Source organism: Marinigracilibium pacificum (genome assembly GCF_012926615.1).
In the GTDB taxonomy this organism is placed as follows: domain Bacteria; phylum Bacteroidota; class Bacteroidia; order Cytophagales; family Cyclobacteriaceae; genus Mangrovivirga; species Mangrovivirga pacifica.
This window is the reverse complement of record NZ_JABBNU010000005.1, coordinates 57,672-115,342: the sequence shown is the minus strand read 5'-3', so window position 1 is coordinate 115,342 and position 57,671 is coordinate 57,672. Positions and strand designations below refer to the sequence as shown.

The following is a 57,671-nucleotide window of genomic DNA, read 5'->3' as shown; positions in this document are numbered from 1 at the left end:
ATTCAAAAGATTTTATTGGAATTGAGTTTGGATCAAAAATTTCAATTCTGCTTAATTCTTTATCCCCGTCAAGGTCTAATCTATTTTGTCCATAATGAAATTTAACTTTGCCATTATCATATACTATTTCTTGAATCAGTTTGGAATGTTGAACATAAGTTACCCCCTTTGCTGGATTTTTTTCACCACTCTGGCCAGTAAAACAGGTTTTAAGCGTGCCGGGTGTGTCATCATTTCCACGATAGTATGTATAATGCATACTAGTGTATCTAATGGCGTTGGAAAGAGTAAGATATTTAAAGCTAACTTTTTTTCTGCTAATAGGGTCATTTATTTGAGACATGAAAAATGAAGAAGAATATGTTTTGATATTATTATTTCTACCATATAGATCATATTGTGCTTCATCAAACTGAACGTCATTACCACTAGTAGCAATTATTTCCTCTAGTTGATCAAATGTGTAAATGAGTCCTGAATCATCTGTTATGTCAAATTTCCCTATAACATCATTGTTTTCGAATCCAAAATCATAAAAGCCATTTCCATAGGTATATTTAATTTTAAAATTGTAATATGGAGTTAATAAAAAATCATGATCTCTAATAATAGTGAAACTACCAGTGTAACCTGGGAAATTATAATAAAATGCATCAGGTATATTATCTGAATCACCATATCGATCGCAAAAGGAATTTTGCTGAGTTAGGTACCCAGTAACTTCACAATCCCCTTTATCATAATCCCCATTTGGACATGCATAACGGTAGTAATATTCATCCCATCTACCACCTCTTACTGATCTGGTAATTACCCCACTTGCATTTAAAGTCCATCCCATTCCTACACGTGACCCGATATCTGAAACCTTTATACCATTGGCATTATATTTTAATTCTATTGGGAATTTTATATTTCCTGACTTTACAGTATACAAAGGTATTGAAATCTCAGGAGTTCCTGTGTGCATATTAACAGCTGACTCACCATATCTTCCCAGGTTTGAAGATTCAGGAGCTGGAGGTATAACATCATTGTTATATGTTAATGGTGATATTTGACCAAATGTATTTAATGCAACAATTAAATAAATAATAAAAAATGTGATTTGTCTATTCATGACTTGTAAGGTTGAAAATACTTCTGTAAGGAATAAATCGTTGATAAATTCTTTGACAATATTACAACTTGAAATTTTAAAAAAAAAAATAAAAAAGTAAATATTACTTGATTTTGTTATTTAAGTGAATATACCTTTGTTAATCTTTCAACATGAATAAAATTTTATATTACATATTTTTGGTATTATTGATTGTTTCAGTAAATCCAGCTTTAGCCCAGATAGAGGTTGATGTTCCTTTGAATACTACTGAAAGAGCAGTTTTTCAGGCTTATAAAGATGCAAAGACTTATTATGAAATGGCTTCGAAGTATAATAGGGAGCTAAAGCAATTACATAAACAGTATGAGAAGGATAGTGCAAGGGTATTAAAAGATGTCTGTAAGAAATATGGCGCTTGTGATAAAATTGGTATAGATAGGCTTTTAAAATCTCAAGATTTTATTAAAGATTCTATAGATGTTAATGAATTAGCTCGGCTGGTAGGAAAAAGTAATGAGCTAAACCAGCTTCAGATTTATACAGATAGTTTACACGCCATTTCAGAATACCAGCTTGATAGTCTAAAGCCAATAATCAGGAAGGAACTGGCAAAGGTGGCTGAAGAACAAGCTAAAGAATTTGTTAAAAAACAGGAGTTCGGTGATCAGTTTTCACAGCTTGAGCAAACATTAGGATCTGGTGAGTGGTTAGACTTTTTTCAGCAGCAAATGAGTGCTGTTGAAGGACTGCCACAAAATGCGAACTCACAAGCTCAAAACGCAGTAAAAACTCCGGTACAGAATGTGTTTGCAGATAATCAGGCAGTATTAGAACAGGCACAAGCAAAGCTCGCGAAAGCGAAGCGTTTTTACTCAGAAGTGCAGGATATCAATGATCTGCCTAAAAATCCACTAGGTAATAAACCCTTGAAAGAGCGACTTAACTATGGCGGTTCATTAACTATAACCGGTCGTGACCAGATTGCCATTGATGCAGCTCCTTTTATTAGTTATCTGATATATCCTCGATGGTCTTCTGGACTAAGTGTTGTAGCCCGGATGACAGTCTGGACTAGAGACTCCTATGTTCCGTCAAAAGTTTCTAATAATATGATCGGTGGAAGGCTATTTACCGAGTATGAGTTTGTAAATAATATTGGAGGTTATGCGGAATACGAGCAAGTATATCGAGAACTTGAAATTCATGGTACAGACAAAACAGCGAAAAAGTGGATTCCAGGTGTTTATGTAGGAGCTTATAAAGAATTGAATCTCACAAAGAAAATAACAATCAAGACATATTTTTTATATAACCTGACATACGATGAGTTCGGCTCATCGGTGCCAAACCCTTTTAACGTTCGAGTAACATTTCAAAATAAAAGATAAAATGAATCACAATCCATTAATTATAAATGTTTTTAGGAAATCTTTTCTATGCATTTTATTCTTTTTTATAATATTCGGATTTCAATCTATTGGTCAGAATCAATCAATTGTAGGCCAATGGAAAATAAATATACAGATGATCATTGAATATAATGGTTCCAACTTAAAGAATAGACTTGATACCGTAAACATTAGTTTAAGAGAAAGGGCTATTAAAAGTTTAGAAGGTAGAAAGTATGATTTTAAATCGAATGGTAATTTAAGTGCGGAAATAATAGGGCCAAATGGAGTTAACATAATTGGTAAAGGAACATATTTATTCTCAGAAGCCAATAGTTTAATTATTGAAATAGAGGGTAATGAATACAAATTTAATATTGAATTTTTAAATGAAAACTCAATTAAACTAACCTCTTTGAATTCGAATCAAGATACTCTTTTTCCTCAAATATTTTTAACTCGCCTTTGAAATGAAGCAACAGATATTATTCATATTAATCTATTTTATATTTATACCTTTAAAAGCGCAAATTTCAGCTCGAGTAATAGAAGAGCCAATTGAAGGTGGTGGAAATACATTTATTTTCATCGATGGTAAGAGTACAGTTAAATTGAATGAAAGTACTTCCTACAATATACTTGGAAATTATAATAATTTTTCTTGGATCGCTTCAAAAGGGCAGGTAACCTCGAGTTCTAATAGTTCATGTACGGTGAGATGGACATCTTTGGGTTCTGGAAAAATAGAATATTACGCTGAAGATTTTTTTAATAATTACTATGGAGTAAAGAATGTAACGATTGAATCTACTGGTCCTCCAACTCCAAATGCTAATTTCACTATAAGTAAATCTTGTGGTTCTACTACTATAGAAAGATCATACCTGTCTTCAAGTAACGATTATGACTGGTACTGGCAAACTTCTTCTACCGGAACTTCTACTTTAAATAAAACATCAAGTTACACAATATCTTCAACTAAGAAGGTTTACTTAAGGGCGAGAAGAAAAGTTTATCCATATGACTGGAGTAATAATTCACAATACGCTGGTAACATTGGCGTTTCCACCTTGGCACCACAAGCTCCAAATGATAATGAATTTAAGTTTATTGGTGAAGGAGTGTATGAAATATCAACCAATTCCGTAACTATGGCTGATAATTATAAATGGTATGATATCAATGGTATTCAAATAGGAGAATCAAGTTCTCCTAAAGTAAATGTGAATTTAAATTCTTCTACTCAATATAAGGTTTCTTCATTTAATGGTTGTGAAAGTATTAAAGCTGAAATTTTGGTTGATTTAGCTCCACTACCAGTAATTTCATGTTTAAACAATGGGATAAACATGGGGCAAGAAGAAACTTTAAAGCTAAACTATCTATATGATAAATATACCTGGAAGGATGAAACAGGAAATATTGTTAGTACAAATTCAACGTATTTAACAAAGGTTCCAGGAATTTATAGTGTAATAGTAGAATATGGAAATACAATAAAGGAAGTTTCTTTTACACTTGAGGATAAGCTGTCTGGTTATAATGAAAATATGATTGTTACCGATTTTATAAAGGTTGATGGGGTATTAGAGAAGGAGGATGTTCCTTATTTAACAAATAAGGGAACTATTAGGACAATTCTATATTTCGATGGCCTTGGAAGACCTATTCAACAAGTTGCTCAACAAGCTTCTCCTCAGGAAGAAGATATCGTAACTATTATTGAATATGATCAGTTTGGCAGACAAGCAAAGAATTATTTGCCTTTCGTTTCAGGTAATGATGCTGTTGTAAAAGCAGACGCCTTATCAAAACAAACAACCTTTTATTCAACAAGAAATGGAGTTTATAACAATGGCGTAAAGACAGATAATGCTCCTTATAGTGAGGTGGTTTTTGAAGCAAATCCGTTAAATCGCCCATTTAAACAAGGAGCTCCGGGAACTGCATTTCAACCGAATGCATTAACTGGTGTATACGATACAAATGATCATTCTGTAAAGTTTGAATACCTGATCAATGAGAGTTCAGATGCTGTCATTGATTGGAGTATTGAAACTGTTGTGACAATACCAACTAAGAATGCTATATATCAAGCTGGAGAACTAGTTAAGAATGTCACACTAGATGAACAAGGCAAACGTGTTATTGAATTCACCAATAAACTAGGGCAAACAATACTTCAAAGGGTTCAGGCAGTGGATAATTTATCTTCAAACTGGGTGAATGGTGAATGGGCAGAGACATATTATGTTTACGACGTCTTTGGTAATCTTCGGGTAGTAATTCCACCTCAAGCTGTAAAAAAACTTAATAATGGAGCAGCATTGACTCAGTCCTTTTTAAATGATTGGGCATTTCAATATAAGTATGACAGCCGCCAACGAATGACCGAGAAAAAAGTGCCTGGTTCAGGGTGGGTTTATATGGTATATGATGATCGTGATCGTTTAGTGTTGACTCAGGACGCCAATCAAAGAAATAGAAAGGAATGGTTATTTACGAAATATGATCAACTTAACAGACCTGTATTAACCGGGATTTATAACAATAGTGCTATTGGTCAAAGTGCAATACAAGGTATAGTAGATGAATTCTATGAAAATAACCCTTCAAATTATTATGAGTCCAGAGGCACTACAATACATGGGTATACTAATATTTCCTTCCCACAAGTAAGTGTTGGGTCTAAATACCTGATGGTAACCTATTATGATGATTATTCTTTTCAAGGATATGCAAAGTATCCATTTCAGAATAATGAATTAAATTCTTCATATAATGATAGAGTGAAAGGTCAGATAACTGCATCAAAAACTCGTTCTATTAATAATGCAAATCAGTGGTATTATACTGTTAATTATTATGATGATAAGTATCGGGTTATTCAAACCCATATGGATAATCATCTTGGGGAAACTGATATTATTAATACTGAATATGATTTCATTGGTCAGGTACTAAAAACAAATATGATTCATAATAATGGAACTAATACAATTACGATTAATGAATCATACAACTATGATCATGCAGGTAGGTTACTTTCGACTATTCATCAGGTAAATGATGAGACACCGGTAGAGTTAGCATCGAATAATTATAATTCGTTGGGTGAATTAATTGAGAAGAATTTACATAAAAGACAAGGAGAAAGCACTTACCTTCAATCAGTTGACTTCAGATATAATATTCGTGGATGGTTAACTTCCATAAATGATGCAACCTTAGGTAACAAGGATAATAATCCTGATGATTCAAATGATCTATCTGATCTTTTTGGAATGAACCTAGGCTATAACGAATCAATTGGCACGGGTGTTGATCCAACGTTATTGCAATTCAATGGTAATATCAGTGCAATGAAATGGAATTCTGTAACCAAAGGTTCAGAGATGTCATATGATTACACTTATGATGCAATGAATCGAATTAAAAAAGCTGATTCAGATATTGATGGAATAGCGAAGGCTTATAATCTTGATGCTATAACATACGACCTTAATGGTAATATTCTTTCATTGAACAGAATGGATGGCAAAGGAGTTGGGATGGATCTTTTGACCTATACATATGCAAAAGGTAACCAATTAAGCAAGGTTTCAGATAGTGGTACAGAAGAAGGATTTAAAGATGGAACTAATACCTCTAATGATTATGTATATGATGCCAATGGTAACATGACTGTAGATCGTAATAAAGGAATTACCAAGATTACCTATAACCATCTAAACCTACCTGTGCAAATTTGGTTTGATGCAACAGGGACTAAAAAGATTGTCTATACCTATGATGCTGCAGGAATAAAACTTCAAAAACGAGTTTTTGAAAATAATGTGGTCATAAAGACAACTGATTATATTGGCGGGATGATCTATGAAAATGGAAAGCTACAACAATTAGCCCACGCTGAAGGACGAATTGTATCTGATACATTACCTGATGAATCGGTACAGTTTAAATACCAATACCATCATAAAGATCATTTGGGTAATGTTAGAACGACTTATGGTGAAACTAATCAGACGGATGTCTATTTGGCAACAATGGAAACAGAAAGTGGAGTTGCAGAACGGGAAGAAAGCCAGTTTGGTAACCTTGGGGCCAGGGAAGTTTCAAATCTGGGAAACACAACTTCGCAACAAACATATCTTGATCACGGGTTAGAACCATTACCTGTAGATCAAATTGGAGAAGCATTAAAGCTAAATTATCAAAACCCGATAGGTAGTACAATAGCAATTACAGTAGATCCGGGAGATGTTGTTAATATCTCGGCACAAGGATTTCATGAAAACTTGCCAAATGGAGATAATGGACTTAACCCGGCCACTTTAATCGATCTATTGATTGCTGCTTATAATCCGGCAGCCACAGGAATTGGTGAATCTTCTTCGCAGATTACAGAAGCATTTAATTCTGCCGGAGCTACTGCTTTTATTGGTCAGGGTAATTCTACAGGACCGGGAGCATATTTGAACTATTTATACTTTGATACAGACTTTAAGTTTGTTTCAGGAGGATTTATCGGACTTGATGCCAACCAAAAGAATATGGCATTTGCGCCATTAGAATTTAATCAGACTGGTTATCTTTATGTGTACACCAGTTACGAAAGTTCTAATACATCGTGGAGAGTATACTTTGATGACGTTCGAATAGAAGTAAACAAAAAAATAGAAATCATCCAGAGCGAAGATTACTATCCCTTTGGTTTAACCTTTAATGAATACAACAGGAAGAGTTTTAGAGAGAATAAGTTCCTTTACAATGGCAAAGAACTCCAGGATGACTTCGATCTAAATTGGATGGATTATGGGGCTAGGACATATTATCCTGAAATAGGTAGATGGAATCAATTGGATCCTTTAGCCGAATTAAGGGAGAATAATAATCCATATAACTATGTGCAAAATAATCCTTTAAATAGGATTGATCCTACCGGAAATATAGATGATTGGGTAAAAGATTCTAGAGGTAATGTTGTTTGGGATGCAAATGTGACTTCAAAAAATGATGTAGATCTAGGAGGAAGAGAATACTTAGGTAAAACAGGTACAGGAATTAATGAAGAAAATGGAAATTTAATAACATATAATTCAGATGGAACAACATCCGAGTCATCTTCATCGTACGGGGAGTTTACAATGGAATCAACTAAGACAGATTTTGATTTTGTAATAGAAAACAATATTATGGTAAAATGGGATGATATTGGGAATAACAATAATGATCCATATAGGAGTATAGAGAAATATCAGCTTGATATAGATGGGACTAAGGAGTATTTTGAAAGTTTAGTAAATCTTCATGGTGAATTTAATGAGATTTATTCAAATGCAGCTTTATTATTTGGTACTGGAGTTTATTTAAGCGATGAAATTTTGAAATATAAGGGAAAGAAAACAATGCCTGGGTCATTATTTATAGTAGGTTTTTTAGCTTCTCTTGAATCTATGAAGCATGGTTATTTAAAAGATGAATATAATAAACTTCATATAGAATATTTAAATTCATTAATCTCAGGAAAGAGTAATAGTGGACTTTGGGTTATTACAGATTTTAAGACTAAAGTGTCTGGTGGTGCAGCTACTCATAGTATGACTCATAAGATTTATATTCCTAATGGGCCATTGGTACATACAATAACAAAATTTTAGGTTTAATTGAAAAAAGCACTTATAATAACTATTTTTTTTGATTTAATAGCTTTAATATTAAATATAATTGAGTATGAAAAAGCATTTTCAATTAATTTTGTTGTGTGTTTTTTTATTTTAATTATACTTATTTCCAAATTAAGGAGGATGAAATATTATTATAAATTATCTTTTGTTTTTTTTCTTTTATTATTAATTATGTTAATATTAAGTTATAGTAATTCTCAAATACATAAAATGCTTCTTTTTTAAATATTTTATAATGAAATACCTCCATGGTAAGTAGTTTACCGATAGCGTAACTACGAACGTTAAATGAAAAGCTTGGATTGTATCCCGGGCATTATAACGAGAAAATAAATAGAAACCAAAAGCCTCTGTTAGATCAGGGGCTTTTTTAATTAAAGTTAATTAGAATTTACTGCATTAAACTGACAGATATTTCACTGATTTTTTAGATGTGAAAATAAATCATTAGAGGTCTTATTATTATAAATATCTCTCTGTAAACAAGAGTCATACCGTTCAATATGAACTGTGTACAAACGCAAGTAAACCCTCCAAATTTTATTTTGAAATTAGCACACTTACAAAAGCCGGATTATATTTCATATTGTTCTTTACAATAGCAAAGGACTGTTTTATTAATTTGTTTGCTGCTGCTATTAATGCTAATCGATGACTTTTCCCTTTCGATCTCAATCGTTCATATAGCTCCTTACAAGCCTTATTGCATTTAATAGCTGATCTTGCTGCCATATACAGTGTTTTTCTGACTTTAGACATCCCCATCTTACATATTTTTGATTTCCCATAAACACTAGATCCAGACTGAAATATTCTTGGTGCTAACCCAAAATATGATATCACCTGTTTATAACTTTCAAATGACTCAAAACCATTGGTCATAATTAATAGTAAAGCTGCACTTTTGGGTCCAATACCAGGAATTGTTTGCAAGTTTTGATATACCTGCCCATAAGCATCTTCAAGTAGCTTCTGAACTTCTTTTTCTACCTGCCTTATTCTAGTGTCATAATCTTGAATTTCTATTTTTAATTGCCTTCTTAGCTGATTAGTGATTTGACCACTACATTCAAAGGCATGAAGTTGACTATTAGCTACTGCTCTTCTACGTATTAATCCCTCTGAATAAGAGTTTAGCTGCTGAATTTTAAAGTGCAAGGCTGAAGGTGGTTCCCAGAGCTTTGGCTTTTCAACCTGACCATATTGAGCAATTACTAATGCATCTTTTCGGTCAGTTTTAGCCCTAATCATCCTCATTTGAGAAAATCGTTTGATCACTAATGGGTTAATAATGGATACATTTACTTTATTTTCATACAAGAATAAAGCTAAAGGAAGATAATAAGGTCCTGTGGCTTCCATAACAACTAAATGCGAATCTTTTACCTTTTTTAGGAACGACTTAAATCCTTTTAAATCATTACTAAATAATCCTTCAAAAACAACCTGGTCATCATTTAACATAACAACATCAAAAATGTCTTTACTACAATCAATACCTGTGATCATTTTTTTATTAGATTTGGTTAGGGAAAATAGCAGGTTCTTACACTTGTCTTATCAATCGTATAAACAGGCTTTATGCCTATTGAACTGTACAAGATCAATGTAAGAGAGAGAAGGGGACAAGCATATCGAAGAGTCTTTTAGACTAATGACGCATCAGTGTCTTACTCCTTCTCCCTGCTTTACTTAAACAAAATATTCTTCTGTATTCTTATTAGCAAATAGCTTAGAGTAAACTTACGATGACGAATAGAGTGGTGTTTTTTGATTTTGATGGCTAATGATAGGGGGCATAGAATGCTACCGTAACTTTAGACTTTTGATGAAAAGCAGGGATTGTATCCTGGTCATGATAACGATATAATTCTTGAAATTATTATTGAAGCCTTCGGATTTTTTTCGGAGGCTTTTTTGATTGTCTGAATTTAAATTTTCCAGATTTTAGGATTAACAGGATGATTATTTTTTTACTTTTGACAATTATTTAGGATCAAGAGATCCATTTTTTATACTTTTTAAGTAATAAACAACTATTACAATTAACAGGAATTAAATAATGAAGAGAGGAGTAATTTTTACAGTAATATTATTGCTGAATTTTTTAGCCATTAATGCCCAGGTTAAATCCAGTTTTGCTGATATTCAGTGGGGGAGTTCCCAAAAGGTTAAGAAAGGGTTAACCATGCGTAATGTAGTGGGGGATGATGAGGAAAATATCTATATCCTTAATTCAAACAGGCCACTTTATTCGATTGATGGAACTATATCTTTTGTGTCTTCACGCGATGAATTGGTAAAGTACAATAAAGATCTTCAGTTTAAAAAGGCTGAATTAATTGAACCGGAAATTGATGGAAACAAATCTGACTATGAAGATTTATTTCAGTTTGGAGGTAAATTAGTATTATTATCGAGTTATAGGAGCCCGGATACGGATAACAGGGTGCTTGCCGCTCAGACTATTGATAAAGAAACTCTATTACCGGAGAAATCATATAAAAAATTATCAGAAATCGATTCTAAGAAATTTAGCTGGAAGATTGGATTTTTTAACTACACTCTTTCCAGAGATAGCTCAAAGCTTTTTGTTTACTATAAGAAGCCTCAAAAGAATAACGAAAATGATGCTTTTGGTATGCATGTCTATGATACAGACTTGAATGAACTTTGGCATGAAGAGATTGAGCTTCCATATACTGAAAAGATGTTTTATGTGAAAGATTTAATTGTGGATAATGAAGGTAATGCCCATGTTCTTGGTGTTTTGTTCGAAGAAGAAGGTCTGCTAGGAGGTGTTAAAACAAAAAAGAATGGGAAAGCTAATTACCACTATAGAATATTAAGTTTTTATCAAAGAGGTAAAGTAATTGAAAATTACAAAATTGAAGTTGGTGATCACTTTCTGAATGATTTGCAGATTATGGTAGATAATCAGATGAATATTATTTGTTCTGGTTTTTACTCAAATAAAGAGTCAAGAAATATTAAAGGAGTTTATTATTCGCGAATCAATTCAAAGACTAAAAAGACCGATATAGAAACATTTGAAGATTTTAGTACTGAACTACTTTCAAAAGAAGCAACCGACCGTAAGAAAGATGCTCTGGAAAAAAAGGATAAAAAAGGAAAAGATGAAGAACTAGAGGATTTTGATATTGACAAAGTGATCTTAAAAGAAGATGGTGGGCTAGTTTTATTTGCAGAAAAGTTTTTTACAAGAACACATACATCAAGTAATGGAAATGGCGGATATACTACAAGAACGTCGTATCATTTTGATGATATTTTGGCTATAAGTCTGGATTCGCAGGGCAAAGTTCTATGGTCTAATCTAATAGAAAAATCTCAAAGTGGTCTTTTTTATTCTTCCTATAATGTTGCTATAGTTGAAGACCGAACCTATGTACTGTATAATGAGCATGAAAAAAATCTTAACAGGATCAAGGATGATCCTTATGTTAGTTTTTTTGGATGGAAAAGTTGGAATGCAACGTTAACAGAAATAGACTCAAAAGGGAATATGAAAGGAGAAGTGTTATTTAACTGTAATGATATTGGTGTTATAAATGTACCGATTGTTTCTTCACAGATTTCTTCAAATGAGATGATAATATTTAATTTTAGAAGGAGTATGTCATCTTTGGCTAAGCTTACTTTCAAAACAAGGAAAAAGGATAGCAAAGGGAATCTGGTTTATTGAAAGATGTGCTATTAATTAAAAATATTGAAGCCTCCAGATTATTTCCGGGGGCTTTTTTTTTATTTTAATAACGTAGTAGGGGCGTAGCATGCTACGCCCCTACTACGTTATTAAAATTTTTGATATTTGATATTTATTGTGTAGAACCCTTATCATAAGATCTATTACTTAAATTTAAAGATTTAAAATCCATCGATAGAACACCCGGATTTCAAATCCGGAAGAGCATAAAAAGAGATCTATAACAATCGACCTTGTTTAGCGCAACGTAACGAGGTTGTTTGAGTACTGCGTTTACAACGCAGATTTTTGACTATGGCATTACAAATACTAACCTCACACATCCTCCTTTCAAACGAGGACGATTAACTCCAACACACTCTTTATTTACTATCGGGAAAGTCATTTCGAATATCAAATAATTCATTAATATTTGATATTCATAACCTAAAATATAGACTCATCGAAGTTTTGTTATGTGAGAAATCTCATGATCAGACTAATAAGATTTGTTTACATCCATAATCATAAATGAAAAGTCAAAACCAATGCAATAATGTTCATAACCATTTTGAAAGTCATAAATAGGATCTAAGATCCGTATTTATAGATTTCATATCCGGAAGCGCATGAACTATAACTTCAAACTAATACAATTGCCTAATTCCTATAATTTGTGGCTATTTTTTAGTATTTTCTAATACCTTCTGAATCCCATATTAATAAGTTACCAAAACTACATACTGTTATGTCACACCATGATTATAATAAATCCAGAAGGGCATTTATGACAAAAGTCGCTTCAGGAGTAGGGGCATTGACTACCTTTTCCCTTGTTCCCTGGAATCTCGAATCTGAACCATCAATTATTGGTAAATCATTATCACCAAAAGAGGTCATTGTTATTGGTGCCGGACTATCCGGACTGGCTGCTGCATGGGAGCTCAAACAGGCCGGTCACAAAGTTACAGTTCTCGAAGCCCGGTCAGTGGCCGGAGGAAGAGTGAAAACACTCAAGCAGCCTTTTGCTGATGGATTAACAGCCGAAGCAGGTGGTTATATGTTTTCCGAGGCTTACTCCACTGCAAATAAACTTATCGGAGAACTGGGACTGATTAAAAAGCCTGTTCAATTTCCAACAGGAGGCACTGCCTATTATCTGGCAGGTAAAAGAATGGTCGCCAGTGCAAATTCTAATGTACTTCCGTTTGGTCTAACGAATGAAGAAGCTCAGCTTGGTCCTTTCGGGCTTGTAAAAAAATATATTATTGATACTCTCCCAACCGATATATCTAATCCTGATAACTGGTCAAACCCTGAAGTTCTAGCCCTTGATAAAATGTCTGTGACCCAATACCTCAAAAAGCAGGGAGCGAGTCAGGGAGTAATTGATTTGTTAAAAACAACACAATATTACGCTACCGCACCCGATAAAACGTCTATGCTGGCTGTGGCTAAATCTGATTTTGGCCTTTTTATGGGAGGGGCTCCTTTTATGCTGGAAGGAGGAAATGATAGTCTCCCATTAAAAATGGCTGAGAAGATGAATGATATCATCCATTATGGGGTTCAGGTTACACATATTAACTCATCTGCTGATGGAGTCAGTGTAAAAGCTAACCGTGCAGGACATGAAATGAACTTTAATGGTAAATACATTATATGTACGCTTCCGTGTACGGTAATGAGAGGTGTGAAATTTGAGCCGGGATTATCTTCAGGGAAGAAAAAGGCAATTGAAGAGTATCCGTACCTGAAAATCACCCGCGCCTATGCACAGGTTTCCAATGCCTATTGGAAAAAAGATGATGTAGGTGGTATGGCTTATACTGACAAATCTGCATTTGTGTATACTCATCCTACCTATAAGTCTTTTACCTATGATGATCGCTGTATTCTTGAAGCTTATATGGATGGTGATGAATCGATAAAAGTGGGCAAAATGGCAAAAGATGGAGTGATTGGTCATGCTCTAAACCTTTTGAATAGTGTACAGCCGGGCTTGATGGATTATTATGAAGGAGGAGCAGTCAAGGACTGGACCTATGATCCGTTTTCATTAGGAGGTCCATCATGGGCCGGACCGGGAGATATGTCTGCACATTTATCTAATCTACAATCTCCGGAAGGTAGGATATTCTTTGCTGGTGAACATACAACTGTGCTAAGAAGTACCATGGAAGGCGCTTTGAGATCAGGTATCCGGGCAGCAAAAAATGTAAATGATGCTTGATTGAAATATTTTCGAATTATATTTTAATCGTCTTGTAGGGGTGTAGCATGCTACACCCCTACAAGACGATTAAAATTTTGTGTCAATGGATTTTTGTTATTTTGAGCTTTTATAAAAATATCAATGAGCAGGATTTTTGTATTGCAAATCATGAAGCACTGAAGGCGATTATCTCATACATACTCATTTTCTTCTATGTAGAAAGTCATTTCGAACATCATATGATTCGTTAATATTTCATGTTAAATACCCAAATATTGATTCATAGGAGATTGATTATGTGAGAAATCTCATGATCAGATTACAAATCCGGAAGAGGGTAAAAAGAGAGCTATAACAATCGACCTTGTTTAGCGCAGCATAACGAGGTTGTCTGAGCACTGCGTTTGTAACGCAGGTTTTTGACTATGGTATTACAAATGCCAACCTCAGACATCCTCCTTACAAACGAGGACGATTAACGCCCACACACTTTTTATTTGCGATCTAGAAATTCATTTCGAATATCATTTACTTCATAAATGCTTGATGTATAAATCCTAAAATATAGACTTATCGAAGTATAGTTATGTGAGAAATCTCATGATCAGATTACAAATCCGGAAGAGGGTAAAAAGAGAGCTATAATAATCGACCTTGTTTAGCGCAGCGTAACGAGGTTGTCTGAGCACTGCGTTTGTAACGCAGGTTTTTGACTATGGTATTACAAATGCCAACCTCAGACATCCTCCTTACAAACGAGGACGATTAACTCCCACACACTCTTTATTTGCGATCTAGAAAGAATACTGTTTGACATTCTATTGTTCGACTATTTAAGGGATACATATCCTGAACAGCATATTTGTATCATTGTGAAATTTAATTTCAAATTCAAACTTATTGTACAATATTTCGTACAATTAATATCGATTGATTATCTTTGTATCATGGAAATCACAACATATTCTAATTTCAGACAGAATCTAAAGTCATTTCTTGAAAAAGTTCTTTCAAGTCATTCACCTCTTTTTGTAACCCGATCAAAAGGAGAAGATGTTGTTGTAATATCTAAAGCCGATTACGAAAGCATGCAGGAAACACTATATCTGCTGAGTAGCTCAAAAAATGCTGAAAGGATATATAAAGGATTAGAAGAGTTTAAAAATCAAAAAGGGATTAAAAGAGATTTAATCGACTAATGGAATTGATTTTTATGTCTCCTGCCTGGGAAGATTATCTATATTGGCAAAAAACAGACAAGAATCTTTTAAAGAAATTGAATTCCCTGATAAGGGAATGTCAGCGAACTCCATACGAAGGAACTGGTAAACCGGAGCCATTAAAAGGGGATTTGTCCGGCTGGTGGTCACGTCGTATAAATCATGAACATAGATTGGTATATCGATATGAGAATGAAGCCCTCTATATTTTACAGTGTAGGAAACATTATTAAATAAAAGGAACATTCAACTAAGCTAGTTTATTTGAGCACTGCGTTTGTAACGCAGATTTTTGACTATGGCATTAAAAATGCCTACCTCACACATCTTCGAAGCAAACGAGGACGATTAACTCCCCCACACTCTTTATTTGCGATCTGGAAAGTCATTTCGAACATCATATGATTCGTTAATATTTCATGTTAAATACCCAAATATTGATTCATAGGAGATTGATTATGTGAGAAATCTCATGATCAGATAACAAATCCGGAAGAGTGTAAAAAGAGAGCTATAATAATCGACCTTGTTTAGCGCAGCGTATCGAGGTTGTTTGAGCACTGCGTTTGTAACGCAGGTTTTTGACTATGGCATTACAAATGCTAACCTCAGACATCCTCCTTACAAACGAGGACGATTTTGGGGGGCTTTAAGATTACAAATCCTAAAGAGCAAAAAGTGTATAATTCTCAACTGTGATTTGACGTAAATATTTGATATCTTAAGCAAGTATGTCACGACTAATCTTATTAATAATTTTTGTTTTAACCACTTGTAATTTTTCGAATCAGCAAGCAGTAGCTGAATGTCCTTTTACTCAAGCTGAAGGTATTGAATGTGGAAGTATTGTTGTTCCTGCAAACTATAAATCAGCCACCGATAATGACCAAATAACCCTTCAATACTACTACATTCATTCCACTAGCGAAATTAAATCTAATTATCCATTGGTTTTTCTTCAAGGTGGTCCCGGAGGTTCAGCAACTGATATGGTTGAACTTTTTAGAAATAGTCCATACAGAAATGATTTTGATATTGTTTTAATTGATCAACGAGGTACAGGACTCTCCGAAGCTTTTTGCCCGGAAATTGGATCTGAATATTTTAAAGTTCTCGCTGAAGATCTAACCTCGCAACAAGAATCTGATAAAGTAATAGAGTTGGCCAGAGCATGTCGTACTGAGCTTGAAAATAAAGATTATAACTATTTGAACTACTCAACATCGAACACAGTTGATGATCTTGAAAGATTAAGGGAACACCTCAATATTGATAAACTAAATCTCATTGGAGGCTCATATGGTACAAAAGTGGCGCTTAAATACATTGAAAAGTATCCTGAAAGTACTAATAAAGTGGTGTTACAAGGGATATTTCCTCCTGAAGTAAATTTATATGATAATGTTATTTCAAATTACCACCAGGCCATTAGAAATGTATTCAAATTGTGCGAACAGGATGAAAAATGTAAATCCAGGTATCCTGATTTGTCAGAACAATATTATTCTACCATCAAAAGATTAAGAAATGAGCCTCTTAGATTGGACTATCAGGGAAGTGAGTTTGTTATTAATGCCCAGGATTTTATATTGATTACCCATTTAATGCTTTATCAGCGTTCTACGGTTCAAATTTTGCCTTATACAATTTCTCAATTTAATAATAACGAATATGTTGATTTGGAGAATGTATTAAGGTCAGTAGAAAGTGTTTTTAATATTATAAACCTTCCTGTTTATTGGTCTGTTATGTCTCAAGAAGAATTTAGTGGAACAGAAAAATCCAAGCTTCTTTCTGACCTTGAAAAAAATGAAGAATTATATCCAGGTCACGCATTTTTTCTTTCAGACCCGGAGGTTTTAGAGTTTTGGGCTAATGGAAATAGTATAAATAACGATGAAAAACCAGTAGAATCAGAAGTGCCTGTTTTACTTGTGAATGGTGGATATGACCCGATAACATCAGTTGAAAATATGAAATTGGCTGAAAAAGGACTTACCAATTCTATTGGTGTTGCTTTTAACTTTGAAGGGCATTCTATTTTTACTCAATGCTTTTATGATTTGGCATTGCAATTTCTAAATTCCGAAACAAGTGCTTCATTGAATACAAGCTGTGCAAAGGTTAAGCCAACCTTTGATTGGAGATAATGTTGCTATAATTTTTTTAATTGTAACGAGGTCTTATACACTTATATTTATGTTTTATTATGCTCATTGCTGATTTTTTGGGTAAATTATTATAAGTAACCAACTAGTAATCAAGCGATGAAAAGATCATACTAATTATTTCTAATATTCCTGTTTGCCTGCAATCAAAACGAAAAGGCAAATAATCAGTCAGAAACTGAAACAGACCACGAAGAAACAACTGAAGAGACTTCGGATCATGAAGAACACTGGAGTTATGATGGTGAGACTAGCCCTGAACATTGGGACGAGATTCTTAAGGATTCTGATTGTGATGGAATGTATCAATCGCCAATAAACATTACAAATTACATTCAAAATGATTCACTTCAGCCTGTGAAGGTATTTTTTAAGGATAGCACTATGATTCACGAGGTATTGAATAATGGCCACACAATTCAATACAATTTCAAATCCAGCGACTACATTATGTTTGATGATGTAAAATACTACATAAAACAATTTCATTTTCATGAACCTGAAGAACATCTCATAGATGGGGTAAGGTATCCTCTAGCTGTTCATATGGTTCATATGAGTGAAGATGGGGGGTATGCTGTAGTTGCGGTTATGGCTAAGGAAGGAGAAAGAAGTAAAACTTTTGATGTACTTGAAGAGTTTTTGCCTGTTCAGGTGGGTGAAACAAAGGTAATTGATAAGATAGTTAATCTGAAAGTGAGTTTTCCGGAGAACAAATCTTACTTTCATTATATAGGATCCCTGACTACTCCACCATGTACTGAAAATGTTAAATGGTTTGTGATGAAAGATCCTATTAATATTTCATTAGAACAAGCTAATGTTATCAGAGAATTAATGCCGCTTAATAACTACAGAGATCAACAACCTATTAACGGACGAAATATTAAACTTTATAGTGAGTAGACAAGAATTATAAGAGAATTCTGTTCCAGGACTAACATCATAGAATTTGGGTGAAATGTCATAATCAGGACAAACGCTTCACTACTGATTATGATCATTTTACGTATTTAATTAAATGATATTTTCAGGAAAAGCAAATGAATACCTTGAAGTCGTAGAGGTCGGTCCTGGCAACTGTGATATTTTGGAAAATGCAGGTTCAAGTGAATTGTCATTAATCTGGTTTTCAGAAGATGACAACATTCTTGTTATTGATGGTCTAAAGAAAAGCTTCAACAATAATCAGATTTTATGTCTTACAGAATTTCATAAACTTGAAGTATTAAAGATGACAAAAGCCCGGTTGATTAGATTTAACAGGGCTTTTTATTGTATTCTTCATCATGATACAGAGGTAAGCTGTAAAGGTCTCCTGTTTTTTGGAAATACATCATTTCCGATGATTAATCCAACGTCAGACGATTTGAAAATCCTTAATGCAGTATGGGAAATGCTTCTGATTGAAATGGAATCCAGAGATAATCTTCAGTTGGAAATGTTACAAATGATGCTGAAGAGGCTTTTAATTTTGTGCACCCGGATTTATAAAAGGGAAAATATCAATAAAGATCTGGAGCCAAATAGCATAGACATAATCAGAGAATTTAATTTCCTTGTTGAAATGCATTTTAAAAATTATCATGGTGTAGACCAGTATGCCGAAATGTTAAACCGGTCACCAAAAACTCTATCGAATACTTTTAGGCTATCAGGAAATAAATCGCCATTACAATTTATCAATAATAGAATAATGGTTGAATCCCGAAGATTATTAGCTTATACCGATAAGTCAATTTCAGAAATTGCTTTAGAACTTGGGTTCACAGACATTCAATCATTTAGCAGATTTTTCAAGAAAAATGAAATGAAATCACCAACGGAATACAGGAGTAAATCCCCTTCGGGAAAAATTGATAATTACCAGGGAAATCCAGCTTAACTCAAAACAGTAATAAACCTTCAGCTTTGTATTGTTAATAATCAACGAAACAAAATCAGATAACAATGAAAAAGTTTGAAGTACCAACAAGAGAAGAAGTATCAGGAAAAAATCAGGAGATATTTGATACGCTAAATAAAAATTTAGGCTTCGTACCAAATCTGTATGCTTACTATGCTAAAAATGAAAATGCTTTAGGTGATTATCTTGCCTTTCAAAATAGAAAATCAACTCTTAGGGCAAAGGAGAAAGAAGTAATTAATCTTGTTGTTAGTCAATATAATGGATGTAGATATTGTCAGTCAGCCCATACTGCATTGGGTAAAATGAATGGATTTACTGATGAACAAATAATTGAAATCAGAACCGGTAAGGCTACATTTGATACTAAGTTAGATGCATTGGCAAGATTTACTTTATCAACAATTGAAAATAAAGGAAAAGCATCTGGAGAAGCTAAGGCTAATTTCTTTGAGTCCGGATATACTGAAGCCGATTTGATAGATGTGGCAATGGTAATAGGAGAGAAGACAGTAAGCAACTTCATTCATAATCTTACTGATTTTGAAATCGACTTTCCATTAGCACCAGAGCTGGAAACTGTTAATGAATTGAATTAAAAATCCATACTAAAAAGTAAAAGCCAGGCGAGGGATGGTACCCATGAGCCTGGCTTTTTGGTTTTCAAACTATTAAACTTTACTGTTTAATAATTTTTCGTTGGGTTATTATTGCTCCTGACTTAGAGGTAAGTCGTAGCACATAAATACCTGGTTTTAATGATCTGATATCAATCTCGTTAGATCTTGTTTCAGATATTTCACCCAGATTATGTGCCGAAACACTTTCACCGTTCAGGTTATACAGTTCTGTATAATAAGTATCTCCGTCACCTTTGAAGCTTAAATTCACAAACTCTCTGGAAGGATTCGGAAACAATTTTATCTGTGTATTGTCTTCGTTAACAACCATGTTTTCCAAACCATCGATTTGGGCAATCAGATTCTCACGAGCTTCATCAGATAACTTGTTGATAACTATAATTCCATCAAGGTCATAGGCATCAGCATTCGATCCTTTAAAATCTGCTGGATCACTAATGTCAGTAATTCTGATATATTTTGCTGAAGTCAAGCCACTGGCAGCAATATCAACCATGCCATCTCTGCATATCTCTTCAGCAACAACATACCATTCTACTCCATCAGCAGACACTTCTACTTTAGCCTTTTCAGGATAGCTACCACAGCTACTATTTGCATCTCTAAATGAGGTTTCAACAATTAACAGGTCATCACCTTCTCTGTCAAGTACTTCACAAGCAAGCTCTATTTCAATAGAACCTCCAAAACCTAATGAAACGAAATTGAAATTGTCATTTTCTTGTGGTTTTCCAATTGCCTGCTCAGGATTTGATCTTGAGGCCGGAAGCGGAAGTCCATTTTTACGATTTCCCGGATTGTAGGATAATATGGAATTTCCATAGCAAGAATCATCATTATTGATTACTTCAAAATTAACTGTTAATGGAATTCCTCCAAATCCATTTCCGTTTTTCTGTGTGAATGGAGTTGCAGTGACAGTATTTACTCCTAATGGTAATTCGATAGGGTGGAATTTTTTACCTCCCGAATAGTCGCCATTAATTGCATATGGTGCATAGTTTTCAGTTTGGAAGTTGCTTTCGCCATTAAAATCGAATACAACACTTCCAACATTGACACCATTTACCTCAGCCACGATACTGAATTTATTTTTGCGATAGTTATCAAGATTTATCACATCTCCATCTAATAATGGTCCGATTTCCTCTTGAATATCAGCATCGATTAATGTAAAGCTAACAACCTCCGGAACTGGTAAAACAGTTAATGCCACTGGAATTGAAGCTTCTGGTGTTACCGGATCATTACTCAGCACTACAATATCACCAAAGTACGTTGAGTCTGCTTCTAGTTGATCGGTGAAGAATGTTACTGATACATCATCAGTCTCACCAGGTAATACCGTTCCGGTAACTGGAGGAGTAAATGTAATTGCAAGTCCATCAGTCAGGTATTCAGTGTTAAAGATTACCTGTAATCCGGATAATCCCATTGGTCCTTCGATACCCACAGTACTGGTAGTTCTTATTGTTGAATTAACATTTTCGTACTGGAATTTAAATGACCCATCAGAGAATAAAATCACCTGGAAGCTAACAGGATCAGGTGCCGGGAAGAATGGAGGGAAACCAAAACCTGGCACTTCTTCATATTGAACAATGAAATAATCTGCTGTTCCATAATAGAATACTCCGGTACCATCAAGTGGTTCCAGATCATCCCATAAAGGAGCAATGAAGAAATTAGGGTTCGACTCATCTGGTATTTGCTGGTTTGTAAAGTTGTTACCAACAATCGGAGCGAAAGTCAGGAATCCGTTAGCAGCAATAGTTACGCTATCTTGAGATTCACCGAAGAAACTAAATGTAAATGGCAATGCTACTGTTGAGTTACCGTCATTTCCTACATTGATCGGAGTGCCCATTTCGCTAATGTCCATATAATCATATGCTGGTCCGCCACCGTTGTTATCAACCCATGTATACCCAAAAGTTCCTGGTTCGCCACTTGCATTAAGGAAATCTGGTCCTACACGAGTATCAGCTGATTCCTTACTTATGATCTTTTCGTACTCGATTTTCTCATAGCCTTGAATGACAAGATTGTTTTCTGCCTTTCCAAAATATGGAGGTGTAAGACTATAGTTAAGCGGATAGTTTCCTGCGTTTGAAACTGATACAATTGAAGTTGCCGAGTCAGTTTTGTAAACAGAAACACTAATAGAATCCGGTGCCAGTTCAATTACCGGCGGATCTACACCAATACCAGATACAAAGACATTAAACATCTCATTTGAGAATGCGTCATCGCTCTGAATAACTATATCATCATATACGAAGCCAGGAGTGGAAGGACTAAATTTCACATTGACAATTCTTGATCCATCAGGAGCGATTGTCAATGGTCCGGACTCATCAACCATAAATGTACTGTCACTATTTGTAATACTCGACACATTTAGAGTTTTGCTTCCTGTATTTCTAATTAAGAATGAAGCCTCACTTGACAATCCGACAAACAGAGAGTCAAAATTTAAACTATCCGGTTCAACCGAAATCTCCGGGTATCCGATAACAGTCAGTTCAAATACAGCAACGTTATTTTCCTCAGAAGGAGCATTGCTTGATAGCATAAGTTCGTCAAGATATACGCCGTCATTTAGATCAGTTGCATCCAATTGAACAGATATTACTTTAGATCCTCCGGCTGGTACAACTCCACTTAATGGAGATACGCTGGAAATAAACGGAGTTTTGACAAACTCAGGTTTTACGAATCTTAGAGCTAATCCATCTTTAACATAGGCAGTATTAAATGCTGTTTGAGCTCCATCAGAGCCATCTTCATTTTCAATTCCTATAGTTGCTGATTCAAGGAATGTAGCTGAAGATACATCTTCATAAAATACATCAATGTTTCCATCATCATAAAGTACTATCTGGAAAGTAATGTAGTCATCTGCAGTTCCAAAAAACTCAGTTGCCTGGGTCCATTGTACAATCAGATGATCACCAAAATCCTGAAAATGAACAGCTCCATTAAACTCCTGAGGCTCCAGGTCATTCCAGAAACCGGCAATGATATTATTTGCATTATCATCTACAGGAATTTGAGCATTTAACCATGTTGGGCTTGCAGGAGGGGTGAATGCTAAAAACCCATTAGCATTGACATAAACTGAGCTTTGTGGTTCACCATAAAATTCGAAAATAAATGATAGGTTAACTTCAGCAGTACCATCTCCACCAAGAAGATTTGTTATTTCAGTACCAGTACCGCTTATATCATTGAAATTATATACAGGTCCGCCAGCTTCGTCACTGTCAATCCAGGTATAGCCAAAGCCATTGTCAGTACCCATATTATAATCTACAGGAGCACCAACTCGGGTGTCAGGAGTAGATTTTTCTGCAGTTTCAATGTCAAAATCATTAAAAGCGAGAATTTCAGCATTTTTATAATCGTCATTACCAATGATCTGTGCTTCTTTTATAGCTAAATCAGGGAATGAGAATATCAATGGTGAATTACCATCATTTACCAGGTTTACTGAAGACTCGACTGTAGTGCCTGCATCAGTAGTTTCCTCTGTTTTCTCAGGGTCAAACCTCGCAATTGGCGGATCAACTCCGATACCATTTACTACTAATTCAAATTCCGGATTATTTGGGGCATCACTTTCTATAGTGATAAGTCCGTTAATGCTTCCAAGGGAAGTAGGAGAGAAGGTCACAGTTACTTCAACTTCCTCACCAGCTGAAATGACACCGCTAGTAAATGATACTTCAAAATCTGAATTGTCTGAACTTACATTTGAAACATTAATATCTGCCAGTCCAGTATTTGAAATCGAGAATGTTCTTTCTCTACTATCACCCAGGAATACATCATTAAATAACAAGTATTCATCAGAGAACTCAATATTAGATACCTGACCGCTAACTGCAAATGAGGTGTTGACTGATACCTCTGAGTTTACAGGATCATTGCTCGAAATATTTATTGGAGTTTTGAATATACCATTCGAAAGGTTTTCGCCATTAAATGAAGCAGTAATAACTAATGAGTCACCAGTTGCAACTGTTCCTGATGAAGGTTGCAGAGTGATGTAACCTCCGTCAGAAGTACTTCCACTCAATGCTCTGATTAAGAAAACAAAACCTGAAGGATTAAATGTAACTCCACCATCACCACTAAAGAAGTAGGTGTTTGGTCGTTGGGTAGCACCATCATCTACACCTTGAGGAAATTCTATTCCATCAGGATATTTATGAACTACCCAGAATGAATCTCCTGCTTCAAAGCTTATGGATTCATTTAAAGTTTCCACGATTACTATTCCTTCTGCGCTAGCTTGTTCAACAGTTTGTGAAAGAAGTAGTTGTCCATCTGCAGGAGTATCGCCACCGGTGTAGATTTCCAGAATGATTACCGGGTTTGATACAGCTTCGGTTCTGAATCCATTTCGAACAGCTGTTAAGGTGAAGTCTCTGTCGACATCAAATTTTATAGCCGTTGTATATGGTGAAGTTTGTAATCCGGAGAAGTTATCTGGAAAATCAATTCCCGAGTCATAAGAAATTGAATCAGTAAAGTTGCTGTTTAAAGGTTGAGAAGAAGGTTCTTTAACCACTCTCATCAAGTTTTTACTAAAAGCAGAAGCCTCATTCAATTCTTTGTTATTTCCCTTACCATATAAGGTCATATCTAGTTGCGGAGAAACTGTTCTTGCATTTGTCATTAATGGATCTACGGTAGTAGCTCCTAGTGATAAATTGAACTCAAGATTTGCCTCTCCGGAATTAGAAATTGTAAATGTACGTTCCGCAACAGGAGGGATGTCAACAGTAACATCAACAGCTGCCGACAAAGAATCAGGATAAACATTGATTTGTGGTGGAGCAACAACAGTTAAATCCACTGGAATTGAAATAGGTGAATTTATTGAGTCATTGCTGAATACATTTATTGTAGCAGAATAGCCTCCCGGGGAAAGAGATCTGGTGTCAAATTTAACATCCAGTGTCTGCGTTCCTCCGATTGCCACACTTCCTGCACTTGGAATAACACTGAGGAAAAATGCATTTGGATCACCATCAGTGATTTGCAAGTTATCCATGTCAAATGTTGAGCCTGTTGTTTCCATCGCCGAAAGAAGTACAACCTGTTCAATTAGTGATGCAAAACCCTGTCCGGAGAATACTAATTCATTATCAAATAGTAATGAGAATGTTGCATCATCTTTATCAACTACTATTTTTAAATTAAAGTATCCTTCAGGGGTAATCACATCCAGTCTAGTAAAGCCTGATTCAACAAGTGCATCAATTGTGCCATCAGAATTAAATCTGATCCGTGTTACCACAGAGCCTTCGGTTGGTGACTGAGGAATATACTCCCATGTTACGCCTTGTCCTTGAATATTTATGTCTGCCGAAGTAGTCATAAATGGCTCATCTAAAGGAGTAATTGTAGGAGATATAGCAAGAATATTTCCCGGTCTTGTACCTCCTAAACCATCAGAAACTCCTCTGAAATGTTGAGAGCTATCTGCTGGATTTTCGTTAGATATTACCCAGTTGCCATCATATTGACTTATCCATCCATTTTGTCCATTGATATTACCAGTTGAAAATGATTCAAAACTGGTAGCATATAATGAAGTCACAATTTTACTTTGGGAGGTGAATGAACCAACAATGGCTGAAGATAGATCGGACCCAACAGGTTTTTTTACACTATACTTCTGTAGACCCTGACTATTTATTAATGAATTAGTTTCATTGATAATTTGTGCCATAGAAGGCATTGAATCATTATCTATTTGAATATTATAGAATAAGACATCATCACCAACATTTGATATATTAAGCTCTCGGGTTACTAATTGAAACTGCTCAAGTTCCTCTGAAAACTGTAATGGAGATACAGATATTTCCGGAGCTTCACTTCCATCGAGTACTCTGATGTTTACAATTGCAAAAGCAGAAGTTTCAAATCCGACCACATCAAACTCTAACGTATCCGTGTATATACCTTTTGGTAGATTCGCAGAATTTATTGATATCGATACCGAATCTGTTAATCCGGAATTAATTTCTAATGTCTGCGGGGAAATGTCGTAAATAAAAGAAGGGGTTGAAAAAGGGCTTACATTAATTGTTAGGATTGTATCTGAAATATTTGATACTTCAATTAATCTTAATAATGTTTCATCAATAAATAATTCACCTTCTAAAACTGAAGGGCTTAATACAATGGGAGGGGCATCATCATCATTAATTACCCAGCCCATATCTTTGAAAAGCCCTCGGGTAATATCACCAATGTCAAAGTTGGATTCTGCAGAACCTACTTGAGGAGTCATTAATGAATTTGGGTCGCCTGCAGGGAAAGTAGCTTCATCCCAGTGAGCAAGGCTTGAACCTCCCTGCCAGGTTGAGGGAGCATAAAGTTCAGGTCTGTTACCACCTAATGCAGCTTTTGCAAATGTACCATCCATAAACAAGTCACCTCCGGTAAATGCATCACCTAATTCGGTTGATGGATCAGGAAAATCCAAGAGTAAATTACCATCTCCATCTACGATAAATAATCCGAATACAGATGGCCTGCCACTAGATCGCAGTGTGCCGGTTCCTCCGCTAAAGCCTCTAACAGTTGTGAAACCAAGTCCATGACCAGCCTCGTGAAGAGCAACTGTCACAAAGTCGTATAACCCTGCCGGGGTATTCCCATCCAGACCAAAGTACCATGGAATACCATTTCCAAGGTTGACAATAAGGTCAAAATCTTCATCTGGAAACAGTACTTCTCCCGCCAGAGCATTCGCTAACGCTGCCGGGTATAGGACGTCTTCTTCAGGTGCTCCCGAGAAGTTAAAAACGTTGTAAGCAGGACCCGCCGAAGCAAGAACTCCTGGGCCAAGATCTGCAAAGTCTGCATAGACTTTTATAGGAACTGAAGATACAATCTGAGTTGACCAGATGTCTAATGCATACTGAAATGCTGCTTTAGCTTCAGGGTTAGCCTCTGCTCCCGGGCCAAATGTTATTTGAAACTCGGCTGTAGCATTTTGTTGTAATACTCGTTGGTTTTCAAGATACCTGGAATCAGGTATGTTCACTCTGGTAAACATATCCTGAGGTTTTGCCGGGCAGATAACCGGAACTGCCGGAGCTTTTCGCGCTTGAGCGTTGATTGATACAGGAATGAAACTCAATAATAATAAGAGCCAGAATAAATACCGGCCATTGAATTTCATCCTATGCCAACCATCAATTGGAATTGGCTTAGTAGAAATTTTCATAGAGATTGATTGAGATTTAGTTAAAAATTATACTATGTATTAATTGAAATTTGTTTTCCTGGTGGAGGGATAATTATTCTTCTTATTAAATGCTTTGAAAATGAATGTTTGGGTCCGGGCAACAGAACACAACTACAGATTTTAAAAATCAGCATACCATATAATTATTTTTTTGTTGACCTTTTTTAAAAATATTAATCAAGCGCTCAACACAAAAATCTTATCCCCAAATTGATAAAATAGATTTGATGGTGGTCGAACAAAGGTTGAAAATGTATAATCTTTAATATCGAAAAAATTATATTAATCCCAAAATTAATTGTGATATTTTAATTTTAAATTTTTGTTCATTATTAGCATCAGTTTATATATGGCGTTAGTTAAAGCTTGGCGTTTTGATTTGTTTTTACCTTAATAATCAGTAACTTAGGTGTAGAGCTTTAAGTTAATAATTACCACACATAATGAAAACCTTACCATATTTATGCTTCTGCATACTACTATTTGCATGTGGACAGCAAGAAAGTTCAAAAAAAGAAACTTCAGAAGAAAAAGAAGAAACACCGGTAGAGAATGTCGCAGTTGAGACAGAGGATACCAGGACAATGTTTATTGATGTTCATAACCTTGGAGAGGGGAATGTTACTGGTGAAGCAGTAGCAGAAGCTCATAAAAAGGATTTGGCTTTACAAGATTCGCTTGATGTAAACTTTGTAAAGTATTGGGTAGACGAAGAACATGGGAAAGTCTATTGCCTGTCAAAAGCACATAAACAAGAAGATGTTGTTGGAATTCATACCAATGCTCATGGTTTAATCCCTGATTATGTTCGTGAGGTAACTGATGGAGTAGCTGCTGAAATGAAAGGCGGTAATAACCTTTATCTGGATATTCATGAATTGGGTGAAGGAAATGTAACCGCCGAAGATGTTGCCGAAGCACATAATAAAGACCTTGCTATTCAGGAACAATACGGAGTAAATTTTATAAACTATTGGGTTGATGAATCAGCAGGGACTGTTATATGCCTTTCAGAAGCACCTAGTAGTGAAGCAGTTGCGGCAACTCATAAAGAGGCTCACGGGCTTATCCCTGAATCAGTATCTCTAGTGACGCAGGGTGAATAGTAATTTAATTTCCTGCCAGTTTTATTATCAAATTAGCAATACTATTATTTGTACTGTATATGACACCACTTTCATTCATGAAGGTGGTGTTTCTTCTGTTTAATGGAAGGTTATTTGCTGTGAAGTCTATGCAGGTAAGTCCTTGTTCATTAAATATACATGCCGTTGCAGCAAAATCCCAGATACTTCCACCTCCTTTGCCTGATTTTGGAATTTTAAAATAGCAGCCTGGTGGGTTATTGATAATGCTAATTGCATTCATAACTGCGCCCATACCAACTACTGGGTTATATTGTCCTGATATTTTCTCAATAATCCCTTTATATTCTTCAGCTTCAAGTGCACTTCGGTCAATGAATACATTTAAATTATTTGAAGGTTCTGATAATTCAATTTTTGCATTGTTTTTATATACTCCACCAGACCGGAAAGCATAATAAAGATCAGATTTAATAGGGTCGTAGACTACTCCAATAAGAGATTCTCCTGACCGGGAAACCAGAGCAATTGAAACTGCATATCCATATTTGTTTTCAATAAAGGATAGAGTACCGTCGAGTGGATCTATACACCAAAAATAATCATTTGAAAACCGGCTGTTATCATCTGCAGATTCTTCGGTTAATAATCCAAGGTTAAATTTTTTAATTGAAGGAGCCAGTTTCTCAAGAATGATTTCCTGACTTTTAATATCTACCTGTGTTACAACTTGTGAAGCCCTGGTTTTCTGTTCTTCTTTTTGATCAACAAGGATATCTTCACGAGTAAAATTTTGAATAAAATCACCTGCTTCTTTTGCTGCTTCACAGGCAATTTGACTTAGTTCGAATAATTCTTTACTTGTCAAGACCATTTTCCTTTGTGATTACTGCAATAACTTTTTTTGTTGTTTCAAGAGCATGATTATTTACTTTCCAATGGTCAGGGCTCCACCCATTTAAAAATCGCTGGAAGTCAGCAATAGCATAGGGGTAAAGTGATAACCATTCATTTTTTAACTCATCAAAAATGGAAGGATCAGTTATTAAATGATAAAGATTCTCAAAGTAAAAATCAAGATATGATTTTTCCTGCGAAGCATTGACGTCAGTACAAGCTCCAAGCAAGTAGGCGATGTCCTTCATGCCACATCCCCCACCAACATATTGAAAATCAACTGCAGCTACCTGCTCTCCATTAGCTGTAAAACAAAAATTTGCTGGTTTTGAATCTCCATGTACAAAAGTTTGAAATCTGGCATTAGATAATTTGGAATCAATATATTTTGCTGCTTCTTTTAAAGCTTTATTTTTCATTGCTGAATATTCATCAGGCCTTGTTTCCAGATGCCAGTAGGTGCCTGTTTGCCAAAGTCCATCGGGAGAAGTATTTAAAAATGTTGCATGAAATGAAGCCAGCCATCTAAGACAGGATTTGATTTGGGTGTCATTTAAATTATAACTTCGGCCAGGATATCCCGCAATGTTAAGATCTTCAAGAATAATCAAAACCTGACCTTCATATTTAAATACACCTAAACACTTTGGCACTCTGCATTCACCAGAACATTTAGAAGAATATTGTTTATACCATGTGGTTTCTACCTCGTATGAGAAAAGTTTACGTTGATGGGAAATTGAGGTATTCCATCCTCTGGGATGGGAATTTGATTTTTTAAAGTCAATTAGTTTAACAATTACGCTGTGATCTTTGTAACCGGAAATATTTAGTCGTAATAATTTTCCGTAACCACTCCATAACTCTTGAATAACTTCAAAACTATTTATTGAATTGCTTTTTGTAGCTGATAGTATTTTCTCCTTAAAATAGTTGTTTAGCATTACATGAAATTTGAATGTAAATATAGTGATTATGAATACGGAATTAAGAAACGATTTTGCGATATTGAAAAATGTCAGTCTTAAAAAAAGTATTTTCCAGCTATTTTCCCCTCTCAGAATATGAATTAGGTAAAATCGAACCTTATTTTAAACCTGTAAGTTTTTCTAAAGGTGAATTTCTAAGTAAGGAAAACTCCGCTGTTAATCAAATGCTGATTGTAGACGAGGGATGTCTAAGAATTTATAACTTTAAAGATGGAAAAGACATAACTCAATGGATTACTTGCTCGGGTGAATTGATTACCGATCTGGCAGGTTTCATGTTTGATCTTCCTGGTCGTTGGAATATCGAATTTCTCACTGATTGTAGTGGTTATCTCATTACTAAGTCTCAATATAAAAAGCTGACCAATGAGATTGATAATTGGTCTGTTATTGAAAATAAATTCATTGCAAAATGTTTTATTACTCTTGAGGATAGAGTTTATTCATTTTTATCAATGAGTGCGGAAGAAAGATATGAGCACTTCTTTAAATATCGTCGTGAAATATTTAATCATGTATCACAACAATATATAGCCTCCCTTCTTGGCATGACTCCGGAAACATTTAGCCGGATCAGGAAAAAGCACTCTTCTTGATATAGATCAAGGCAACAGATATTTTATTGGCTCAAATTTGAATAAAAAAAGTCATGAAGATCCATACAGAAATATCCATAAACTCATCTCCTGAAAATGTTTGGTCTATTTTAACTGATCTTGAAAATCACCGGATGTGGAATCCCTTTTTTGAGGAAATAAGTGGAGAATTGAAGAAGGGTAAAAAGATTAATGTTAAAATTGATGGAACTCGATTTAGACCAGAAATTCTGGTGTTGAATACAAATCATGAATTCAGATGGAAAGGCAAATTGTTTTTCTCAGGTCTGTTTGACGGGGAGCATGTTTTCAGGTTAAATCAGATTTCCGAAAATCAAGTTTTATTTATCCATGAGGAGATTTTTTCAGGAATACTTGTTCCGCTTTTTAAGTCAAAATTGTTAAACGAAACAAGAGCTGGATTTGAGCAAATGAATAAGGCGTTAAAGAAAAGGGTAGAATAAATATAATAAAATATCATGTTTAAGTGTTTGGTAATCAATAATATGTGTCGTCCATAATTATATATATAATTATGTTACTATAAATATAGTTGTATAATTATTTATTTAGTAATATCTTTGAATTATGAAAGAGTTAACAAAGGCAGAAGAACAAGTGATGAACATAATCTGGAAGCTTGAAAAGGCATTTTTAAAGGATGTCGTGGAAGAGTTTCCTGAGCCTAAACCAGCATACACTACAATATCAACGGTGATGCGGGTATTGGTTAAAAAAGGATTTGTAGATTATCGTTCCTACAGTAAGGTCCATGAATATTTCCCGAAAATCTCGAAAGATGAGTATTTTAAAGATCATATCGGAACGGTGATTAGTAATTTCTTTGATGGTTCAATCAATAAGTTTGCTTCATTTTTTGCAGACACACAGAGTTCAGATATTAGTGAACTGGAAGAGGTAAAAAAAGTATTAGAAAGTAAGATCGAAGAATTAAAGAAGAAAAATGAATAGTCTTTTCTCTTATTTACTTGAGGTATCATGTATTTTCACCATGATTGTAGTCGGCTACTATGTGTTTTTTCGCAGGTTAACCTTTTACAAACTCAATCGACTGGTTTTGCTTTTGTCAATGCCTGTATCATTAATTATACCTTTAGTTTCGATTAATATGGGATTTATTCCTTCAACTATTTCAGAAAGGATATATGAATTTAACGATACTGCATCTACCTATTCTACCTTTATTAGTTCAAGTGAAAATCTGAATACATTTGATTTAAATGGAATCTTTTTATGGGTTTACATATTGGGAGTAGTTTTATTTCTAGGTTTTTTCATCAGAAATCTTGTTAAACTCTTTCAGCTTAGAAAACGAAATTTCTCACAGTATGAGGTATCCGGAAAGAAGGTTTTCAGGACTGATTACCCTTATGTTTTTTCATGTTTTAGATGGATTTTTATTCCAGGGAATTACCCATTGGATAACCATGATCCTGTTATAGAACATGAATTAGCACATATTAAAATGCTTCATACCATCGATATTTTGATCTTCGAATTATTCAGGATTATAAATTGGTTCAATCCTTTTGTCTTTCTCTTTCAGAGCCAATTAAGGTCTTTACACGAATTTCAAGCAGATGAATATGTTCTGGCAAAGGGGGTAAAAAAATCAGAATACCTGTCGCGTATGCTTGATGCGATAAGCTCAAAAACTAGTCAATTAAGCATAGCAAGTAGTTTTAATTACTCAACGATCAAACAAAGAATTGAAATGATAACAAAAGATAAAAGTCAGAATGCACAGCGAATAAGGTATTTAATCCTTGTCCCTGCATTGTTTTTACTTGTTTCAGCATTTGCTCATTTTGTAGGTTCTGAACCAAGAATATTTCCAATTAAGGAGGGATTTGATTTTAAGATAACTGCAAAATTCAATAAGCATGTAAAGATTCCATCTAAGAATATCGATAAGATTCATGGTGGAATAGATATAGGAGCAAAAGAGGGAACACCCATAATCGCTTCAGGTAGTGGAATAGTTGCAATATCTGAAATGAAAGGAGATTGGGGTAACTTGGTTGTTCTGGATCATGGAAATGGAATAATTACAAAATATGCACATATGCAAAAGTTAGCTGTCAGGAAAGGAGAGGAGGTAACTGAAGGTGATGTGATAGGTTATGTTGGCTCGACAGGGAAATCTACGGGGCCGCATCTTCATTATGAAGTTCATAAAGATGGAAAGAAGGTTAATCCAGAAGATTATTTTTAGATTTATTATAATATTCCAATATATAAACCGGTTTTTAATTAAGCCGGTTTTTTATTTTTATACCAATAATTAAATATGTTGTTAATGCATAAGTCAATTTTAAGTGCAATTTTATTCTTTTTTTATTTCATTTCAATTTCTCAGGTTGTTAATGATAATATCTCTGATCGATTGATTTTAGATATTGAGCAAATTGCTAATTCACGAACAGATAATTGCACCTTAGAGTTGAATTGCATAGACCAGTCCGTTACTGGAAGTTGTTTGATTTATCATAATGACCAATGGTTTCAATTTAATTCCGGAGATAATTCCCTGCTATATTTAAATGTATTTGATCAGGATTGTAAAGATTTAAGGGGTATCCAGGTCGTAGTTTTAGGTGGGGAACCATGTGATAAACAATCTTATGATGTGCTTGCTTGTTCATCATTTGGTAATCAGAATGATGTTTACCTTACACTTGATAATTTGATGCCCAATACGAATTACATTGTGCTGGTTGATGGATACCTGGAAGACTTTTGCAGGTTTAAGATCCAACTTAGTTCCAAACCTAATGGTATTCCTGTCGAACAACATCTTGATTTAAATATAAAAGTAAAGAAGAGTGAAAAGGAGGTGAATTTGGCGTGGTATTTACCTGACTCATTAAAATCTACTGTGGTTCGTTTTGAAATATATAAACGGATGAAAGGAGAGTTTAAGAGTAGGCTCGATACAGTAATTAATGTCCAGAATTATGCTTATGGTAATGCTGAAGGTAGTTATGAGTATGTTGATCTGATCAGGCCTGGAGAGCGAAATAATTATCAGGTAATAGCAAGGTATTTCGATAATACAGCTAAAATCATCCTTGATATGGTTGCAGAACCCCGGAACAATGTTGTTATAAATAACCCTGAATTTTTAAAAATTGTTCCACAAATCAGAATAAGAAAAAAAGATAGAGTTACTGTTGTTATAAGAGATTATTATTCTCGAAATATTATCAAATCTGCCAATTATTTAGGCAAGGAAATACCCGAGTCTGGACTTTTGTTGAACCCAAATGAGTATTCAGTAAAAGGAATTGAGAAACTAAGGGTTGAGATTATGAATAATGATACAGGTGCTAAGGAGGAATTATATTTTGATGTTAGTAGCAAAATTAGTTATTAGGCATTAGCAACAGCTTTTTTCAATTCAGATAATCTTAATTGCTTGCCGGGCTCTCTAAATTCATTAGCAAAATCGGTGTGATAATAATGTTTTTCCAGAAAGTTGATCTGGGCCTTATTCCAGTCATCGATATTATCAATCACACCAAATTCTTGCAGCTCTTGAAAAAGCCTATTACTTATTTCATAAAACTGGTCTCCGCCAAGATAGTCAAGGTCAGCATCACAAATAATTCTTTCAAGATCGGTTTTAGGCAATTGAGGTATTTTTGTTGCCCTGATCAGGCCAGCTACCAGATTTATTTCATCTTCGGTATAGCCATTTTTTTCCATTAGTTCGGTAGCAATAGTAACACTGTGCTCCTCATGGTTTTTGTTAGAAATAGTAAATCCAATATCATGTGTTAAAGCGCCAATCCTTAATAATTCAGCTCTATGGCGGTCAATCTTGTCACGCTGGATATACTCTTCACACACACGGTACACATCAAAAGTATGATCTATACTATGATAATGGAGCTTATCGGATAATTTAGTCCTTAAAATATCCAGAGCATGTTCCTTTAATTTGTTAAATGCATCCATTACTAAAAAATTAAAGTGTCATTACAAGATCACCACCCAATATATTAAAATTAGTATAAGGGCAATAAAACTCGAGGCAAAATATTTAATTGATAACTGTACGCTAGCAAACTTTTGATCTATAATTTTACTTTCAATATGCACCTGCTGACTCAGTTCGAGGCATAGTTGCTTAATATCTCCACATGTTTCAATGTAATGCTTACTGAATTTTTCTACATCTCCAAAAGCATATATCGCATCACGAAAGAAAAATACATTACTCTTGTAATTCAGTACCATTCTAGGCATAAAACACCTGAAACAGTAATAAATAGAAACTAAAACGAGTAATATCCAGGCAGAGCCCAGTATCAAAACAATTATACTTTCTTCAAACAGTCCTTGTAAATAATCAAGTCTGTCGACTAAAAGACCTAAAATCAAACTATGAAAAGAAAATATGACCCCTGCTTTTAGTTCAGATGCTCTTATTAGCCGTTCAAGTCTTTCAAGTTGAAGCCAATAATTATTTGGGTCCTGTTCGCCAAATTTTATATTATTATCGTCTTCCTGCATTAAATTTTTGTTATCGAGGTAATTTAATTTACGAATTTTTTTTATTAAAGATGAATATCTGGTTGATTTTCAGTTTTTTTCGATTTAATTCCATCGACAAAATACATTTGAAGTTTGCCTCTGTTTTTAACTTCAACTTCACCTCTGTAATGGCATTGGTAGATATCATTCACCAAATTGTAGGTGCTTTCAGAAATATTTATTCTACTTGGCTCAGAAGATGACTCCATTCTTGCTGCAACATTCACAGTATCTCCCCATATATCATATGCAAATTTCTTAATCCCTACCACTCCGGCTACAACTGGTCCTGTGTTGATCCCTACTCTGATTTCGAACGGAAATATATCTGGTTGTTTTTTTCGGACATTCTCGACAACCTTAATGATTTCATAAGCTGCAGCAATTACATTATGTGGATTATGATTATCCGGAAATGGCATCCCGGAAACACACATGTAGGCATCTCCAATTGTTTTGATTTTCTCAATGTTATATTTTTCAATAATGGCATCAAATTCCGAAAAATAATAATCTACGCTCCTAACAAGATCTTCCGGTGATAGGTTCTCTGAATAATAAGTGAACCCTTTGAAATCAGTAAACATTACTGTTACTTCGTTAAATCGCTTAGCCTTGACTTTCCCAAATTGCTTTAATTCCTGAGCTGTTTCTTTAGGGAGAATATTCAATAATAATTTTTCGGACCTTGCTTTCTCAATATTAATCAGCCTGTTTGTTTTTTGGATGAAACGATACCTGTTTAATATACCAAGAGCAATTATAAATATTAAACCTGCTCCGATGCCAGTGCCCACAGTCAGGTTTTTTTGCCTTTTTTCATTTAGTTGAGCTATTTCTGCTTCTTTTTCCAGAAGTCCGATTTGATTTTGCTTTTTATCAAGTTCGAAATCAAACATCATACCCCTGATTTTATCATCTGTTTCGACATTAAAAAGAGAGTCCTTTAATGCAAGAAATTTGGTTTGATACGCAAGGGCATCTTTAAAATCCCCTTTTTTTTCAAGAACCTCAGCGATCCCTTTGTAAGCATCTCTTAATTGTGGCCCGGCATTAATTTCTTTTGCCAAAGTAACCGACTCATAGTATTTTTCCAGTGCTACATCGGGGTTAATATTAGTGTAGCTTTGTCCCAATCTGTTTAAAGCTATAACCCTGTCAATCGGATAGTTTTTTTCTGTGGCTATATCATACGACTTTTCTAAATACTCTATAGCTTTTTCATAATTCCCGACACTGTATTCATTTTTACCAAGCATATTTAAATTATGGGTATAATCTTGTGTGCCTTCGGTAATTTTTAAGGCTTTTAAATAATACTTTCTGGAACTATCCGGTAAGTTTTTTTTGTTATATATTTCCCCCATTCCCATTAAATATGCTGACTCCAGCTGAGGGTCATCAAGCTCATCAAGGTAGGTTGATTTGATACGTTTGAAATAGGTAAGAGCTTTATCATAATCTTTCATTTCACCATATAAATTACCAACATTTAAGGTGCTGGTTGTAATCCGGTATATGTTACCTATTTTCTCGGATTCTGATAATGACCTCAGGAAATAGTCCATCGCTTTGATATACACACCCTGACTCATATAGATTGACCCAAGATTATTTGTGATGTTGGCTATTCCTTCAGCATTATCTATTTTTTCAAAAGCTTCAAGTGACTGTGTCCAGTAATTATATGTTTCACCATATTTCCCCTGGTAATAATAAAGGATGCCCAATTGTTTTAATGCATAGGCTTTCCCGAGATCATATTCTATTTTTTTACTAAGATTTAATGCCTCATTAGCAATTTGTTCCGATTCTTCAAATTCCTCATTCATCATTATTGACTTGCTCAATTCAATCATTAAATTGACCTTCACAGAATCAATTTCCGAGCTGGTAATGAGTGACCTCAAGCTGTCTTCCTGACTGTAAAGCGTGAAAGACAAAAAGAGAATTAATAGTGATATATGTTTGGTTATAAGATGTTTCATTTTTATTTATTCCTTTATCACCGAGTAGATTTTTACACCTTCATTAGACTGGATTTTAATAAGATAAGTGTCAATATAAAAACTTGAAAAATCTATTTCTATACTTTTAGACTTACCCCGAGGTATAATTCCTTCAAAATGCATGTTACCATAATAGTCGTATACTTCAACAATGCTCTCGTCATCAACATTTTTTTCAATTGTTAGCGAGCCATGTACTGGGTTTGGATAGATAATATAAAATGAATCTCTATTACCACTGCTACATTTATTAGAAGAAGAACTTGCTGATAGTGAGGTTGATGATTTATGAGTACTTTCATTTGACGTTAAACTCCATTTAAGGTCATTTCCATCAAATCTTATTTGAAATGTTCCTTCACCAGGGTAAAATGATGTAGGTGGATTACCATCTCTTTCTGCACTACCTGTAAGTAAATTATCCTCTCCTAATCCAATAAATATTGTATAATCGTTTGGATTAAGATATCTGAAATTTGCAATATAATTGAGTCCGTCAGGTGCTGTTGGGTCATATTCGACACAATCAAGGTAGGTTCTTATTTTTTTCGCAAATTCATCAACAACATTTACAAACAACTTAGCATCTGAAAGATAAGTACTAAAATAATTATTCGGATCTTCTAAAGTGATATTGTAAATCCCTGGTTTTCCGGATTCATACTCATTACCGTCATCATCAATAAAGCGATAAGTAACTCCATTCGGGAATACTATTTCAGCACTTTCGTTATAAACATAGCCGGTTATTTCAGATATAATTTCATTAATGTTAATTTCTTCTCCATCATTTATGTAAAAGTCTTGTATCAGAACACTTAGTTCTGCCGGATCGATAAAAAGTTTTCCAAAGCCGTACTCGAGATTTAAATTAACTGAAGCATTACCTAAAAACGACCCCGGGAAGGAATAATGTGCGGGAGTACCATCTTTAGTAGCAGTATATCCTGTTATCAGATCTATGGAATAAAACTGAAATAAGTTAATTTGATCTTCGCCTTCAATTATATCGCTTTCAGAAATAATCGAATAGGTTTTAGAATAGTTATCAATTTCCTCACCATCACCTATACCACTATTATTTACTATTGGTTTAAATTCATTTTCGATTCCAAATAAAACATTGTTGTTAAACAGATCAAATGCGTTTACAATGGCCTTAAATTCATTTACAATAGCTTTAAACTCATTCGTTGTTCCGGAGTTAAGTTCATCGAAATAATTCAAGAAATTAGCTTCATTGAGTTCAACAATATTCATGTTATTCACAATTGGTTTAAACTCATTTTCAATTGTTCCCTTGGTAGAAATCCAGCTACCATTAGTGAGTAGTTCCAGAATATTGTAATTATTTACTATAGGCTTGAATTCATTAATTACGATTAGGGTATTCTGATCATAAAATGTTGAATTGTATTGGCTAGTTAGGAAATCCAGAAATTGATTCGGGTTTTCAATATCTGTTTCATCATATTCTAATTTGTGAGACATAACAATTGCTTCTCCATAAGTGAAGCTTGTATCATTCGGAATGACTGTCATATCCAGTTTATTAACTACAAAAACACCAGATATAAAATTGACTTGAAATAACTCTTCCTGTTCAGGCGTCAATGGTGTTTCAAATGAAGGGGTCAGTAAATAATTATTCGCATCAGGATATGGAAACACTGCAGGTGTAGAAAAAATAACTGCTGGCAATCCTTCGGTTTCTAAAGACTGCCCTGGTAATAAGCCTTCAATGATATATTCAAATGCAGCTTTCTGACCAAATGTTATGGTGTCGTTAACAGCAATGATGTTTATAGCAGTTTTATTGTCATCAAAGAATTTTAGTTCATTAGAAGGCCCTCCGTCAAACCCTGAAGGAGTGATTGAGGTGGTTTCAATATTTAATCCCGGATTTCCTGTAAAAGGAGGGACGATGGCTTTGATATATCCATCACCAGTTTCTGTGATTTCTAACTGAAGCCCATTAAAGTTAACAATGGGTTCATCAGGTAAATATTTTCCTAAAATAGTAACCGTAAATGGCTCAGCACTTGGAGTTTTACCTTCTTCAACTATTAATTGGGTGATATTTGCTGTTTGAGCAGCTATAGATCTGAAGGTGTTTTCAATATTTAAAAATCCTGATCCAGCTTGTTCAGGGACACCTGAAGCAGCAGAGGTAGTGTTTTTTATCAGGCTTAATAGCTGATTGGGTTCTGAAGAAGATTCTGTTAATGCATTTGATGCTGGAAGTCCGTCCGGAAACCAGCTGTTTGTTGCCTGGAGTAGCAGGGCATAGGCTGCAGCTGCATGGGGAGCTGCATTTGAGGTGCCAAAGAAGTTAGGATATCCATCGCTGTCTATATCTATACCAAAGTCCAGAACATTCACATTACCTCCGTCAGGGGCAAGAAAATCTGCTTCTGTAACCTGTCCGTTTGAAAGGGTTCCGGCAAAGGAAGAATAGGGTTGTGGAGTTGGAGTGTTGTTCCCATAAAATGATGCACCTATAGTAGCAACCTCTGGTGTCATTTGGTGCCCGCCAACAGTTGGTGCACCCGCATATTCCTGAAAGTCTAGCCCGTTTGCCACATAAGCAACAAGCCTTATCGGTAATCCTTCCGGAGCTGGGCCATCGGAGCTTAGTATCATTATATTAGCTATTCCGGAGCCTAATGCTTCAAATGTGGCAATTTCACTGGATTCTTCACCTTCGCTGAATCGATTAATATTTACCAGGATATTGTTCTGGTCGTCCACTATCAAAAGATCAATGTCTGTTGCAGCTCCGGTACTATTGTTTTCACTAGAGTATAATTCATTCCAGTGCACAGTTATCATATATGTTCCGGGTTCTACCGAGAAACTCATTGTTATATCTTCTGATCCATCCGGGTTGGTTCCAAAAACATGAGCTCGTGTATTTGATTGTGGGTTTATAAAGTCAAGATCCGGTACAGTGGAGGAATTTGTGAAGTTTCCCTGATAACCATCATTACCAAAATTTCCGATAGATGAAAATACTGCATTTCCCGGGGTGGCTGAAAATTCTTGCATTATTACTCCCAGATTTGTAGTTCCAAAAAGTGGAGCATTTACAAAAGCAATGTCATCACAAATGATATTTGCCCCGGAGGCAGCTAATGCTTTAAAGTTGACTTTGAAGCTATTTTGAGAAATCACACCACTAGCGAATGCTAGTTCAGCCCCAGGAGCGATGTCGTGAACAGATTGTAACATGGCTCTTCCCTCATCTGAAGTGGGACCATACGGATAGTCAAATATGACATCAATATCTGTATTATATCCATTTGGATTACCTGTTCCGGGTAAATCTCCGTTTTCCACATCGACTTGTGCCCTGGATTTTCCTGCAGTTTGTAATTGAGTATCAAGACCATTTGAAATCACACCTAGCTTAACATTTGTCCCATCGATGAAGGCCAATTCACCATTGACTAAGGTTCGAAATGACTCTCTGACAATATTAGAATTTTGACTGGTGTCTCCTTGAGAAGTTGTCAATCCATTGTTAAGAAGACCTGGGTAAGCAGGTCTGGCAAGGTTTATCTCAGTATTGTAATTATTTAGTATACCCAGTGAAGTTATTTGAAACCACACATCGATCACTGATAGGTTTTCAGAAATTATAATTTGAGGGTTAATAATAAAATCAGAGACCAAGGGATCTGTAGAGTAAGTTAGGCCGAATGTATTTTGTAGTAAATCCAGGGTATTCTGAAGTTGACCTTCATTATAAATTATCTCAATAAGTACCCTATTTTTATTTTGATCTAGTTGGTAAACCAGTCCGGTAGGATTGTCGCCCGCATTTCCTTCAAAAAGTGCGTTTAGTTCAGTTGTAGTTACACCTCCGGATTTACCATCCTGGTAGGCTGGTACAATGATGCTTACCTCATCTTCAGGGCAGTGCGATGAATTTGAACTGGCATAAACTACATGTATTTTTCCATTCGGGTTTTCAATTTCCCATCGTACCGATTCTTTTTCATTGACAATCTGAGAATATGCTTTTTTTACAAGTCCGTATTTAAAGTTCGTCGGACCGTTTTTCGTTTGATTTATCTTCTCAAACTTTACCTGACTTTTCTCTTCAGGTACTGAAAAACCTTTCTTATTTGGGTTGTCATAGCTAAAATTCACTTTAATCTTCCCGTTCCCAATTTCCTCTTTACAGGAACGTACAATTAGGTCTTTAGTACCTTTATTTTGGGCATGGATACTTACAGCAAGACTGAGAATCAATACAGCAAAAATTAAATTTGCTGAGATTTTCTTAAATAAGCGGACATACCGCATTGTGGTGTTTGGTGTTTGCATAACTGCATTGGTTAACAGGTTTTATCCATCAAAAGCAGTTATAAATCAAAAATGATTGATTGAAGGAACAATATTATTGCTTATTACTAAAGTGGAATTTAGATTAATTTGATCCGTACCCTCGGAATTAGCTCTCTATTCAAAATCCCGGAATTTATTTATAGTGTAGTGATAAGCAAAAATCACACGATTATTGTTGATAAATTTATATTTTTTCTCATTAATATCAAATTTTATTGAAGGTATTATTGTTGATAACCTATTAATAAAATTTATTCATTTGTCACTTATCCTATTTCTCAACCGATTGTGTAAGGTATTTGGGCCCTGCTTAATTATTCTTGTGATCTTTTATTTATCCCTATATCTTGTAAATAATTCAACTTTCTTTTAAACGAAAAAATAATTTTATGTTAAAAAATAGTGTGTTATCACTCTGTCTGATAATAATATTAGGAGCATGTTCTTCTAATTCAGACACAGATGGTACTGCAGAAAATGCTGCAGAATTTAAAGTTCCTATTGAGTATTATAAACTTGACAACGGGCTGAAAGTAATTTTGTCTCAGGATAAAACTTCACCAACAGTAGCTGTTGCGGTATATTATAACATTGGTTTTAGAATTGAACCTAAAGACCGAACTGGTTTTGCCCACCTTTTTGAACATATGATGTTTCAAGGTTCCAAAAATTTAGGCAAAGCTGAGTTTATAAGTCTTGTTCAGAAAAATGGCGGGGTCTTAAATGGATCAACAAGATTTGATTTCACCAATTATTTTGAAATTATGCCAGCTCATAAACTGGAAACAATGCTTTGGGCTGAGGCTGATAGAATGAAAGGGCTTGATATTACTCAGGAAAACCTTACTAACCAGCAAGGAGTAGTAAAGAATGAAGTAAAAGTAAATGTATTAAACCAGCCTTATGGAGGTTTCCCTTGGTTAGATATGCCTCAATATGCAAATGAGAACTGGTATAATGCTCATAACTTTTATGGCGATCTTGAAGATCTTGATGCAGCTACATTAGAAGATGTTCAAAGCTTTTTTGACACATACTATGCACCAAACAATGCAGCATTGAGTGTAGTCGGTGATTTTGATATTGAGGAGGCTAAAAAATGGATTGATCAGTATTTTTCGAAGATACCTTCTGCTGAAATTCCTGCACTTCCGGATATTTCAGAGCCTGTTCAGCAGGAAGAGCTGAGATTTGAGAAGGAAGATAAACTTGCTACCAAGCCTGCAATTGCGATAGCGTATGATATGCCGGCTAAAAACTCGCCAGAGTATTATGCTATGGGATTACTTGACCAGATTCTCGTTCAGGGTGATAATAGTTTGTTGTACAAGGAATTAGTGAAAGAAAAAGCCTATACCGGAAACGTGAGTGGAGGTATAAATTATCTTGGTAACATGTTTAATTATAATGGTCCGATGCAATGGATGTTTAACTTGACTTATGATAATACAACATCTGCGGACTCTGTGATTAATTCTGTTGATGTTGTAATTGCTGATCTGCAGAAAAATGGTGTGTCTCAAGAAATGCTTGATCAGGCAATTATTAAAATCCGCAGCCAGCTATATGATGATTTAGGGTCTTTCTTCGGAGTTGGAAGAGCAGACCTTTTATGTTCATTTGCATTGTTTGAAGACAATCCATCAAAGATTAACTCAATAGAACAAGAATTTAAAAAGGTTACTCCCGAAACTATCAATAAGACTATAAAGGAGTATCTGAGAAATACCAACAGAACTATCTTAACTGTAAAGCCACTTGGTGGTGATCAGCAAAACCTGTAAACAGATAAAGATCATGAAGAAATTAGAAATAAAAAGTTTCCTGGCAATATGCTTTGTATTGTTAACCATATCGGTAACCGTTATTGCCCAGGATGAAGTCAAAGAAGAAAAAGAAACTCCACCAGAGGGAGGTACTCCTAAAGATTTTTCCCTTCCGGAGAAAAAGGTAGTAAATCTGGAAAATGGATTAAAGCTAGTGATGGTTCAATATGGACAAATACCTAAGGCTACCATCAGTATTGTGACAAAAACCGGAAATATTAATGAATCTGCTGATCAGGTTTGGTTGAGTGATATTATGGCTGACCTTATGAAAGAAGGTAGTCAGAATATGAACGGTGACCAAATTGCTAATAAGATAGCAGGAATGGGTGGTGAATTAAACATTAATGTTTCAATGCACACTACCACTGCTGGAGCTTCTGTATTGTATGAGTTTGTACCTGAAGCTGTATCAATTGTGGCTGATGTTGTGATGAATCCCGCTTTCCCTGAAGATGAATTGGGACGATTGATAAATGATCGTAAAAGAAGTCTTAATGTTTCTTTATCAAGGGCACAACCACAAGCAAGAGCGGCATTTATGGCAGCTGTTTACCCAGATCATCCCTATGGCAGAGTTTATCCTACAGAAGATATGTTATCTAGCTATACCATTGAAGATGTGAAGTCTTTCTACGAGAATAATTTTGGGGCTAAGAGAACAACCGTTTATGTAGTTGGTAAATTTGACGAATCAAAAGTTGAAAATGTAGTTAAAGAGTCAATGTCTGGCTGGAAATCCGGACCGGAAACAAATTACCCTGTTGCTGAACCTCAGGTTACCGATATTGTAAGTGTGACAAATAGAGCAGATGCTCCTCAGTCTACCATTATGTTTGGAATTCCTGTGGCAAATCCTTCAAGTGAAGATTGGGTGGCATTAAATGTTACGAATTCATTACTTGGTGGTTCGTTCGGATCAAGAATTACCAGAAATATAAGAGAAGATAAAGGTTATACCTATTCTCCTCGAAGTGTGGTAAACTCTAATTATAAATCTGCTATCTGGTATGAGATTGCAGATGTGACTACTGATGTGACTCAGCCTTCATTAGAAGAAATAACAAAGGAAATTTACCGTCTTCAGGATGAAGCTCCATCGGAAGAAGAACTGGATGGTATTAAAAATTATGGTGCAGGAATATTTGTTCTTCAGAATTCAACACCTGGAGGAATTATTGGTCAGTTAGTAAATATGGATGTTCATGATCTTGATGATTCATACCTGACTAACTATGTGCAAAATATATATGCTGTAACTCCTGAAAAGGTTAAGGAGATTACCCAGAAATATATTAAGCCTGAAGATATGACTTTAGTTGTGGTGGGTGATAAAGAAAAGATTGAAAAGCAGGTTGAAGCATTTGACAAACAACGCGAATCTCTTCGACTACCTGTAAAATAATTTCCTATACTTAAATATTGATTGTAAAAGCTGCGCTTCGGTGCAGCTTTTTTATAAAAAAATAAAAAAGTTGTCCCCTTTTGAATTTCCGGTTTCGTCATAGGTACAAATAAAGTTTAACCATAATTGACAAAACAATGAAAACTCAAAAAGGGTATAAAATCAGGCAAAAGAGCCTAATCAGAGATGGGCCTTTAGTCTGAAGCACACTTTTTCAAATTTCAAGTATCTAAATTGAAAAATAAAAATATCAATGTATATTAAAAGATCATTTTAAGCATTTTCTCAAATACAAACTATTTATAATGGCTTACAGCGAATATTTAGCAGACCGAATCAGACAGCGGTTATCAAATTCAGGTAAAATTGAAGAAAAAAAGATGATGGGCGGTCTGATTTTTATGGTCAATGATAGTATGTGTTTGGGAGTTGATGTGGATAAAACAACAGGAGCTGACAGACTTATGGTCAGGGTAGGTAAATTACCTTATGAAGAACTTTTGAACGTAAAAGGGAGTCGAAAAATGGATTTTACAGGAAAAGCCATGCGTGGATTTCTTTTTATCGATCCTGAAGGCTTTGATAAGGAAACCGATCTTGATTTTTGGGTTGAAAAAGCATTGGAGTTTAACAAAATGATCAACTCTAAATAATTAAAAATCTTAAAACTATATCAATCATGAAAGAATATATGATGATCTTTATTGGGGCTGATTATGAAGAATTGGGCCTTTCACCAGAACAATTACAAGAAAGAATGGGCAAATGGTTTGAGTGGAGTAACAAAATGGAACAAAAAGGAATTTTGAGAGGAGGAAATGCCTTGCATTCACCGGCTAAACGAATTAGTGGTGACGATAAAGTAGTTTCTGATGGTCCTTTTGTGGAAGGTAAGGAACTTGTTGGTGGATATTTTGTAATCGCAGCTCAAAACGAGGACGAAGTGATAAAAGAAGCTCAGGATAATTTTCCTGATTACGATCTCGGCGGGTTAGTTGAAGTTAGAGAAGTTGTAGTGTTTGATAACTAATATATTAAAGTCATGAATAATATGGTCGACCATCTTTTTCGTCATCATTATGGAAAGATGGTCGCCGTATTAACTAAGGTTTTTGGATTATCAAATCTGGAAACGATTGAAGATGCTGTTCAGGACACCTTTGTAAAGGCATCACTACAATGGCGGACTCAGATTCCTGATAACCCTGAGGCCTGGTTAACTCGTGCAGCTAAAAATAGGGTGATAGATTTACTCCGCAAAATCAAAGCTGAAAGAATACGTACCGAGAAAATATCTATTGGAGCTGCGACGGTTCAACTAAATGATTATTTTCTTGATCATGAAATTGAAGATAGTCAGCTAAGAATGATTTTTGTTGCTTGTCACCCAAGTCTGGATTATAAAGAACAAATAGCCTTCTCATTAAAAACTATCTCAGGTTTTAGTATTAAAGAAATAGCCTCAGCATTGCTAATAAAGGAAGAATCAATTAAGAAAAGATTGTCACGAGCCAGAAAATCTATTATTGAAAATAATGTAAAGTTTGATTTTCCTGAGAAAAATGAAATCCTCCATAGGATGGAAATGGTAATGCATGTAATCTACCTTATCTTCAATGAAGGATTTCATTCCTCTGAAAACAAAGATGTGGTAAGAGAAGAAATATGCAATGAGGCAATCAGGCTTTGTAGTTTATTACTAAAAAAGGAGTCTTTCAGGTCAGGAAAATTATATGCTCTCTTTGCTCTAATGTGTTTTCATACAGCCAGGTTGAAAAGTAAAGTGAGTGCTGAGCATCAAATTAATGATTTGACTCAACAAGACAGGGCCAAATGGGACCATCGACTAATAATTATCGGAAATAACGCTATGAATAAGGCTGTTGAGTACGATGATATATCAAAATATCATTACCATGCTGCTATTGTAGCAGAACATCTTAAAGCACGGTCTTTTGAAGATACAAATTGGGGAATGATTGCTAAGTGGTATGAAAAGTTACTTGAAATAAACTCGGATGATGATCTTGTAGCTGTTAACCTGGCTCTTGTAAAGGGTCATTTAAGCCAGTTCAATGATGCTGAAAAGATTTTAAATGGTATTAATCCTGAAAAACTAGAACAAAGAAAATACTTGTTTTATGGTTCGTATGCCTACATAAATGAACTTGCCAATAAGCAAACCAAGGCTTTGGAGTATTATAAACATGCACTAAAATATGTTCGGAATGAAGCTGAACAATCATACATATCATCTAAAATAGATAAACTCAATCCTGAAGCTTTAAAATAAATTTTAATCATTGTAATAAATCCTCATCTTTTTACAACTAATAGGGTAAATAAGATTTTTAATGATGGATAACATAAGGAGATGCCAAAATTGAGTAAGGAAAAGTTTGTAGAACAAATTGAATCTCACCAGGGCATAATTTATAAAGTTTGCAAGGTATATCGAGAGAAAGCAGAAGACCAGGAGGACTTATTTCAGGATATTGTCTATCAATTATGGAAATCGTATTCTGATTTTAAAGGGAATTCAAAGTTAAGCACATGGATATATAGAATAGCCTTGAATACCGCCCTGGCAAGTTTTCGAAAGAAGAAAGTGAATATAGAATATAAAGAAAGTTTGACGCCAGATGTCAGAAGGATGAATGACAGAATAGAAAATAGTGATAGAGAGTATCTTTTTGATGCAATAAGACAACTCAATGAAGGAGACAGAGCATTAGTTTCTCTATATCTGGAGGGATATTCATATAAAGAAATAGCTGATATAACCGGAATCACTATCACTTATGTTGGTGTGCGTATTAATAGAATTAAAATAAAACTGAAGGCATTATTAAATTTTGAAAGACATGGATGAATTACAAGAATTATGGCAAGGATCAGAACATGATCAAAATAGTAAATTCAATAAGGAAGCATTTTTTAATATGATAAAATTGAAATCTCACCCTGAACTAATGCGAATTAGAATCAAAATGATAGTTGAGATTGTATCAATGTTGCTGCTTCTAGCCATTTATTTTGACGCTTTTGATGGAGCAGAAAGACCTTTTTGGTTGAACATTTTGTTCGTTATAAGTATTATATTTTATGTACTTTCAGATGTCAATGCTCTTGTTCAACTAAGTAATCCGATTAGAGGAAATAACCTTTTACTATCACTAAGTAGCTTTAAAAAAGTATTGTATCTGAACAGAAATTTGAATTTAATTTCCTCATTTATATTTAGCATTATGCTTTGGCTCTATTTTATGTTTGTTGTTGATTTTGATAATCTCAAGGTAATAATGGCTAGTGGCATGGTAATTACATTTATTGTTTTGATGTATTTATCGTTTAAATTATGGAATAATAGAATCAAAAAGATAGAGGAATCTATTACTGATCTAAATGATTAAGTATTTAACATATCAAATTCATAAGCATGCTTGAGTCCGGCAGGCTAAAATATAGAAAATTAACTCTTGATGATGTTGAACCCTTATATGGTATCATTGGCAAGGAAGAAAATATGATCTTTTACCCCAGACCGTTCACTGTTGATGAGACTGAGGAATGGATAAACAGAAATATTAAAAGTTATTCTGAAAATGGGTTTGGGTTATATGCAGTTATAGATAAAGTTTCTAACCAGTTTATTGGTCAATGTGGTATATCATTACAAGATATAAATGGAGTTATATTACCGGAAATAGGTTATCAGATAAAACCTGAATTTAGAAATCAAGGAATAGCCACAGAATCAGCAAGATATTGGTTGAATCAAGGTGTTGAGAATTTAGGTCTGGAGAATATTTTCATACATACTTATGTAAAAAATGTACCCTCTCAAAGGGTTGCTGTCAAGATAGGTATGAAATATTTAGGTGAGTATGATAAGTATATGCCAAGGTATAATCTAATCTGGAAACATGTCATATTTAGCAATAATACCTAAATAAGCAGTCAATAGATATTTGGAGTAGAATGTTGATATTTTTTTTGTAAAGATAGTGTTATATCTAAAAAATGTACTAAATTATAAGTACATAGTACAATAAAGTCATTTAACCACTACAGATATGAGATATATTTACATTATTGTTTTGTCGATTTTTGTGATGAGTGCGGTTAATGCACAATTCAAAGTTGGTGTTCATGGTGGCGCTCCGGTAGGAGATGCAAAAGATGTTTATAAATCAAGCTGGGGTATTAATGCCTATTACATGTTTGGCGATGAAAAAAATGCATTGATCAAATTTGGAGCAGGTGCGGGTTGGATTCATTATATCGGAGATGAGTTTAGTTCCGGAGGACAAACTTTTGAAATTGACGATGCATCCTTTCTTCCAGTTTATTTAGCTGCAAGAATACATTTTCTAGGTTTATTTGCAGGATTAGATGCCGGTTATGCTTTTGGTCTCAGTGATGTTGATGGGGGTTTTTATTGGAAGCCATTAATTGGTATCGGATTATTTTCAATTTTAGAAATAGATTTATTTTATCATAGTATTTATCCGGGAAATGGGGATATCAGTTCTGTAGGCTTAGCTGCTTACATAAGGTTTTAACCATCCTAAAAGATTATTTGTTTGAGGTTTATATACTTGTTTGATTTGGGTCGGTACTCACTTACCGGCCTTTTTTTATTTTTAATTTTATCGGGCAATTATTAATTTGGAAAGAAAAGTATATGCCCGGAAAGACCAGAATTTTATCATTTATAGTTATTGCTCAATTTTTTTGTACTTCATTGTGGTTTGCAGGTAATGCTGTAATGAATAATTTGATTTCTGCTTATGGATTAAATGATAGTGCTTTAGGGCAGTTAACCTCGGCAGTGCAGCTTGGTTTTATATCCGGAACATTAGTCTTTGCTTTATTAACAATTGCCGATAGGTTTTCTCCCTCAAAAGTATTTTTTGTTTGTTCAATCCTGGGGGCAGTTTTTAATATCGCTATTATTTTTGATCAAAATACCTATACTTCAATTTTAGTATTTAGGTTTTTAACTGGTTTTACCCTAGCAGGAATCTATCCTGTAGGCATGAAAATCGCCGCAGATCATTTTCAAAAAGGGCTAGGGAAATCTCTGGGCTTTTTGGTTGGAGCCCTGGTATTAGGAACAGCATTTCCACATTTAGTTAAAGCATTTACAACTGGATTGCCATGGAAAACTGTAATGATTTTCACTTCAATTTTGGATTTAGCTGGAGGTTTGTTAATTAGATTATTTGTACCTGACGGACCTCATCGAAAGCAAGCTTCCAAATTTGATTTCACTGCCTTATTTAGTGTTTTTAAGTATCCTAATTTTCGACAAGCAGCATTTGGATATTTTGGTCATATGTGGGAGCTCTATACTTTCTGGGCATTTGTGCCTGTAATTTTAATGTCATTTGTTGAGCTTAATCCTCAAGAAATTATAAATATTCCTGTATGGTCATTTATAATTATAGGGCTTGGTAGTTTAGCTTGTATTATCGGAGGCTACATTTCATTAAATGTAGGAGTGAAGTTAACAGCCACTTCAGCTTTGTTTTTATCATTATGTTGCTGCCTTTTATCACCATTCATCATCTTATCCGGATCAAAATTTCTACTATTAGGATACATGATTTTCTGGGGGCTGGTTGTAATTGCCGATTCTCCATTATTCTCAACTCTGGTAGCTCAAAATGCTCCCGAAGAATCAAAAGGAACAGCTCTAACCATTGTGAACTCTATTGGATTTGCAATCACTATTTTTAGCATTTTATTTATTAATTATCTGCGAACTGTTTTACCAGTTCAATATGTGTTTATATTTTTATCTATAGGCCCGGCACTTGGAATAATTAATTTGATATACAAAAGGCAGCCTTCTCCGGTGGCATGAATTTCTCAGGAGTGATAGATTTTAATTTTTTCTGATAAAATCTTATCTTATTGAATAAACACTACCACTATGAAAAATATGACCAGACTAATTATGTTATTAGCCGGAGTACTGACTATGTTTTCATGTCAGAATTCTGAAAGCACCACTGTGGAGGATTCTACAGAAATGGGAAAAGATGAAATGAGAATTGAAGAAACAGCTGAGGATGTTAAAAAAATAATTGATCAGAAAAATAATGAGCTGGAGAAATTATATCTGGAAGGGAACATGGATGAGGCATCGAAATATTTTACTGATGATGTTATCCAGTTAACACCTAATAACAAACCTATCAAGGGAACTCAAATGTACATTGATGAATGGAATAAAGCTTTGGGGGCTGGGAAATGGATATTTGATTTTAGAGTAGAAGATTTAAAATACTATGGAGATGCAGCTGTGGAGTTGGGTAGTTATGACTTGAAAATTGAGTGGGTTGATAACACAATGCCTCCTTATGAAGATACAGGGCATTATATGGTATTATGGGAGCGCCATGATGGAGAATGGAAAATTGTCTGGGATGCCCCGGTAAGCTCACTACCGCTACCTGGTATGGAAGAAGGTCAAGAAATGTAAAAAAAGACCGGATGGAAATTTGCCATCCGGTCTTTAATAAAATGTTTATATAACTAATAGTCAGTTTTAATATTTTTATCAAAAGGTATCTTAAATTGATACATCACATCCGAGTCAGTAGAATCATCTAAAACATCTAACCCATATTTTATTTTCTTTGGATCGTCCATTACATATGTTCCAAACATTCGATCCCATAGAGAAAAAATGTTTCCAAAATTTGTGTCAGTCCATGGCCTTTCAAAGTGATGATGAAATTTATGCATATTAGGAGTGACAAATACCAATCCTAGTGTATTATCTATCCATTTTGGAGTGGTGATATTAGCATGAGAGAAATATGTGAAAAACACAGTTAAAAATCGATAGATCAGGTAATATGATATCGGAGCTCCAATAACAATTATTGCCCCAAGAGCAAATGTTTCCCTGAGAATATAATCTCCAGGATGATGTCTTGTTCCACTTGTTACATCTACTTTGGTATCGCTATGGTGGATCATATGAAACTTCCACATCCATTTTACTCGATGAAGTAAATAATGAATCAGATATTGGGCAACCAGATCCAGTATCATCACAGCAATAACTAGCTCAGCCCATATTGGCAGGTCAACCATATTTAACAAACCGATATGATTTTCACCTATCCAGGAAAAAACACCTAACGTTACAACGCCAAACGCAATATTGATAACAAGAGTAATACTGAGGAAAATAAAATTTACCTTTGCATGCCCCCATTTTTTATATGAGTGCTTAAATAGGGGATAATAGCCTTCAAGTAGCCAGCAAAATATCAGGCAACACACTACCCAGATGAGCTTTTGCCAAGCAGGCATTGCTTCAAAAAATAATAATAAAGATTCCATACACTTATTTGAGTCGGGTTAAGTTAATTGACCAATTAAATAGTCATTTATGTATTATAGAAATTAACTTTCCTTTTAATTTAACTATTAATATTCAGATGGTAAAAAACAGCAGGTTTTTTTGAAGCAGGAGTAAGTATATTTGTTGAATTATTTTTAATACATATATGAAATCTCATATTTTGACCTAAAAGGATTTTTAACTATGAAAATTATTGATTTAAGCCATACCATTGATGAAAAAACTATCACTTATAAAGGACTGCCGGCACCAATAATTTGTGATTTCTGGGAAAGAGAGGCTTCGAAAATCAATTACTCAGATGGGTCATCATTTCAAATTGGTAAAATTGAACTAATTTCAAATACAGGAACATATATCGATTGCCCATTTCACAGGTATGAAGATGGTGAAGATATAGCTGATGTATCAATAGAGCGAATGGCTAATCTTGATGCTCATATTGTCCATTGGGATTATAAAAATCAAGGGTTAGCAGTATTAAAGTCTGCATTTTTGAATTTCGATGTAAAAGGGAAGGCTATATTGATACATACAGGATGGAGCGAAAATTGGAATACCGAGGAGTATTATTCAAACCACCCATACCTTCATGAAGATGCCGCTGAATATCTTAAAGTTTCAGGAGCGATATTAGTTGGAATAGATTCTTATAATATCGATGATACTCGTACAGATAAAAGGCCTGTTCATTCTACATTATTAAAAGATGGAATTTTAATTGTCGAACACTTAACTAATTTAGGTTTGATTTCTGATGAAAGTTTCAGGTTCACAGCAGCTCCTCCAAAAATTAAAGGGATGGGAACATTTCCAGTTAGAGCCTTTGCTATTGTATGATTATTTTGAGTGTGAAAACATCCATTTTAGGTATTCGGGATGAGCAAATGCCGGATCCCAGCTATTGTGATTTGCATCTTCGAAAATTGTAACTTTTGGATAACCTCCAGCTGCCAATATTCGCTTTGCCATTTCTAAACTTCCGGCTGGTGATACAACTTTATCTTTTGCTCCATGGATTATCCAGACTGGAACTTTATTGGCATATGCTTTGGCACTTTCCGGATTGCTACCGCCACAGATTGGAATTGCAGCTGCAAACTTGTCTGGAAACCTGTATAATAACTCAAATGTCCCCATTCCACCCATTGATAATCCAGTAATGTAAATTCTGTTTTGATCCACATATGGATTTGCTAATAACTCATCTAAAAGCTTCATAACTAATTCTGAAGGTTTTTTTATTGGCTTGGAATAATCATATGTAAAACTCCCTTCTACCTGATTATCATTCCTTGTAACATTAGCCCAGGAATCATCGGTTGGACATTGAGGGAAAACAACTATAGCCGGGTAGTCTTCCCTTACTTTTGGATCGGCAAAAAGAGAGCTCCCATGAACAAGTTGTAATTCGTTATCATTGCCTCTTTCACCAGAGCCATGCAAGAAAAGGACCACAGGATACTTTACTGAAGCATCAAAATTTTGTGGATACATTATCCGATAGTTTAAAATATCATCTCCAGACTGAAAAGTTTTTTTCTGATATAGGTTTTCAGTTTCACTTTGACCAAAAAGAAAGGTCGTACTTAAGAAAAACAGGAGATATTTCATGGTAGTAATTTTTATTTTAAAATAGCGAAATTATTACCAATTGAAAAGTAAAAGATTACTTAATCGGTATTTCTCAATTCATTATCCGGGAGAAAAATAGTTGCAACTCCTGCGAGAACCGAAACAATTACAGAAAATATGAAAATTCGGGATACTGAGTTACTAAAACCTGACGAAATGGATTGAAGAGCCTGTTCGTATTCAGGAGGCCCATTTTCAGTTTCCTTAACCTTTGATTCAAGTGTATCTCTTAATTCTTGCAGATTTGTTCCTTCATTAACCTGTATTTCAAGTGGAGTATTTTGTAGATTTTTTATGTTATCATTTAGATAAACGCCACTAATCGTAACTGCTAATATCATTCCCATGATTGCCGCCCCTGTAACACCACCAATCTGCCTGAAAAACTGAGTTGCTCCGGTAGCTTGCCCCAGTTCATTTCGATTAACACTGTTTTGAACTGCCAATGGAAACATCGGTAGGGTGGGCCCCATACCAAGTCCGGCAAATACCATTAAAATAACTACTTTAAAATAAGGGGTTTGAGTATTTAATGTTGTTAAAAAAGCAAATGCAATGATTAAAATACCAATACCTGTTAAAATAATTACCCTTACATGTCGAAATCTATTTGAAAGTCTACCTGCAAGGGTAGAGCCGGTTACTAATCCAAGAGAAAGAGGAATAAGACTAACTCCGGCTTTGGTTGCAGAAACACCAAGTACATTTGTAAGGTATAGTGGAATAAATAACGTTAAGCTAAAGAAGGACATCCCGAGAAAGATCACTGCCACCACAGTAATTCTAAAAACATTGTTTTTAAATAGATTCAGATTAATAATTGGGTTAAGACTTTTTCTTGATCTTAAGTAAAAAAGCATACCACCAACTAGAGCAATAACAAAAAATATGATGATCTCTGTAAAGCCTTGTTTTTGTTTGTTGGTTTCCAGAGCTAATAATAAAGCTGTTGTTCCAATTATCAGGTAAGTGGCTCCTCTGAAATCAAACAACTTTGAGTTATTTTCATCCGGAGCTAGTTTAGGCATATACATAATTATAAATGTGATGGCAATTGCAGCAAAAGGGATGTTTACATAAAACACCCATCTCCAGCCTTCTACACCCGGAATTATTCCACCGGCATAATCAGTTAGTAAGCCACCAAAAAATGGACCTAATAAGCTGGCTATACCAAATGCAGCACCGATGAATCCCTGGTATTTCCCTCTTTCTGCAGGAGGAAAAAGGTCGGCTATTACAATGAAAGCCATGCTGAATAGACCAGCGCCACCTAGTCCTTGAATTGCTCTGAAAACGATTAATTGGTTCATCCCGTCACCTATGATAGGAAGGTCTCCCCAGATACCTGATGTACCACAAAGTATTGATCCAAGAAGGAAAATAGTAATGGCTGCAAATTCGATTGTTTTTTTGCTATGCATATCAGCAAGCTTTCCATACACAGGAACAAATACAGTGCTTGCTGTCAGGTAAGCTGTAGCCACCAGGCTGTATCTATCAAGACCTTGTAAGTCTTTAGCTATTGACGGAAGTGCTGTAGCAACAATGGTTTGATCCAGAGCCCCTAAAAATAGAGCGGTTAGAACTGCTGCAAGGGTTAGTGCTTTCTCTTTGGTCATAAAGAGTTAACGACCTTATATAGAATTGGTTTTATATGATAAGGTTAAATTTTTATGTGAATTTAATCACTACCCAAAGGAATAATCAATAAAGGAATTTTTGCTTTTTGAACTACTTTTGAAGTAGTTTCTCCAATTAATGCTTTATACATAAAGGAATGATCTTCATTACCTATTATCAGCAAATCGGCATTCAAATCTTCTGCTTCTTTTAGAATCATTTTAACAGTCGGCCCCTGAATCATTAGAGCTTTAGTTTCAACCCCATCACTTTCACTGATTTTATCTGCAAGATCTTGTAGGAATTTATGGTCTTTTTTGAGTGTGGATGCCATATCATCCCTGATATATTGCGGTCCTGGGTCATAACCAACAAAATCCGGGTTTGGAGCAGCAACATGAATGAGCCATAATTTTGCACTAAAAGCTTGAGCCTGGGCAATGGCTGCTTCAATTAATTCATTTGAATTAACGTTGTCTATTGCAACTACAATATTATTGATGATCATGATTATGAGTTTTGGTTATCTTTTAGATCTGGTTTTTTGTTTTTGATAGATCTGGATGAATGTTATGATAGTTAATATAGAACAAGTCAGAACAATTTCCAGACCGTCAGATTCGATAAAATCGAGCCAATATAAAACCGGGATCACAACCAATAGGAGTGAAGAACCAAGTAGGATATACTTGCTTGTACCATTTCTCTTTTTAAGGCTTTCCAGCAAACCATATACTCCGATACATAAAAAGCCAATTCCAAATATTAGTGCCATGCTATAATTTAGAAAAAATTAGAATAAAGACAAATAAAAAAGGCCACATGATAACATGTGGCCTCAAATTGAACGATTGCAACGGTAAGTTTTTTATTACCAGTTAGGGTTTTGTGTTAATCCTGCTGTTCTGACTTCTGATATTGGGATAGGTAACAACTCATGCTTTCCAGCTACGAAGCCTTCAGGTGCTAAAACCTGATCGGCAATACCCCATCTAACAAGATCTCTAAATCTGTGACCTTCAAAAACAAGTTCAAGTCGACGTTCCATGATTAGTGCATCAATCAATGCTGCTCCTGAAGCAGATATATCAGCTAAACCTGCACGATTTCTAACTTCGTTAATTAGGTCTACACCAGTAGCTTCATCACCCATTCTGATATGGGCTTCAGCAGCCATCAATAACACATCCGAATATCTGATTAACCTCCAGTTGGTGCCATAGTTTAATTCATTAACCCCACCATTTTCAGTACTGGTTTCATTCTGATAGGTTCCGTACTTTCTTCTGATGTAACCTTTGAATTGGTGAGATTCTTGAACTATGTCGCCGCCCATATCTACTAATTCCTGATATGACATTACAGTATTTACTCTTCTTTCTGTATCACCAGCGTCAATAAATGCTTGGTAAGTATTTGGTTCAGCTATATTAAAACCCCAACCTGCAATTAGAGAATCTCCTGGAGCTTGAGTAAAATCTCTTGGCCCCATTAATTGTATATGGATGTTGTTTTCCTGAGCTCTTCCTTCACCCCAAGGAAAATTTCCCCAGTTGTAACCTTCAGTATTCACAAATTGAACTTCTAATACTGATTCCATTCCAAATTCTCGGGTATTTGAAAATACCTGACCAAAATATGGTTCTAATGAATATTCCCCTGAAGCAATTACATCATCAAAATTGCTAGCTGCATTAGTCCATTCTTCCTGATATAAATATGCTTTTCCTAATAATGCCTGAGCAGATCCAACAGTCCATCTGAATTTATCTGCAGAACCGTAGGCGCTCTTAGGAGGAAGTACAGCAATAGCATCATTTAGATCTATTTCAATTTGGTCATATACTTCATTTGCAGGAGTACGAGGTGTTGATGTGTATTCTGCCGGAGGAATTTCTGTCAGAACTAATGGTACATCACCAAATAAGCTAACAAGTTCAAAGTAAAAGTAGGCTCTTAGACATTTTGCTTCAGCTACTAATCTTTTTTTGAGATCCGTA

Annotated in this window: 44 protein-coding genes (2 of these 44 cut by a window edge); 29 read left to right on the top strand and 15 right to left on the bottom strand. The window is 34.9% G+C overall.

All coding sequences use genetic code 11. From position 1 onward, the window contains the following. On the bottom strand, nucleotides 1-1,120 hold the beginning of the coding sequence (locus HH304_RS08995) for an SH2 domain-containing protein (RefSeq protein ID WP_169680560.1). 1,922 nt of this gene lie to the left of the window's left edge; the window shows 1,120 of its 3,042 coding nt (coding positions 1-1,120); it begins with the start codon at nucleotides 1,118-1,120; the stop codon falls past the left edge of the window. A 152-nt stretch (nucleotides 1,121-1,272) separates the two neighbouring features. On the opposite strand from HH304_RS08995, the gene HH304_RS08990 reads away from it, so the two are divergent. Genes HH304_RS08990 through HH304_RS21240 form a run of 3 tightly spaced genes read left to right on the top strand, consistent with a single transcriptional unit; the run spans nucleotide 1,273 to nucleotide 8,150 of the window. Continuing rightward, nucleotides 1,273-2,490 carry a hypothetical protein gene (locus HH304_RS08990; RefSeq protein WP_169680558.1) on the top strand — a complete coding sequence of 406 codons (1,218 nt, stop codon included), beginning with the start codon at nucleotides 1,273-1,275 and terminating at the stop codon, nucleotides 2,488-2,490. A gap of 1 nt (nucleotide 2,491) precedes the next feature. Continuing rightward, entirely contained in the window at nucleotides 2,492-2,959 is a 468-nt protein-coding gene (locus HH304_RS08985; protein ID WP_169680556.1) for a hypothetical protein, read from the top strand. 1 nt (nucleotide 2,960) lies between these two features. Beyond that, complete coding sequence (locus HH304_RS21240) at nucleotides 2,961-8,150, top strand: DUF6443 domain-containing protein (RefSeq protein ID WP_271711565.1); 5,190 nt, start codon at nucleotides 2,961-2,963, stop codon at nucleotides 8,148-8,150. Between the two features lie 567 nt (nucleotides 8,151-8,717). Here HH304_RS21240 and HH304_RS08975 read toward each other — a convergent pair. Further along, a complete protein-coding gene (locus HH304_RS08975) occupies nucleotides 8,718-9,686 on the bottom strand; it encodes an IS110 family RNA-guided transposase (protein ID WP_169680554.1) in 969 nt (322 codons plus the stop codon). A gap of 553 nt (nucleotides 9,687-10,239) precedes the next feature. Here HH304_RS08975 and HH304_RS08970 point away from each other — a divergent pair. The 8 genes from HH304_RS08970 (at nucleotide 10,240) to HH304_RS08935 (ending at nucleotide 19,991) form a co-directional block, all read left to right on the top strand. Then, complete coding sequence (locus HH304_RS08970; RefSeq protein WP_169680552.1) at nucleotides 10,240-11,883, top strand: hypothetical protein; 1,644 nt, start codon at nucleotides 10,240-10,242, stop codon at nucleotides 11,881-11,883. Nucleotides 11,884-12,631: 748 nt separating this feature from the next. Beyond that, complete coding sequence (locus HH304_RS08965) at nucleotides 12,632-14,116, top strand: flavin monoamine oxidase family protein (RefSeq protein WP_169680550.1); 1,485 nt, start codon at nucleotides 12,632-12,634, stop codon at nucleotides 14,114-14,116. Nucleotides 14,117-15,045: 929 nt separating this feature from the next. Then, the gene (locus HH304_RS08960) at nucleotides 15,046-15,297 is read left to right on the top strand and encodes a type II toxin-antitoxin system Phd/YefM family antitoxin (protein WP_169680548.1); all 252 of its coding nucleotides are present in this window, start codon (nucleotides 15,046-15,048) and stop codon (nucleotides 15,295-15,297) included. Continuing rightward, the gene (locus tag HH304_RS08955) at nucleotides 15,297-15,551 is read left to right on the top strand and encodes a Txe/YoeB family addiction module toxin (protein WP_169680545.1); all 255 of its coding nucleotides are present in this window, start codon (nucleotides 15,297-15,299) and stop codon (nucleotides 15,549-15,551) included. The genes HH304_RS08960 and HH304_RS08955 overlap by 1 nt, the downstream gene beginning before the upstream one ends. A gap of 498 nt (nucleotides 15,552-16,049) precedes the next feature. Beyond that, nucleotides 16,050-17,468 carry an alpha/beta fold hydrolase gene (locus HH304_RS08950; protein ID WP_169680543.1) on the top strand — a complete coding sequence of 473 codons (1,419 nt, stop codon included), beginning with the start codon at nucleotides 16,050-16,052 and terminating at the stop codon, nucleotides 17,466-17,468. A gap of 144 nt (nucleotides 17,469-17,612) precedes the next feature. After that, on the top strand, nucleotides 17,613-18,392 hold the full coding sequence (locus HH304_RS08945; protein WP_169681032.1) for a carbonic anhydrase: 780 nt from the start codon (nucleotides 17,613-17,615) through the stop codon (nucleotides 18,390-18,392). A gap of 115 nt (nucleotides 18,393-18,507) precedes the next feature. After that, nucleotides 18,508-19,371, top strand: a complete 864-nt coding sequence (locus HH304_RS08940) for a helix-turn-helix domain-containing protein (protein WP_169680541.1) — start codon at nucleotides 18,508-18,510, stop codon at nucleotides 19,369-19,371. Between the two features lie 65 nt (nucleotides 19,372-19,436). Further along, nucleotides 19,437-19,991, top strand: a complete 555-nt coding sequence (locus HH304_RS08935) for a carboxymuconolactone decarboxylase family protein (protein ID WP_169680539.1) — start codon at nucleotides 19,437-19,439, stop codon at nucleotides 19,989-19,991. A gap of 79 nt (nucleotides 19,992-20,070) precedes the next feature. Here HH304_RS08935 and HH304_RS08930 read toward each other — a convergent pair whose 3' ends face one another. Then, nucleotides 20,071-27,285 carry an Ig-like domain-containing protein gene (locus HH304_RS08930; protein WP_169680537.1) on the bottom strand — a complete coding sequence of 2,405 codons (7,215 nt, stop codon included), beginning with the start codon at nucleotides 27,283-27,285 and terminating at the stop codon, nucleotides 20,071-20,073. A gap of 464 nt (nucleotides 27,286-27,749) precedes the next feature. On the opposite strand from HH304_RS08930, the gene HH304_RS21235 reads away from it, so the two are divergent. Beyond that, the gene (locus tag HH304_RS21235) at nucleotides 27,750-28,412 is read left to right on the top strand and encodes a DUF4242 domain-containing protein (RefSeq protein WP_271711564.1); all 663 of its coding nucleotides are present in this window, start codon (nucleotides 27,750-27,752) and stop codon (nucleotides 28,410-28,412) included. 4 nt (nucleotides 28,413-28,416) lie between these two features. On the opposite strand, the gene HH304_RS08915 is transcribed toward HH304_RS21235, so the two are convergent. Both HH304_RS08915 and HH304_RS08910 read right to left on the bottom strand, forming a co-directional pair. Continuing rightward, nucleotides 28,417-29,265, bottom strand: coding sequence for a 3'(2'),5'-bisphosphate nucleotidase CysQ family protein (locus tag HH304_RS08915; protein WP_169680535.1), 849 nt, complete (start codon nucleotides 29,263-29,265; stop codon nucleotides 28,417-28,419). Continuing rightward, a complete protein-coding gene (locus HH304_RS08910) occupies nucleotides 29,249-30,232 on the bottom strand; it encodes a phosphotransferase (RefSeq protein ID WP_169680533.1) in 984 nt (327 codons plus the stop codon). Before HH304_RS08910 ends, HH304_RS08915 begins: the two co-directional genes overlap by 17 nt. Nucleotides 30,233-30,303: 71 nt before the next feature. On the opposite strand from HH304_RS08910, the gene HH304_RS08905 reads away from it, so the two are divergent. The 5 genes from HH304_RS08905 to HH304_RS08885 all read left to right on the top strand — a co-directional run bounded on the left by HH304_RS08905 (nucleotide 30,304) and on the right by HH304_RS08885 (nucleotide 34,270). Beyond that, nucleotides 30,304-30,873: a Crp/Fnr family transcriptional regulator gene (locus HH304_RS08905; protein ID WP_169680531.1), complete on the top strand. Its 570-nt coding sequence runs from the start codon at nucleotides 30,304-30,306 to the stop codon at nucleotides 30,871-30,873. A 53-nt stretch (nucleotides 30,874-30,926) separates the two neighbouring features. After that, nucleotides 30,927-31,337: an SRPBCC domain-containing protein gene (locus tag HH304_RS08900; protein WP_169680529.1), complete on the top strand. Its 411-nt coding sequence runs from the start codon at nucleotides 30,927-30,929 to the stop codon at nucleotides 31,335-31,337. Between the two features lie 124 nt (nucleotides 31,338-31,461). Next, complete coding sequence (locus HH304_RS08895) at nucleotides 31,462-31,845, top strand: BlaI/MecI/CopY family transcriptional regulator (protein WP_169680527.1); 384 nt, start codon at nucleotides 31,462-31,464, stop codon at nucleotides 31,843-31,845. Next, complete coding sequence (locus tag HH304_RS21230; RefSeq protein ID WP_271711563.1) at nucleotides 31,838-33,109, top strand: M23/M56 family metallopeptidase; 1,272 nt, start codon at nucleotides 31,838-31,840, stop codon at nucleotides 33,107-33,109. Before HH304_RS08895 ends, HH304_RS21230 begins: the two co-directional genes overlap by 8 nt. 84 nt (nucleotides 33,110-33,193) lie before the next feature. After that, nucleotides 33,194-34,270 (top strand): hypothetical protein, encoded by a 1,077-nt coding sequence (locus tag HH304_RS08885; protein WP_169680525.1) that lies wholly within the window; start codon nucleotides 33,194-33,196, stop codon nucleotides 34,268-34,270. Here the strand turns inward: HH304_RS08885 and HH304_RS08880 are convergent. The 4 genes from HH304_RS08880 to HH304_RS08865 are packed head-to-tail and all read right to left on the bottom strand — an operon-like array spanning nucleotide 34,267 to nucleotide 41,774. Next, nucleotides 34,267-34,854 carry an HD domain-containing protein gene (locus HH304_RS08880; RefSeq protein ID WP_169680523.1) on the bottom strand — a complete coding sequence of 196 codons (588 nt, stop codon included), beginning with the start codon at nucleotides 34,852-34,854 and terminating at the stop codon, nucleotides 34,267-34,269. The two genes, HH304_RS08885 and HH304_RS08880, sit on opposite strands and share 4 nt — an antisense overlap. Before the next feature lie 21 nt (nucleotides 34,855-34,875). Then, nucleotides 34,876-35,412 (bottom strand): Pycsar system effector family protein, encoded by a 537-nt coding sequence (locus HH304_RS08875; protein ID WP_169680521.1) that lies wholly within the window; start codon nucleotides 35,410-35,412, stop codon nucleotides 34,876-34,878. A 44-nt stretch (nucleotides 35,413-35,456) separates the two neighbouring features. After that, nucleotides 35,457-37,421: an adenylate/guanylate cyclase domain-containing protein gene (locus HH304_RS08870; RefSeq protein ID WP_169680519.1), complete on the bottom strand. Its 1,965-nt coding sequence runs from the start codon at nucleotides 37,419-37,421 to the stop codon at nucleotides 35,457-35,459. A gap of 6 nt (nucleotides 37,422-37,427) precedes the next feature. After that, on the bottom strand, nucleotides 37,428-41,774 hold the full coding sequence (locus HH304_RS08865; RefSeq protein ID WP_169680517.1) for a S8 family peptidase: 4,347 nt from the start codon (nucleotides 41,772-41,774) through the stop codon (nucleotides 37,428-37,430). A gap of 410 nt (nucleotides 41,775-42,184) precedes the next feature. Between HH304_RS08865 and HH304_RS08860 the strand changes: the two genes are divergently transcribed. From HH304_RS08860 to HH304_RS08810, 11 genes are all read left to right on the top strand, one after another. Then, on the top strand, nucleotides 42,185-43,579 hold the full coding sequence (locus HH304_RS08860; protein ID WP_169680515.1) for a M16 family metallopeptidase: 1,395 nt from the start codon (nucleotides 42,185-42,187) through the stop codon (nucleotides 43,577-43,579). A gap of 13 nt (nucleotides 43,580-43,592) precedes the next feature. After that, on the top strand, nucleotides 43,593-45,026 hold the full coding sequence (locus HH304_RS08855) for a M16 family metallopeptidase (RefSeq protein WP_169680512.1): 1,434 nt from the start codon (nucleotides 43,593-43,595) through the stop codon (nucleotides 45,024-45,026). A 305-nt stretch (nucleotides 45,027-45,331) separates the two neighbouring features. Beyond that, nucleotides 45,332-45,679, top strand: coding sequence for a TfoX/Sxy family protein (locus tag HH304_RS08850; protein WP_169680510.1), 348 nt, complete (start codon nucleotides 45,332-45,334; stop codon nucleotides 45,677-45,679). Between the two features lie 26 nt (nucleotides 45,680-45,705). Continuing rightward, nucleotides 45,706-46,056 (top strand): YciI family protein, encoded by a 351-nt coding sequence (locus HH304_RS08845; protein ID WP_169680508.1) that lies wholly within the window; start codon nucleotides 45,706-45,708, stop codon nucleotides 46,054-46,056. Between the two features lie 21 nt (nucleotides 46,057-46,077). Beyond that, nucleotides 46,078-47,319: an RNA polymerase sigma factor gene (locus HH304_RS08840; RefSeq protein WP_271711562.1), complete on the top strand. Its 1,242-nt coding sequence runs from the start codon at nucleotides 46,078-46,080 to the stop codon at nucleotides 47,317-47,319. 81 nt (nucleotides 47,320-47,400) lie between these two features. After that, the gene (locus HH304_RS08835; RefSeq protein WP_169680503.1) at nucleotides 47,401-47,898 is read left to right on the top strand and encodes an RNA polymerase sigma factor; all 498 of its coding nucleotides are present in this window, start codon (nucleotides 47,401-47,403) and stop codon (nucleotides 47,896-47,898) included. After that, on the top strand, nucleotides 47,891-48,439 hold the full coding sequence (locus tag HH304_RS08830) for a hypothetical protein (RefSeq protein WP_169680496.1): 549 nt from the start codon (nucleotides 47,891-47,893) through the stop codon (nucleotides 48,437-48,439). The genes HH304_RS08835 and HH304_RS08830 overlap by 8 nt, the downstream gene beginning before the upstream one ends. Nucleotides 48,440-48,465: 26 nt before the next feature. After that, nucleotides 48,466-48,978: a GNAT family N-acetyltransferase gene (locus HH304_RS08825; protein WP_169680494.1), complete on the top strand. Its 513-nt coding sequence runs from the start codon at nucleotides 48,466-48,468 to the stop codon at nucleotides 48,976-48,978. Between the two features lie 124 nt (nucleotides 48,979-49,102). Next, nucleotides 49,103-49,591, top strand: coding sequence for a hypothetical protein (locus HH304_RS08820; protein WP_169680492.1), 489 nt, complete (start codon nucleotides 49,103-49,105; stop codon nucleotides 49,589-49,591). Nucleotides 49,592-49,713: 122 nt separating this feature from the next. Continuing rightward, nucleotides 49,714-50,898, top strand: coding sequence for an MFS transporter (locus tag HH304_RS08815; protein ID WP_169680490.1), 1,185 nt, complete (start codon nucleotides 49,714-49,716; stop codon nucleotides 50,896-50,898). A gap of 78 nt (nucleotides 50,899-50,976) precedes the next feature. Next, entirely contained in the window at nucleotides 50,977-51,519 is a 543-nt protein-coding gene (locus HH304_RS08810) for a YybH family protein (RefSeq protein ID WP_169680487.1), read from the top strand. A 53-nt stretch (nucleotides 51,520-51,572) separates the two neighbouring features. On the opposite strand, the gene HH304_RS08805 is transcribed toward HH304_RS08810, so the two are convergent. Further along, nucleotides 51,573-52,391 carry a sterol desaturase family protein gene (locus HH304_RS08805; RefSeq protein WP_169680484.1) on the bottom strand — a complete coding sequence of 273 codons (819 nt, stop codon included), beginning with the start codon at nucleotides 52,389-52,391 and terminating at the stop codon, nucleotides 51,573-51,575. Between the two features lie 205 nt (nucleotides 52,392-52,596). Between HH304_RS08805 and HH304_RS08800 the strand changes: the two genes are divergently transcribed. Beyond that, nucleotides 52,597-53,253, top strand: a complete 657-nt coding sequence (locus HH304_RS08800) for a cyclase family protein (RefSeq protein WP_169680477.1) — start codon at nucleotides 52,597-52,599, stop codon at nucleotides 53,251-53,253. Here the strand turns inward: HH304_RS08800 and HH304_RS08795 are convergent, their stop codons facing one another. The 5 genes from HH304_RS08795 to HH304_RS08775 form a co-directional block, all read right to left on the bottom strand. Continuing rightward, a complete protein-coding gene (locus tag HH304_RS08795) occupies nucleotides 53,254-54,027 on the bottom strand; it encodes a carboxylesterase family protein (protein ID WP_169680474.1) in 774 nt (257 codons plus the stop codon). Between the two features lie 59 nt (nucleotides 54,028-54,086). Next, a complete protein-coding gene (locus tag HH304_RS08790) occupies nucleotides 54,087-55,670 on the bottom strand; it encodes an MDR family MFS transporter (protein WP_169680468.1) in 1,584 nt (527 codons plus the stop codon). A 62-nt stretch (nucleotides 55,671-55,732) separates the two neighbouring features. Then, on the bottom strand, nucleotides 55,733-56,179 hold the full coding sequence (locus HH304_RS08785; RefSeq protein ID WP_169680443.1) for a universal stress protein: 447 nt from the start codon (nucleotides 56,177-56,179) through the stop codon (nucleotides 55,733-55,735). Nucleotides 56,180-56,194: 15 nt separating this feature from the next. Beyond that, nucleotides 56,195-56,446 carry a hypothetical protein gene (locus HH304_RS08780; RefSeq protein ID WP_169680437.1) on the bottom strand — a complete coding sequence of 84 codons (252 nt, stop codon included), beginning with the start codon at nucleotides 56,444-56,446 and terminating at the stop codon, nucleotides 56,195-56,197. Between the two features lie 96 nt (nucleotides 56,447-56,542). Then, on the bottom strand, nucleotides 56,543-57,671 hold the 3' portion of the coding sequence (locus tag HH304_RS08775) for a RagB/SusD family nutrient uptake outer membrane protein (RefSeq protein ID WP_169680429.1). The gene runs 395 nt beyond the window's last position; 1,129 of the gene's 1,524 nt are visible here — the last part of the coding sequence; its start codon lies beyond the right edge, outside the window — the gene reads right to left on this strand; the stop codon is at nucleotides 56,543-56,545.

What these genes read in the sequence shown, in the direction of transcription:
- HH304_RS08990 (WP_169680558.1), top strand. Translation starts at nt 1,273, where the DNA reads ATGAATAAAATTTTATATTACATATTTTTGGTATTATTGATTGTTTCA.
- HH304_RS08985 (WP_169680556.1), top strand. Translation starts at nt 2,492, where the DNA reads ATGAATCACAATCCATTAATTATAAATGTTTTTAGGAAATCTTTTCTA.
- HH304_RS21240 (WP_271711565.1), top strand. Translation starts at nt 2,961, where the DNA reads ATGAAGCAACAGATATTATTCATATTAATCTATTTTATATTTATACCT.
- HH304_RS08975 (WP_169680554.1), bottom strand. Translation starts at nt 9,686, where the DNA reads ATGATCACAGGTATTGATTGTAGTAAAGACATTTTTGATGTTGTTATG.
- HH304_RS08970 (WP_169680552.1), top strand. Translation starts at nt 10,240, where the DNA reads ATGAAGAGAGGAGTAATTTTTACAGTAATATTATTGCTGAATTTTTTA.
- HH304_RS08965 (WP_169680550.1), top strand. Translation starts at nt 12,632, where the DNA reads ATGTCACACCATGATTATAATAAATCCAGAAGGGCATTTATGACAAAA.
- HH304_RS08960 (WP_169680548.1), top strand. Translation starts at nt 15,046, where the DNA reads ATGGAAATCACAACATATTCTAATTTCAGACAGAATCTAAAGTCATTT.
- HH304_RS08955 (WP_169680545.1), top strand. Translation starts at nt 15,297, where the DNA reads ATGGAATTGATTTTTATGTCTCCTGCCTGGGAAGATTATCTATATTGG.
- HH304_RS08950 (WP_169680543.1), top strand. Translation starts at nt 16,050, where the DNA reads ATGTCACGACTAATCTTATTAATAATTTTTGTTTTAACCACTTGTAAT.
- HH304_RS08940 (WP_169680541.1), top strand. Translation starts at nt 18,508, where the DNA reads ATGATATTTTCAGGAAAAGCAAATGAATACCTTGAAGTCGTAGAGGTC.
- HH304_RS08935 (WP_169680539.1), top strand. Translation starts at nt 19,437, where the DNA reads ATGAAAAAGTTTGAAGTACCAACAAGAGAAGAAGTATCAGGAAAAAAT.
- HH304_RS08930 (WP_169680537.1), bottom strand. Translation starts at nt 27,285, where the DNA reads ATGAAAATTTCTACTAAGCCAATTCCAATTGATGGTTGGCATAGGATG.
- HH304_RS21235 (WP_271711564.1), top strand. Translation starts at nt 27,750, where the DNA reads ATGAAAACCTTACCATATTTATGCTTCTGCATACTACTATTTGCATGT.
- HH304_RS08915 (WP_169680535.1), bottom strand. Translation starts at nt 29,265, where the DNA reads ATGGTCTTGACAAGTAAAGAATTATTCGAACTAAGTCAAATTGCCTGT.
- HH304_RS08910 (WP_169680533.1), bottom strand. Translation starts at nt 30,232, where the DNA reads ATGCTAAACAACTATTTTAAGGAGAAAATACTATCAGCTACAAAAAGC.
- HH304_RS08905 (WP_169680531.1), top strand. Translation starts at nt 30,304, where the DNA reads ATGTCAGTCTTAAAAAAAGTATTTTCCAGCTATTTTCCCCTCTCAGAA.
- HH304_RS08900 (WP_169680529.1), top strand. Translation starts at nt 30,927, where the DNA reads ATGAAGATCCATACAGAAATATCCATAAACTCATCTCCTGAAAATGTT.
- HH304_RS08895 (WP_169680527.1), top strand. Translation starts at nt 31,462, where the DNA reads ATGAAAGAGTTAACAAAGGCAGAAGAACAAGTGATGAACATAATCTGG.
- HH304_RS21230 (WP_271711563.1), top strand. Translation starts at nt 31,838, where the DNA reads ATGAATAGTCTTTTCTCTTATTTACTTGAGGTATCATGTATTTTCACC.
- HH304_RS08885 (WP_169680525.1), top strand. Translation starts at nt 33,194, where the DNA reads ATGCATAAGTCAATTTTAAGTGCAATTTTATTCTTTTTTTATTTCATT.
- HH304_RS08880 (WP_169680523.1), bottom strand. Translation starts at nt 34,854, where the DNA reads ATGGATGCATTTAACAAATTAAAGGAACATGCTCTGGATATTTTAAGG.
- HH304_RS08875 (WP_169680521.1), bottom strand. Translation starts at nt 35,412, where the DNA reads ATGCAGGAAGACGATAATAATATAAAATTTGGCGAACAGGACCCAAAT.
- HH304_RS08870 (WP_169680519.1), bottom strand. Translation starts at nt 37,421, where the DNA reads ATGAAACATCTTATAACCAAACATATATCACTATTAATTCTCTTTTTG.
- HH304_RS08865 (WP_169680517.1), bottom strand. Translation starts at nt 41,774, where the DNA reads ATGCAAACACCAAACACCACAATGCGGTATGTCCGCTTATTTAAGAAA.
- HH304_RS08860 (WP_169680515.1), top strand. Translation starts at nt 42,185, where the DNA reads ATGTTAAAAAATAGTGTGTTATCACTCTGTCTGATAATAATATTAGGA.
- HH304_RS08855 (WP_169680512.1), top strand. Translation starts at nt 43,593, where the DNA reads ATGAAGAAATTAGAAATAAAAAGTTTCCTGGCAATATGCTTTGTATTG.
- HH304_RS08850 (WP_169680510.1), top strand. Translation starts at nt 45,332, where the DNA reads ATGGCTTACAGCGAATATTTAGCAGACCGAATCAGACAGCGGTTATCA.
- HH304_RS08845 (WP_169680508.1), top strand. Translation starts at nt 45,706, where the DNA reads ATGAAAGAATATATGATGATCTTTATTGGGGCTGATTATGAAGAATTG.
- HH304_RS08840 (WP_271711562.1), top strand. Translation starts at nt 46,078, where the DNA reads ATGGTCGACCATCTTTTTCGTCATCATTATGGAAAGATGGTCGCCGTA.
- HH304_RS08835 (WP_169680503.1), top strand. Translation starts at nt 47,401, where the DNA reads ATGCCAAAATTGAGTAAGGAAAAGTTTGTAGAACAAATTGAATCTCAC.
- HH304_RS08830 (WP_169680496.1), top strand. Translation starts at nt 47,891, where the DNA reads ATGGATGAATTACAAGAATTATGGCAAGGATCAGAACATGATCAAAAT.
- HH304_RS08825 (WP_169680494.1), top strand. Translation starts at nt 48,466, where the DNA reads ATGCTTGAGTCCGGCAGGCTAAAATATAGAAAATTAACTCTTGATGAT.
- HH304_RS08820 (WP_169680492.1), top strand. Translation starts at nt 49,103, where the DNA reads ATGAGATATATTTACATTATTGTTTTGTCGATTTTTGTGATGAGTGCG.
- HH304_RS08815 (WP_169680490.1), top strand. Translation starts at nt 49,714, where the DNA reads ATGCCCGGAAAGACCAGAATTTTATCATTTATAGTTATTGCTCAATTT.
- HH304_RS08810 (WP_169680487.1), top strand. Translation starts at nt 50,977, where the DNA reads ATGACCAGACTAATTATGTTATTAGCCGGAGTACTGACTATGTTTTCA.
- HH304_RS08805 (WP_169680484.1), bottom strand. Translation starts at nt 52,391, where the DNA reads ATGGAATCTTTATTATTATTTTTTGAAGCAATGCCTGCTTGGCAAAAG.
- HH304_RS08800 (WP_169680477.1), top strand. Translation starts at nt 52,597, where the DNA reads ATGAAAATTATTGATTTAAGCCATACCATTGATGAAAAAACTATCACT.
- HH304_RS08795 (WP_169680474.1), bottom strand. Translation starts at nt 54,027, where the DNA reads ATGAAATATCTCCTGTTTTTCTTAAGTACGACCTTTCTTTTTGGTCAA.
- HH304_RS08790 (WP_169680468.1), bottom strand. Translation starts at nt 55,670, where the DNA reads ATGACCAAAGAGAAAGCACTAACCCTTGCAGCAGTTCTAACCGCTCTA.
- HH304_RS08785 (WP_169680443.1), bottom strand. Translation starts at nt 56,179, where the DNA reads ATGATCATCAATAATATTGTAGTTGCAATAGACAACGTTAATTCAAAT.
- HH304_RS08780 (WP_169680437.1), bottom strand. Translation starts at nt 56,446, where the DNA reads ATGGCACTAATATTTGGAATTGGCTTTTTATGTATCGGAGTATATGGT.